The organism is Lactobacillus sp. (genome assembly GCF_014803895.1).
The window spans coordinates 115,344-173,014 of sequence record NZ_JAAVAU010000003.1 but is presented as its reverse complement, the minus strand read 5'-3'; the positions used below and the strand labels follow the sequence as shown (position 1 = coordinate 173,014).

The window sequence follows — 57,671 nt, the reverse complement described above, 5'->3', positions numbered from 1 at the left end:
TTTATAAAATAACCGGTAATCACGTTACTCACCAAAATGAAGTAAAACATGTAGCAAGAGCTGGTGCACAAGGAATTGAAAAAAATTAAATTTCCATAATCCATACGTATAACTTCTTATTAAAAATAGATATTTCACAAATTAAGCTTCAGAAACTATACTAAAAATAAGTTAAAGGAGTGGTAAAAGTGAAAAAAACTATTGGGTTGGTTGCAATCGTAATATCCATGATTGCTTTAATGACTAGTGCTTGCGGCAATTCGCAACCAACGTCTAATATTAAAGTTAAATCTTCTGGCTCTACGGCGACATTATTTTTTCATGGATGGGGAAGTAGTTCAAAAGCCGAAGACTTTATGGCACAGGGAATTAAATCTTCTGGTGCTACTAAGACAATTATTAATGCTAATGTAAGCCCAAGTAAGAAAGTAACGTTTAATCGAGAATTTTCTTCTAAAACTAAAAATCCAGTAATTGAGGTTAATATTGAGGATAATAAATTAAAGCATTTACGTAATAGCACTGGGGATTATGCTAGTATATATCCAGCTAGTGGTATGTATGTAAAAGCTGCAATTCAAGCAGTAGAAAAAAAGACTAAATCTAAAAACATTAACTTAGTAGGTCACTCGATGGGTAATCTAGAAATTATGAATTATATTAATTCTAATGCGACGGAGAAGGATTTCCCTAATATTAAGCATATAATTTCAATTGCAGGACATTATGATGGAATCATTGGTGCAAATGATCGAGCTAACCAAATTAAGCTTGCTAAAAATGGTAAGCCAAATATAATACGTCCAGAATATCGTGAATTACTTGGTTTACGTAAAAAATTCCCCAAGAATACACGTGTATTGAATATTTATGGTGACTTAGAGGACGGAACACATTCAGATGGTCGCGTGGCTAATAATTCTTCACGTTCGCTTAAGTATTTATTAAATAATCGTGCTAAAAGTTACCAAGAACTTAAAATCAATGGTAAAGATGCACAACATAGCAAGCTTCATCACAATATAAAAGTTAATGATGCAATTATTAAGTTTTTATTCAAATAATTAGATAGCAATCAAACATCCCTTTTATTATAAAGAGGGATGTTTTTGTTATATATTGAAGAAACTACAATACTAGGAGATAATTAAAAAATATATCTATTATCATTTATGAGGAGAACAAAATTATGACAGTTCCAATATTTTATACAATTAGTGATAATTACACACCATACGCTGCTGTTTCCATCCAATCCTTAATTAATCACGCTAATCCGCAACGGGATTATACAATTACATTATTAGTCCAAGACATTTCACCTGAAAATAAAAAGGCACTAGAAAATCTTTCTACTAAAAATATTCATATTAATATTTTTCATATTGAAGATGAGATGTTGCAGCGCATTCACAAGGGTAAAGAAAATTACTTACGCGGACAATTCTTTACAATGTCAATTTTTTATCGTTTATTTATTCCGGATCTTTTTCTAAAGTATGATAAAGCCATTTATTTGGATGCTGATACGATTATTAATGCCGATATTGGAGAATTATACGATATTGACTTAAAAAATAATATGTTTGCTAGTTGCCCGGATTTATCCATTCGATATATGCCACTGTTGCAGGAGTATATCGTAAAGTGTCAAGGTATTCTGCCAGCAGAAAAGTATATCAATAATGGTGTGATTGTCTTTGATATGAAGCAATTCCGCGATAAAAAGTTTATTGATAAGTTTTTCTATTTAATGGATAAATATCATTTTGACAATATTGATCCTGATCAAGCTTACATGAATGAACTCTGTGAAGATAAGATTTATCACTTGCCTAAAGAATGGGATGCAATGCCCAATGAAAATATTCCTGAATTTAAAAATCCTAAAATTATTCACTACAATCTTTTCTTTAAACCTTGGCATTTTCCCAACGTTCAATATGGAGAGTACTTTTGGAAGGTTGCTAGAACGACTAACTTTTATGATCAACTGAAGAAAGAACTTGCTAGTTTCACAGATGAAGATCGGCAATCTGCTCGTGATGAGCTTAAAGCAATGTCTAAAAAGGTTAAAGACATTGAAAAAAATAAAAACACTTGGGCAAAAGTTAAGCAGTTCGAAAACGTAAGAATTTAGTAAGAAAATACAGAAGAGTAGTAAAAAAGGCATCCCCTAAAAGGGATACCTTTTTTATCTATTTATAGCGTCTTTTTCTCTTTGTCTTTCTAAGATATCACCAATAATATCTGCTAATGAAATTTGTTTCATTCTGAGATAGGCGATATCTTGAATATCCGCATAATAACGATTAAGAGTATCTTGAATATTACTACCAACGATACAGTCAGGATTAGTTTTAGGATCGATATGTAATAAATCATGATCCATATTGATGGCTTGATAAACATCGTAAATACTAATATCTTGCGGATCTTTTGCTAGGCTAGGATTAGCTTTTCCTTTTTGAGTCTCAATTATACCAGCTTTACGTAAATTAGACATTAATTGTCTAATTAAGCTTGGATTAGATTCAATACTCTTAGCAATTGCTTTACTAGAAAGATCGCCATCTTTATAAATATCTAAATAACTGAGTAAGTGGATGGCGTCACTTAATTTATATGAATACTTCATGAACCTTATTTTAGACCGTCAAGTATTAATCTGCAAGGATAAGCTTAATTGCTTCTTCAATTGGAGTTACTGGACGATTTAATGCTTCAGCTAAGTCATCAGTATCTTCTTCAAGAGAACCATCATTAATTGGAGCTTGGAAAGATGCAAACATAGCTGCAGTACCATGATCTAAACCAGTTTCTTCAAGTGCTTTAATGTAATCTTCTTCAGAAACTTGTTTAATTTCAAAATCATTACCAGTAGCCTTTTGTAAAGCTTCACCTAAATCTTGGTAGCTACGACTTGCACCAGCAAATTCGTAAACTTCCTTAGGATTTTCACTTGCAATAACTTTAGCAGCTGCTTCAGAGTAGTCATTTTCAAGAGCCCAGCCAGCCTTATTGTTAGCCCAGTAAAGTGCAGGTTGATCAGCAGCACCACTCTTTAAGAAGCCAATTTCATTTTCAAGATACCAATTATTACGTAAAAATGAGTGAGCAATGCCAGCATCTTTAATTGCGTCTTCAGTAATCTTGTGATCTTCAGCAAGAGCACTCTTTGAAGTTTGAGCATGAGGGAAACTAGTGTAAGCTACAAACTTAACATCGTTTTTCTTCAATGCGTCCACAACATTTTTATGTGCTTGACTACGTGGCACTTCACCACCAGGTTGTGAAGAAATAAAGATAACTTTATCAATTCCCTTAAGAGCTGAAGTAATAGAAGCAGGATCATCATAGTTACCTTCACGAACTTCATAATTAGGATATAACTTTTGAGCTTTTTCTAAGTTACGATCAATAATTACCACATTCTCTGAACCAACAATCTTGCTCAATTCTTGAACAGCATTGCGACCAAAACGACCTGCAGCAGCAGTAACAGCGTATTTCATAATAAAAACTCCTTCTTTCAAATCATGTTGTTTTATTAATTACATGTATTATAATAGCACATGAATTTTTATTGTCAACAGGTTTAGTAAAAAAATCTAAATTTATTTCAAATAATACTCAATTTATCGAATATATTAAGTTTATAAGCTGTTTAAATTGAAAAAAGCTATTAAAAATACTACTATAATTGTAAGTAATAAAATTACATGTTTAATGAAGGAGAATTATGAATCAAACAGAACGCAGAGAATATCTAATTAAACATTTATTGGCAGAATATAAGAAAAATGATGTGACTATTCCAAAAGATGCCTATCAACAAGAATTACTTTTACGGGCATTGTTCAATGTTAGAGAACCAAAGCCAATAGATGCAGAATTCAAAAAAATTCAGGATGAATACTTAAAAGAAGAGAACTATAAGAAGGGAATAGTCCCTGCTTCCGACTTTGAAGACGGGATGTCAGTCTGGAAGGGAGATATAACTCGATTAGAAGTTGATGCAATTGTCAATGCAGCTAATAGTGGAATGACAGGTTGTTATTTGCCTAATCATAATTGTATTGATAACGCAATTCATACTTACGCAGGGATTGAACTAAGAAATGAATGTAATCTAATGATGGTAGAGCAGGGACATCCAGAGGAAACAGGAAAAGCAAAAATTACCAAGGCTTATAATTTACCAAGTAAGTTTGTAATTCATACTGTAGGACCAATAGTTGAAAATGAAGTTACTCAAAAGGAAAAAGATTTACTCGAAAAAAGTTATTGGAATTGCTTAAGTCTAGCTGCAAGTTACAATTTATCTAGTATCGCATTTCCATGCATTTCAACTGGTGTTTTTAATTTTCCAAACAAATTAGCGGCTGAAATTGCGGTTAGCACAGTCAAAAAATTTTTAGCACAAAATACAACTATTAAAAAGGTAATTTTTGATGTCTTTAAGGAGCAAGATGAACAATTTTATGAAAAGTTACTCAACTAGTATCGAAAAAGCAAAACGTGAACTACATACAACTAACAATATCGTAATAGGGGCCGGATCTGGATTATCAACGGCAGCTGGGATGACATATTCTGGGCCAAGATTTGAAAAGTATTTTAGTGATTTTGAAAATAGCTTTGGCATAACAGATATGTATACAGGTGGTTTTTATAATTTTACAGATCCAACTGTGCGCTGGGCTTATTGGAGCCGAATGATTTGGATTAATCGTTATATGCCGGCTCCCCATAAAACGTATGAGGAACTCTATTCTTTAATAAAAGATAAAAATTATTTTGTAATTACCACTAATGTAGATCATCAATTTCAAAAAGCTGGCTTTAATAAAAATCGACTCTTTTATACTCAAGGAGATTACGGCTTATTTCAAAAACTTTACGGCGAGCAAAAAACGTATGATAATTACGAACTTATTCGCAAAATGATTCTGTCACAAGGATTTGAAATTGGTAAGGATAATCAATTAATTATCCCTAAAGAAGGCGTTTCAATGCATATAAGTGCAGAGTTAGCAGATAAAGTGAAGATATATACTAAAAATCTTAGAGAAGATGATACATTTGTGGAAGACGAAGGCTGGCATCAAGCTTCTCAAAGATATACAGATTTTATAAATAAACATCTTAATGACAAAATTATTTATTTAGAATTAGGTGTTGGTATGAATACACCTGGAATTATTAAGTATCCATTTTGGAATCTAACAGCAGCTAATCCTAAAGCAAAATTTATAACTATTGATGCTCAGAATATTATTTACCCAGAGCAAATTTCTGACCAAGCAATTGGTATTAAAGGTAATATTAATGACGTATTAAAAAAGTTAGCTAAATAAAAAAATGCATCCCTTTAACTTAGTAGGGATGCATTTTTTTATTTAATAATTAAGAATATTCATAACTTCATCAACAATTTGATTGGGAAGCAAATTGTTTCTTGCGTAGATACTTTCTAGACTTTCATTATCAGTGTATTCTTTCTTTTCACCAAAGTTTTTAACCATCATCTTCGTTGGACCATAGTAGCTCGCAATCTTTTGACCAAAACCACCAGAAACTTCATTATCTTCTAAAGTAATAACTAATTCATGATTTTTCTTTAAATTATTCAAAGTTTCAATATCAAGGGTCGAAACTGATTTAGGGTTAATTAAACTAGCATTGATTCCTTTCTTTTTAAGTAAATCGCGAACTTTTTCACCTAATTGGAAAAAATCACCCAACCCAATAATAGCTACTTTACTACCTTTTTCTACATCATAGTGAATTGTAGAATAGTCTTCGCTGACTTCTTTTCCCATAGGAACTTTAAGTACAGGCATCTTAATAGCAACAGGATGTGAATCTTGTTGGTTAGCCCATTCAAGCATTGACCGAAATTCGTTTAATGTAGTAGGAGCAAGGTATTCCCAATTAGGCCAGTTAGCAATCATCATATTATCAAAGATACCAAGATGAGTCTTAGATTGTGAGGAAATACCACCACCAGCAACAAGCATCGTAATTGGAAGGTCATTGGCTGCAACATCATGAGAAAGTTGATCATATGCTCTTTGCAAGAAAGTGGAATTTTCAAATAGAATTGGCTTAGCGCCTTCTTTTACAGCACCAGCTGCAAAGGCTACAGATTCTTGCTCAGCAATTCCCACATCTTTATAATGAGCCGGATAATTATTCTTAATGTCAATTAAGCCAAATACTCCGGGAATAGCAGCATTAATAGCTAAAATATTTTCACCAGCTTCAATCTTATCTTTGACAAAATTAATTGCAATAGAATTTGGAGTCGGTTCATCAGATGGCTTTATTTTAGGCTCATCATTTTTTAAATTAAATGGCATTACCCAGTGATGGTCACGTTCATGCTCAATTGCTGGTTGATAACCTTTACCCTTAAGAGTATTAATATGTAAAACAATTGGATGATCCACATCTTTTACATTTTCAAAAGCATCAATCATACTCTTTAAATCATTTCCGTCAGCAACGTAGCGATAATCAAATCCCATTGCAGTAAAGGGATTATCTTCACTTTTACCATTACTGTCACGTAGTTTCTTTAAAGCAGTTACAACGCCACCGACATTTTCATCGATAGACATTTGATTGTCATTAATAATGATTAAAAGATTATGTTTTTCAATAGCTGCATTATTCAAACCTTCAAATGCTAATCCACCAGTCAAACTACCATCACCAATTAGGGCCGCAATATTTTCATTGCCACCCATCAAATCGCGTGCTCTGGCCATCCCAGTTGCTAACGCAATAGAAGTAGAAGTATGACCAACAGCATAATAGTCATAAGGACTTTCATCAGGATTTGAATATGGTGTCACGTCTTCATAGCGATTAGGATCAAGCCAACCAAAAGCGCGACCAGTAACCATCTTATGTGGGTAAGTTTGGTGAGAAACATCCCACACAATTTTATCTTTTGGTGCATTAAACACATAATGATAGGCAAGAGTAGCTTCAACAATTCCTAAATCAGGACCAAGATGCCCACCTTCAACACTATCTTTTTCAATAATTAAAGTTCTGATTTCATCAGCAAGTTTTTTCATCTCATCAAGTGAGAATTTTTTCAAATCTTGGGGACTTGCAATTTTATTTAATAAAAATTCTGGATGTTTATTCATAATTTCCTCCTAATAGCTCTTACATTAGTTATTATAGATTAGACAATTAAAATTGAGAAATATTTATCTTCCATCAAAAACAATAGTTAAAATGTATAATAGAACTGAAATTATTATAGAAAGGTAATCTTATGCTTATAAAACTTAAAGTTCAATTTCAAAATAAAGCTAATCCGCAACAGGCTAAAATGCTAGNAAAATATATGCGCGATCAATTTAAATTTTATGGGTTACATACTCCAGAAAGACGTAGTTGCTATAAAGATTTTCTCAAAGAAGAAAAAAGAAAGAAGAAAATTGACTGGAATCTGTTAAATAATGCTTGGGAAGAAGAATATCGCGATTTTCAGTATTTTGTTTGTGACTATTTGATTGCCATGCAAAAGTTCGTTACCTTTGATGATTTACCTAAAATCGAAAAATTTGTTCGTTCAAAACAGTGGTGGGACACAATTGATAGCTTAATCAAACCGATTGGTTATCTAGGATTAGATGACAAAAGAGTAGACAATTTGATGCTCAATTGGTCACAAGATTCTGATTTTTGGGTTCGTCGAGTTGCTATTGAACATCAATTATTACGAAAAAACAAAATGAATACCCAGCTACTTGACCAAATTTTAGTTAATAATTTAAATAGTAGGGAGTTTTTTATCAACAAGGCTATCGGTTGGGCTCTACGTGATTATTCTAAAACTAACCCTGAATGGGTGCGCACTTTTATCAATAGAAATTCTGATAATATGGCTAAACTCTCTATTAAAGAAGGAAGCAAATGTCTAGATAAATAGTACTACAATAAAGTGAGTATTAAGGAAGCGTAGTGTAAATGAAGACATCACTTATTTTAGAAGGTGGCGCCTTACGTGATATGTTCACGGTCGGGGTGTTAGATGTGTTTTATGTAAATCAAATCCGTTTTGACCAAGCTGTGGGAGTATCAGCAGGGGCATTTTGGAGTTAATTTTAAATCTCATCAACCAGGGCGAGCGCTCCGGTATAACCAAAATTATGGGATGCGAGATGATTACGCGGGCTGGAAAAGTTGGCGTAAAACTGGAAATTTATTTAATGTCGATATGTGTTATCGTCGTATTCCAGATATTCTAGATCCATTTGATTACGATACTTTTGAAAAGGATCCAATGGATTTTTGGGTTTGTGCAACGGATATTATAAGTGGGAAACCAACATTTCATAAATTAAAAAACGGTAGGGGAATTGATATGGAATGGATTCGTGCATCGGCATCAATTCCCATTTTTGCCCAACCGCTTGAAATCAACGGTCATTATTACTGGGATGGTGGAGTAAGTGATTCCATACCAATTGACTTTTTTCCAAGATTTTCTCCTACTAAACAAGTAGTAATTACTACCCAACCACGTAACTATCGAAAAAATCCCAAGAAAAATCGTCTCCTATATCGTCAATTATTCAAGAAAAATTTTCCTGCAGTATATAATAAATTAAAAACTAGAGCTGTAGATTATAATGCAGTTATTGAAGAAATGATACAGGAGGAAGAAAAAGGGGAAATATTGATAATTGCTCCTCCGAAGCCTATTAACGTAAAAACTATAAAAAATTCGCCGATAGTTTTACAAAAAGCCTATGATATGGGTGTCCATGAAGGAATCCGTTACTTGAATAAAGTTAAAGATTTTTTACAATAGGAGGTTGATGAAGATGAAGAAAAAACAAAAAAGCGTAGGCGTAATTGGGGCTACTGCAATAGGAATCGGCGGTATGATGGGAGCCGGATTATATACCCTAATTGGATTGGCTACTGCTTCAACAGGAGAATGGTTACCAATTGCGTTTATCATTGGCGGATTTGTAGCAGCATTTTCAGTTTATTCATATTCTAAATTAGGGGCTAAGTTTCCTAGCCGAGGTGGTGCAGCGCAATTTTTACTATCTTGCTTTGGAGATGGTTTGATTGCAGGTGGACTAAATGTCTTTCAATATTTTGGCTGGATTATTGCAATGGCACTATATGCGTCCGGCTTTGCGGAATATGTATGTGATTTGACAGGATTATCACAAAATAGCTGGATTAGTAAGGGAATTAGCGTTGGGATTATCAATCTATTAGGCTCTAAAAAAGTTGCACGTGCTCAAACAATAATTGTTTCTCTAGAATTGATTATTCTTTTGATCTTTATTGTGGTTGGTTTCACAAAGGCTAAAATTCCTACACCTTCTTTTAGCAGCAATCGAGGTTTAGGAATAATTTCAGCAGCAGGATTATTATATGTAACTTATGAAGGGTTTGGTGTAATAACAAATGCGGCAGGAAATATGTCTGATCCAAAACGTCAGCTTCCTAGAGCCATGTTTCTTTCTTTAGCTATAGTAACTGTAATTTATGTGATAACTAGTATTGTGGTAGTTACTACGCTAGGGACAAAAGGGGCAATAGCTAATCAAGGACACGCCCTAGCAGAAGCTGGAAAAGCTGTTCTTGGCCCAGTCGGACACTATGGCATAGGACTAGCAGCACTGGTCGCAACAGCATCGGCTGTTAACTCAACAATGTTTGGGGATGAAAATTTAGGCTTGAGAATTGCTAAAGTTGGGGAAATTCCATCCCAATTTGGTGCTATGACAAAACTAAAGGGGCCAAAAGGATTGTTTATTACAGCTGGTTTAACCGCAATTTTCGTTGTAGTGTTTCCACTTTCAGCAGTTGGTGAGATGGCAAGTTTAGCATTTTTACTTGTATATGCTAGTGTCAATATAGGTCATCTTCGAGTTTATAAGAAAACAGGCGCTAAAAGATCACTTCTTTGGATTGCTATAATTCTTAACTTAGTTTTATTTGTATTTCTTTTTGGACAAACAATTATAAAGGGCGAAGTAATGACTTGGTTATCAGTTATTATAATGTTAGCCTTAAGTTTTTTCCTAGAATGGATTTGGGAAAAGCGTCATACAATTATATAAAAATTTTAGATAGCATCCCTTTGTGGGTGCTATTTTTTACGGATTAATTGTAAGCCCTCACATTAATTTTTAGCTATAATAGGATTGATGACAGAAAGGGGAAAAGATGGCTTATATTGAAGTAAAAAATAATAATAAAATTTATCATTCTGGAGATAGTACCATTTATGCTAATCGTGATATTTCTTTTAATGTAAATAAAGGCGAGCTAGTAATTATTCTCGGCTCTTCTGGTGCTGGTAAATCGACCCTACTTAATATCCTTGGCGGGATGGATACTAATACTAGTGGGAATATAATTATTGATGGGAAAGATATTTCGCACTATGATGCTAAACAACTAACCACCTATCGTCGCTATGATATAGGTTTTGTCTTTCAGTTTTATAACTTAGTGCCCAACTTAACTGCAAAGGAGAATGTCGAACTAGCCTCAGAAATAGTTAACCATGCAATGAGTGCTGATGAAGCCTTAGAAAAAGTTGGCCTGAACGGAAGAAAGATGAATTTTCCTGCTCAACTATCTGGTGGTGAACAGCAACGCGTCGCTATTGCACGCGCAATTGCTAAAAATCCTAAGTTACTTTTGTGTGACGAGCCGACTGGAGCACTTGATTACAGAACTGGAAAGAAAATCCTCAAGATTTTACAAGATATGAGTAGAAAATATGGTTCAACTGTTTTAATCGTTACTCATAACAGTGCGTTGGCTCCAATTGCTGATAAGGTGATTCGTATCCATGATGGTGGTGTTTCTGAAATTAAAGAAAATACCAATCCAGCAGATATTTCAACGATTGAATGGTAGGTGGAGGCTGTATGAAAGAAAAGAAACTTCTTAAAGATGCTTTTCAAGCGATTTCTAATTCAATCGGACGTTACTTAGCAATTATTTTATTGATAGCCCTAGGAACGTTTGCTTTTGTGGGATTAAGAATGACCGGACCTGATATGCAAATGTCTGGGAGTGATTTTTTTAACCAACACAATCTGGCTGATGTGACAGTAACTTCTAATTATGGACTAAATTCTACTGATAAAAAAATCATCAATAAACAAAAAGAAGTCAAAAAAGCAACCTTTGGTTATTATCAAGATGCAGAAATCAAAGGGAAAGCTGATACGATTCGCATCTTTTCTAATTCTAGTAAACTCTCTAGTTACGAATTAGTTAGCGGTAAGATGCCCAGTAATGATCATGAGATAGCTTTATCTTATTTAATGGAAAAAAAGTACCAAATTGGTCAGAAAGTCACTATTAAAAAGAAGGGGATTCTAAAAAATCGTACCTATAAGGTAGTAGGTTTTGTAAAATCTAGTGAATATTTAGATAAAAATCAAATTGGTCAGACTAACTTAGGAACAGGGCAATTAACCAATCTTGCTGTTACTACCAGAAATGCCTTCAACAGTAAGACTTATCAAATTGCCCGAATTACATTTAAAAATACGACTGGCTTGAGTGCCTTTTCTACTGAATATCGTAATCGTGTTTATCGTGATCAAGAAAAGTTGCTCACAAGTCTAAATAAAAATCGCAAAGCTAAATATCAAGCGGCTAAAGAAGAAGCTTATGCTCAGGCAAGGCAAAAATTCTTAGCTAAGTTACGTAAATCGTCAGTTTCAGTAAATTCTAGCCAAGTAAAAATGCCAACTGTCAAAGTCAATTTACCCTATCCGACCTATACAGTAAGCAGTCGTGAAGATAGTACTGGATATTCTTCATATCGTGCGGATGCTGAACGTGTGGAAGTATTGGCAGCAGTCTTTCCGACTTTTCTCTTTGCCGTAGCTGCACTAGTTTCATTAACAACAATGATGCGTTTTGTAGAAGAAGAAAGAACCAACATTGGTTTGCTCAAAGCCTTGGGTTACAGTAATTTTGCTGTGCCGCTGAAGTTCTTGATCTACAGCACTTCAGCGGCAATTTTAGGAGTGATTTTAGGAGCAATTGGTGGGTATACTTTCTTGCCAAATATGATTATTAAGGCTTACACTGCCAATTCGACCTTGAGTACTAATTATCATCTTTACTTCCTCTGGTCACCCGTTTTGATTGCTTTATTAGTTGCTTTGTTTTCTACAACTGGAATTTCGCTACTTACACTTCATTCGACTTTACGGGAAAAACCGGTTAGTTTACTTTTACCTAAGGCACCGAAGAATGGTTCGCGTATTTTATTAGAAAGGATTCCATTTATTTGGAATCATATGAGCTTTTCTGCTAAGGTGACAGCAAGAAATATCTTTCGTTATAAGAGCAGAATGTTAATGACGATTTTTGGCGTAGCCGGCTGTACAGGACTGTTAGTAATGGGCTTTGGTATTCGTGATTCGCTTCAAGGAATTGGAGATATTCAATATACCCAACTTCAAAAGAATGATGTGATTGCCCTAACTAATACCCAAGCAACTAAGAAGCAAGAGGCTGCTTTAAAGAAAGAATTAAATAGTCCTAAAATCAAACATTATCAGGCAATTAATTATACGCAATTGACTAAGCATCTCTATAAAGATGGTGCGACTGAGAATGTAATGATGATTACACCAGAAGATAGTTCTATTTTTAGAAAATCAATCAACTTGCGTCAACGTCAAGATAAAAAGCCACTTACTTTATCCAATGATAGTGTAGTAATTTCTGAAAAATTAGCCAAGTTGCTCAATGCTAAAATTGGCTCAACAATCAAGTTGAATGATGCGACGAAGACTTATCGTTTTAAGGTAGGTGGAATTACTGAAATGTATATTGGTCACTATCTTTTCATGAATAAACATGAATACGCCAAGACCATGGGAAAGAAGTATACTACTAATGCTTACTTAGTAACGATGAGTAAGAAAAACGATATCAACCAAGTGAGTCGTCAGTTAATGAAGCAAGAAGCTATTCAAACAATTGTTTCTAATTCAAGTAACCGTCGTTTACTTAGCAGCTTTACTGGAAGTTTGAATCAAGTTATCTTGATTTTGATTTTAATTTCTTCAATTTTGGCCCTAGTGGTGATCTATAACCTGACTAATATTAATATTGCAGAAAGAACTCGGGAGCTATCGACAATTAGAGTATTAGGTTTTTACAATTTAGAAACTACGATGTATATCTATCGTGAAACAATTATCCTTTCATTGATTGGTATTCTAGTAGGTTTTGGCTTTGGTTGGTGGCTGCACCACTTCATTATTACCAGTCTGCCACCAGATCTAGCTATGTTCAATCCATCAATGTATCCGATGAATTTCATTATGTCAGCATTGATTCCAGCAGTAATTACATTGTTATTGGCCTTTGTGGTTTACCATCAGATTAAGAAAATTAATATGCTAGATGCATTACAATCAGTAGAGTAATTTGATAATAACATCATTTCCTCATAAAATGAGGGATGCTTTTTTATTACATAGTGTACTGTGTATTACAATAGTTAATAGATTAATGCCACATTATAAGAGAGTAGGGATGCAAATGACTAAAAAATTACCAATGCAGGTAGAAGTAATAGGCGCTAGAGTCCATAATTTAAAAAATATTGACTTAAATATTCCACCAAGAATACTTAAATAGATTTAAATAATATGTTTAAGCAATTAATTAAATTTATTAAAAAAACTAAAAATTGGAACTAATCATTACCTTACACTTAGTTCATTTGAGCTAAAATAGAATAGATAGGTAATGAGGTGAAAAAATGGAAGTTTTTGGAATTATTTTGGCAGCAATTTATGGTGGTTTGATGCTAATTGCAACTTTTCAAGAAAAGCCACTTAATATAATTTCTGGCATTATTATGACTGGTAGTTTGCTAACTTTGGCTTATTCATTTCTACGCTATGTTGACCATAATAATCAGATTCTACTTTTAATTGGTGGTATGGTAATTATTTCTCTTGGCACTGTTATAAATGGTATCAAGCAAAAAGATTTCCATCTTTCTCACCATGCAATTAGATTAGTAGTGGAGATTATGATTGTTATAATCTGTATGCAAAAATAAAAAAGCACGTATATCAATATGTGCTTTTTTATTTACGTCTCTTTCTACAGAATAATTATTAGTTTTGCGTACTAAAGTATGGTAGTCAATTTTAAATAAAGGAATATCTTTTTATGGAAGAAAAACAACGTCGCTTACAATTATATCAGCCACTAAAAGAGGCCTATTGTGAGCATGTATTACAAAAGCTTTCTGATTGTAAAGAAATTAAGTTGATGGCTAAGATATACCAACCATACTCAATTGATAATTATGAATTGGCAGATCTTAATGATAATCAGACCTTGCTTAAATATCTTAATGATAACTGTAATGGACAAGTCCTACGTTATGAGGAAATAGATAGTATAAGGGGACCTGAATTAGTCTTGAGCTGTCCACTAGGGACTATTGATGTAGAATTTTCAGAAGGATTGGAACGAGACTGGTATAATTTTGCTATTAGTTTTTTAAAAAATGAAGCAAGTCAAGAAATGATTGACGACTTAGCTTATGAATATGCAATTCAATACGAACCTGATGGTTTTACAGATTATGCACAATCTAAATTTATGACCATGTGGCCTGACTTTTTGAGTAATGTAGGGGATAAAGACGAATATTGGAATATACAGGATATTTTAATAGAATTGGAGAATGATCATCAACTGTCTGGAATTAGGGATGCGATAAAGTTGATTAAGCAGAAAATAGCTTTTATTTGGAACAGCCAATATGTTAGAAGAAGTGAAAAACTTTTAGCAGAGCAAAATGCATACTATGACAAAGTTTTTCAGGAACAACTTAATCATTTACCGCTTGCTGTCAAAAAAATTGAACAACAGTTGGAGGGGAAAGGTCAATTAAATGCCACATTATTTGATTTTTCAATTCTTAATTCTCTTACTAAAAATTTAAGTGAACACAAAATAGATAGAAATGATAAACTATTGCAGGCTTTAAAAGAAAAATATAATTTAAATGAAATTTATGATCTCAAACATGATTTTTTACAATATCTCTTAGAAACATACAATAACTACATCAAGTTTGCTGCAGTTATTCCACCAGAACCACATAAATATCGTGTGTATTTATGTAATTCACATAATAAAAATAGACGATCACCATTATATCAATCAGCAATTGAGTATTATTTTTATCATCAAGAAGAAATTGATCACTGTAAAAATTGCGAAGTTGAAAGTCAATTACATTATTATTCATCTTATTGTGTATCAATTGAAATCTATCAGCAAAGTTACACTTTTTACATATCTTATCCTGTAGGAAAAACATGGTTACCTGACTTAAACAAACTCCCTAAAGTTAATCATAATAAAATATTTGGAAAAGAAGCTACAGAAGATGAGCTTCTCTGGGCATATGATAAAAATTTATTGGATAACATTGCTGAGTTTATGAATAAGTAAAAATGATAAGTGTATATTTTTATATACATTTATTTTTTATATCCACTTTACATAATATAGATTATAGGAAGAAATACAAAAATTAATTTCTAATCTCCTATCGATATATACGGTTACCTCAACAAGTACTACTACTGGTCGTCCTAATATAAAAATCGCTGATAGTTTTGCTTTTAAAATGAGATAACTCTAAAATAAAGCATTTCTATCAACGATTTATCATTTACTAAAAATTGGAAGTGTCATTAATTTTATATTTTTTTGTACCAGTCTGCATGCCGAGCAGAAATAATAAAGAATGTTCTACTATTGTGATAGTATTTTTTGCTTGTAACTATCCAACCACCAGTACTCATAATCCAATAAGAAATGTGTAATTTTGTTCCTTTTTTAACATATCCAGCTTTATAAAAATGATTTTGAGCTTCATATTTTCCAGTTCGAACACGATAAATAGGAATTTTTCTTGTAACTTTCACATATCTTGTGGCTGCTCTAGCATAATCATTTCCATTTAAATAGCTACTTGCTTGGGCTGTCCTTGATTGTTTTGCGCCGATCATAAGTAATAATATTATTGAAAAAATAAATAATACTTTTTTCTTCATTCTTTTCCCCTTATCTCCTCTTAAAATTATACTTACTAGTATATAATATTACTTTTCTTTTAAATATACGGTGTGCAACTATCTAATATCGAAAAATATGCTTTTATCTATAATACTATCTTTATTCATTACCCAGATAGTGTTACAATTCAACTGTAAACGGTTTCAAATAAGGAGAAAAAAGATGGAGTTTTTTGAAGATAATTTTGGAAAAGTAAATAATCGTGATGTAATTCGTTATACTGTTGTTAATGATAACAATGTAAAGATGAGTGTACTGAATTATGGTGGTATTTGGCAGCAATATAGTATTCCAAGTAATAATAAACACGGGAATTTTAACATGTTACTAGCCGCCGATTATTCTATTGAAGACTACTTGGATGCAGGTTATAGCATTGGACAATTAATTGGTCCTGTTGCTAATAGAATTGCTAAAGCTCAATTTTCAATTGACAGTCAATCTTATTCTCTTGAAAAAAATGAAGGAGAAAACAATATTCACAGCGGATCTCATGGCTGGCAAAATCAGTTTTGGGATGTTAAAGCTAATATTGGTAAAGATTCAGCTCATTTAATTTTGCATAATATTTATTCTCCTACTGCTGACGGAATGCCTGCTAATACGGAAATTTATGTGGTTTATACTTTGAAAAATGATGATAGTGTTACAATTGATCTCTATGGTCAAACTGATACACCTACCCTTTTTAACCCTACAAGTCATACTTATTGGAATTTAAGTGAAACCGACTTAACAATTGAAAAGCAAATTTTAACAATCAACTCAGACTACCACTTAGCAGTTAATAATGAAAAAATTCCTACTGGAGAATTAATTAAAAATAACAATGCCTATGACTTTAAAAATGGGAAAACATTAGAAAATGCCTTAAACGAGATGAACAAAACTCCTGAAAAAGGCTTTGATGACTTTTTTGTAGTTACTCCAAGTTCTACTTATGCTGGCAAAGAAATAGCTAGTTTAGTTAATCCAGTTACGAATTTAAAGATGAGAATGTACTCTGACCGCAATGCCTTAGTCATGTTTAGTGCAAATGGTCTACCAAACACAGTAAGGCTTAATCGTCCAGGTTGTTCTTGGGCGGCCCTTGCATTAGAGGCACAAACTCTTCCTGATGCACCCCATCATCCTGAATTTGGTGACATTATAATGAGACCTTTAGCACCTGTACATCACCAGATAAAATACGAAATTGAATACCCTGGCCAAAAACTTAGCAAAAACTAATTTTGACTTAAGATACATTAGACAAGATAATGGGCATTGGACATACTGAGAGTTATTTGTGAAGATTAATCCAATCTAAATAATATTTGTAAAAAACCTCCTAAAAATTAGTCGCACTAACTATTTTTTAGGAGGTTTTAGATTTGCGATTATTTTAGTATTTTTACTTTATTAACTACCAGATTCCTACTTCCACCATAACTCAATTAAGGCTTGTGTGCCGTCATTACCAAGACCTTTTTCATCTACTAAAACTTCATAAAGCCGCTTTGCATCCCTAGTAGCAGGCAAATTCAACTCCATCTTCTCTGCTTCTTCCAAGGCAATCCGCAAATCTTTCAAAAAATGTTTAGCAAAAAATCCAGGAGTATAATCATTTCTTAAAATGCGCGGTCCGTAATTACTCAAACTCCAATTTTCCCCCGCTCCTCCGGAAACAGTCTTAATTACTTCTTGGAGGTCTAAATCAGCTGCTTTGGCATAAGCAAGCATCTCGCTCATCCCTGTCATAGTGCCCGCAATCATGATCTGATTTGCCATTTTTGTATGTTGTCCACTACCAGCAGAGCCAAAGTAATTGATTTGACTACTGAATTGCTTTAGAAGCGGTGTGATTTTTTCTAAATCTGCTTTATTGCCACCAACCATCATAGTCAATGTGCCTTTTTTAGCCCCAATATCTCCTCCTGAAACTGGTGCATCAATAATATGTAAGTCTTTTTTCTTAGCATCCCTATCTAGCTTTTGCGCTAAAGAAGGTTTACTAGTAGTCATTTCTACCAAAACTTGTTTAGAGGTTGCTGCACCTAAAATTCCATCTTTACCATAGTAAATTTGCTCAACATCTTGCGGAAACCCCACCATTGACATGACGACATCATTATTTTTAGTAGCTGCCGCAGGACTATCTGCCCACTTTGCGCCATTATCAAGCACTTCTTGTGCATGAGCCTTGGTGCGATTATAAACGATTACTTCGTTACCTGCTTTAAGTAAATTATTAATAATTCCAGTACCCATTACTCCGGTACCAATAAAACCAACTTTCATAAAATTCCTCCTCCGTTTTCTTTAGTTAATTTTAGCATATTAATTAACCAGCTAAATCACAGCTGATGGTAGAATATAGCAATACTATTGTATAAAAGAAAAAGAGGTTAGTAGATAATTTTTTATCTTACTAACCTCTTTAATTATGCAAAAAATTATTAATTTCTTTAACGGAACTATTGGGATATTGAAAAATTGACCCATGACCTGCGTGTGGATAGATAATTAACTTACTATCTTTAAGCTTATAATGCATTTCATAACTATTAGCAGTTGGAACCATTGTATCATTGTCCCCATTAATAATTAATGTAGGAACATTAATATATTTAAGAGAATCACTCTTAGATTCACCCCATTTATGGATTGCTTTTAACTGTCGCAAAAATGAAGAAATTGATATCTTCTTATCCATGAATTTTGGAGTACGTTGTCCCATCCGTCCTAAAATTTCTAAAGCATCTTTCTTACCATTCTTAGTATGAGGATAAAAAATATAACGTTTGGGATCAATATGATGGAATTGACCTTTAACCATATCACGAAACGTAACTTTTGTTACATCAATGATACCCGTTCCACCGGCAGGACCAGTACCAACTAAAATCAAATTTCTGATTAACTTCGGAGCCTGACGTACTATATCTTGAGCGATAAATCCTCCCATTGAAAGACCTAAGAGATTAATCTTGTCATATCCTAAAGAAGAAATAAAGTTAATAGCTTCCTCAGCCATTGAAGCAATAGAAGTTGGGACCTTCCCTTCACTGGCACCAACACCAGGAAGATCGACCACAATTATGTAATTCTCACGACTAAGTTCATCAATAAAGACTGGATCCCAATTATCCATAGTTGCAGATAGATGATTTAGTAATAATAAAGGATATTTTGTAGATTTATTTCCAAGTTCACGATAAGCAATTTTTTTGTTACCAACTAATATATATTTATTTTTAGTATGCAAATAATCCGACATTTTTATTTTCCTTTTCTAATATGAGTCATTTGATTATATAAAAAGAAAAAATCTAAATCAATTTCTAGGCTTAGAACTACAAATCCTTCTGATGTAATTCGATACTTTTAGAAGTTTCGTCAACTAATTGTTGAAGTTTTATCTGCTGCATTTTATCATTAGCAATTTTTTGCACTTCTTGATAGTGTTTCTCTAAGACTTCAGGAAAAGCTATTCCAACACTACATTCCTGAGACGTATTATTATCTACTTGTAATAAGCCTTTATCAGGATTAATTACCTTGTAGACATCAAAGACACTTACCTCATTAAGATCCTTGGCAAGATGTGGTTTTCCTTTAATAGATTCAAGCAATCCAGCACTTCGTAATTGAACTAACATGTTTCTTACTAAGCTAGGATTGGTATTTAAGCTGCTAGCCAAACGCTGACTAGTTATTTTTTCTCCATCATGAACTTTTAAATAAACCAATATTTGCAATAAATCACTTAAACGAGTATTTGCCATTTTCTTAACCTCTACTAAATAATTAAGTATTTCTACTTAATAAGTTTAGCATTTTTTACGGCTTCTACATCTTTTGTGCCTGCTAATTGCATAACTGTTTTGAATTCATTGTTCAAATGTTCCATTACATTTTTAACACCTTGTGCACCACCAAGTGCTAAGCCATAAATTACAGGGCGTGCTAAAGCAACAACATTTGCACAGCTAGCTAAAGCTTTGAAAACATGAGAACCACGACGAATACCACTATCGAAGAATACTGGTACACGCTTATTTACACGTTTAGCGACACTCTCTAAAACAGCAAATGAAGCTGGACCACCATCTAATTGACGACCACCATGGGTTAGATACCCATACACCTTGTGCACCTGCTTCAATGGCAGCATCAGCATCATCAGGGTCTTGAATACCTTTAACAATTACTGGAATTTGGACATAATCAACAATCTTCTTAATATCTTCAGGACCGATCTTTTGTGCACCTGATGCGTAAATTTCTCCGATACCTTTACCAGTTCCAGAATCTTTAGCATATTTTTCTAAGTTAGCCATTGGAAGCGGGAATTGGAAACCTGTTCTAATATCAGCTTCGCGATAACCACCTACTGTTGCATCAACTGTTACAATAATTGCCTTAACGCCAGCCTTTAATGCTTCATCAAGTAATGACTTATTAACGTCCCAATCTTTACTCATATATAATTGGAAAAATTGTGGTGCTCCCTTACCTGCTGCTGCAGTATCGGCAATCGTTGTATTTCCATATGTACTTTGTGCCATAATAGTTCCAGCATTAGCCATTCCTTCTGCAGTGGCCATTTCTCCTCTCGCATGAGCTAAACCCTGAGCAGCTGCAGGAGCCATCATAATTGGCATAGACATTTTAATACCGTAAACTTCAGTTGCAGTAGATGGATTTTCAATATTAGAAAGTACACGAGGTACAATATGAACATCGTCAAATGCACGGGTATTTTCATTTAAAGTCCATTCATTTTCAGCACCACTAGTAATATAACCAAAGCCACCTTCAGGAATAATATCCTTAGCTTTCTTTTCTAATGATGGAAGATTAAGAATATTAATTTGACGTTCGTTATCTGATTGGAAATATCCATTTGTAATTGACATAATAAATTCCTCCTTAAACTTTGCAACATTTTTTGTTGCAATTAACTTACATGGATTATTCTAGCACCAGAAAATAAAAATGCAACATTTTTTGTTGCATTTTACGAAATTATTTTAGTGGTCGATGATTTCTTAGCTTTCACGTAAGATACGAGTCAATGAGTTGTACTTAAGTGACTTGTCTTTGTCGTAGTTGTAGTAGTCGATAAAGACACGTGCGTTGGTGTAAGTCTTGTCACCGGCTGTGATACGTTGTTTCTTCCAAGCTTCCCACTTAAGGTCGGTGGTGCGCTTGTCAGTCAAACTTTCACTAGGGATGTTGTTAGTCAAGACTACAGAGTGTCCTTTAACTTCAGCTAAAGCAGGGTTCTTAGACGCTAGAGCAGGCTTTTCAGTCGCATAAGTTTGGTTGGTGCGGTAAGTATTAGAAATTGACCAGTAGCCGGTGGTGATGTCTTTGTTAGTTAATGGGTCACTTGATAAATCTTTCCAAGTTTCCACAACGTCGCCGACATCGCCTGTTCCTAGACCATCTTTCAAAGTCAAAGTATGGTAAGAACCGTCATAGCTATTGTCTTTAGTTCTGATCCAAGCCTTGATTGGTTGACCTTCTTTAGAGAAATTAGTCTTATTAGAAGAATCCACTGCTAAACCTTTGACTTGACCATACAAAGTGTAGTCAAGTTTTTGACCATCGTCGTGTTGGTAGCCTCGGTCACTTAAAGTCATGTAACTGTAGATGTTAGGCAAGTGGACCATGGTCTCGTTAGTAGTAAGCTTTTTATCAGTTATCTTTTCAGGACCGTAATCGTTAGGCGCTTGGTCATCAGTGTCACGGTCACCTTTAGAGTGAGCTGATAAGATAGCTTGTCCATCAAAGTGAGCTTGCATATGGTCTAACTTAGCAAAGTCTTGGTAGTACTTTGTCTTAGGTGACCACTTAGTGATGTAGTAGTAAGTCTTACCACTAGTGCCTTGCAAGTTTGATGGAAGCTCAGATGTAGAGTTAGTCAAATCAGGGTTGGCTAAGTTTTCAGGTTTTAATACTACATCATCACTAGCTTTGACCCAGCTATGTTTGCCCTCGTCAAAACCAGCTTCTTTAATGTTTTGCATTGCTCCAGCAGTTAACTTGTCAATCTTCAAGTAGTTAGGCATTTGCACTTTAACGGCAGTAGTTACTGCAGTCTTGTCGTTACGAGTAGTGTCAACATAGTGGCTTGGGTCAAGCTTAGTGGCACCGTTAAAGGTGTCATCATCTTGCACGATATATTGCTTAACAGCAAACATTTGAAGTCCCATGTTGAAAGTTGCGATAGATTCAGTTTTATCGGCTTTATCATCACTACTCAATGCATCTAAGCCGCGACTAGACATAACCGCCGTGTTAGGAATGACTAAGTAAGAGTTAGCGTCAACTTGACCATTTTGGTTACTGATCATCATTTCACTCTTACCACTACGAGTTTCAGAGTTGTAGTAATCTGACCAGTCGCTGTTTGGGTTCACCTTGACTTTGAAAGTAATCTTTTCAACTGTTGGGTTATCAATGGTACCTTTATCAGCTAAATAGTTAGGGTTACCGTCGTAAGCGACGTGGATGTCAGTTGAGGTAGTCCCGTCTGTATTAAAGCCACTTGGCACCTTGAGTGAACCGTCAACTAAAGTTGTGTTTTCTGGCAAAGCTCAGTAATGTTTAAGTTACGGTTATCAACGTCAGTACCTAATTGAGCGTTGATTTGGTAAGACACTTCATAAGTATGTTGTGGGTTCAAGAAGACCCCATCACCGGTCGCATTAGTTGCGTCTTTACCAGTAGTCAAGTCTTTGATATTGGTAATGCTCTTGTTAATCGAGGTTTGAATATGGTTTTTATCGTGGTCAGGTTCATGCTCCCAATCAGCGTCCATATGGCCAACATCTTTGTCAGGGTCATCGTTTTTACTATAGTCGATCGTTGCCTTATCGCTAGCACCAGTTACAGCATCGAAAGTACCAGATGCGCTCAGGTGACTTGAGATAGTGATGGTACCCGGTACAGCTAAAGTAAAGTGGTTTTTCGAATCTGGGTCGTTCTTAGCTAACTCTTCCAAGTAATCATCTTTGGCTTTAGCGATAACGGTCGTTGAAGATGAAGTGATGGTGAAATGAGAAGTTACATTCTCACCATTTCTAAAGACTTGCGGACCGGTGTAAGTGCCATTTTTAAGTCGTCGTCATCGTTACTATTAGCAGTCCATTCTAATTTTGGATCAAGCTTTTCATTAGTTTGAACTTTATCCGTTAAGTTAAGTTTAGTTAGCTTTTTACCTTCTTCACGAATCGATGGTAGATCACTTTGCACTTTCCAAACTTTGGTTTCACCATTAATTACATCACCGGTATTCGCCCATGAGATTGGAATCTTAGTAGTAGGACCAATATCGACGACCTTGATCCAGTTGATCGTTTTATTGGTAGTGGCGTTTGCAAGTAAAGATGATTCTTCACTAAGGGTCTTAGTTTTTTGGTCCCAATCGGTAACTACACTGACACTATGGTGATAATCACTCTCTTGTGATTCTGATCCAGAACTTGAACTTACAGTTGTTGACTTATGACCCAATTCATCGCCTTTTGTCTCTTCTTGCCACTTTGAGTAGGCTCTATTATAGTCATCTTCAAAAAATTTATCAGTTGTTTTAACTGTACGAGTGGAATCAATGAAGTGACCGTCGATAGAAGCTTGATTTTCAACCTTGTAAGGGTCGGTGTATTGATTCTCGCTAGTTGATGGTTCTAGCTTCAAATCTTGTTCAAACGAGTGGTTCTTAACATCATTTGGACGAATACGGACCCGATATTGAACATAAAGATAATGGGCCTTAGTAGATTCAGATAAGGTCTTTAAAAGCTTAGCATCACTATCTTTATCAAGTTTTACTTGCAGCTTACCGTTTTTAATCGTGAAGTCATGATTTTTAGCGGTATCGGTCAAGTCTGATTTATCATCTAAAACAACTTTGACGCGGTCAACATCACGTGTATCATCGGTAGTCGATTTATTTCTAAAACGATCGCTTAAATTATTGGTGATCGTCAGGTCAGTGAATTCATCTTTGATCAAAGGATCACCTTTTTTAGCTGCTTTATAACCAGACTCAGGTACATCTTCAGTATCCTCATCTAATTTAGTTTTACCATTAGTTTTCTTGTCTTCGTATGTACCCATTGATTGAATCGTGAAGCGTAAACGGTAATACAAGTATTGGTCTGGGTAAACTGAGGCACCCGTTAGTTTAGCATTCGTATCATTAGACCCAGCGCTTAATTCTTTGCCAAGCTTAGTTGGGTCAGCTAAATCAGCACTGTAAACTTCTTTAAGAGATTTAAGATCTGGATTATGATCATCTTTGTCAGTTGTCGTCTTCTCTTCTTCCTTGTGGTTGTAAGTGACTTTTACATAACCACCACTAGATTCACTCTGATAATTCAAATAAGCCTTATTGTAAAATAGGCTCCAACCACTAGCTCTGGTTCCGTAATCTGGTTGGAGACCGTCTTTGAGCTTAACTTTGATGATTAAGTGATAATCCTTCATCCAAGCGTCGGAATCAAATTTCATTGCCTTGGTCGTCATCACAGCGTCAACAGCGGTATAGCCTTTATAGTTACCATCATTAGTAACTTTTTTATTGGAATAGACAGTAAAGAACTTAGAAGCATCTTTTGTTGTACTATTCTTTTGATTTAAATAAGTATCGCCCCACTTAGAGTAGTAAATCTTAGCACTTACTATCTCAAAACGAGGGTCGATATAGTCTCTTAAAACTAAGATCTGTTTACTCTTTTTACTCTTTTTAAGTTCAGATACTTTACCAATGTAAGGGTCATTTGGGTCGTTTACCGCAGATGTAAGTGGTAAACCGTAGTAGGTCTTGGCATCGTCCTTATTCTTAACGTTGGTGAAAGCACTAGTTGGTTCCTTAAGTTGAGTGTGGATATCAAAGAATATCGGTTGACTATCTTTAACAGTCAAAGGCTTCTTGGAGCTTGTATATTCTTTGAAGTTCTTATCGTGAGTGCTGATCATCTTATTGATTGAAACAGGATAAGGGATGTTGGAACCTGAATCAAAAGCAAAACCGAAGTAATCGGCACGACCACTATTACCATACCGGGTGTTTCCATTTTTGTCTTTTACATTCTCATCATAGTGGTCTCCTATCGAGTGAAGGCTCTTTACCGCATATTTGGTAAGTTTATTCGGTGAACTAGTTGGGCTAGCAAAGCGATGAGATTGATAACCACTTGGTACTGTTTTATAACCATGCACAAAAGTTACATTGAATGAATTAGTTGCTGTGGCCGGAACATAGGAGATCTGCCCTTTCTTTTGCTCAGGAAGTACTGTACCTTGTGATCCATTTTTATGACCACTATCACCAAAAACCTTGGTTTTGCCCGGAGTAGAAATCGACCAACCATAATTACCACCCGCATTCAATGCAGTGGAACTATCATAGATCAAATACTAGGGCGTATTGAAAATCAGACCTTGTTTATAGTCAATATCAGTTTGCATAATCTGAGGTTTGATTTTCTTAAATTTCCTACCAGTTTTACTATCATAAAGTATCAAGGTAAAGTTAGCGGCTCCTTGATACGGTTCTTTAACAGAAATGTTTTTAGTACTAAATTGGAGGTTATTATTGCTCCCGTTTTCACCCGGTCGATAAGAACCATTCCAAATCAAGTAGGCATCTAAGGTAATAGGTGAAGAACTTTTACCCTTATTGGTCTTATTATCCATGTTAGGGTAATACGTTAAAGCCTTCTTATAGTACATGCCGACTTTGCCCGCATCAGAATCTGATGGTTGGGTGTAAACGACCCAAGTAACGTTGCCATCACCTTCCTTACTGGTTCTGAATTTCTTCCCATTCGAACCGATTGGTTGACCACTGATGTTTTTATTCAACTGGAGATAGCCAGTTAAAACATCTTTATGGATATTTTCGGCATTTGTTTTTCCATCAACTGAGCCATAGCCTTTTTTCTTAGCGGTTCCGCCTAAGTCAACACCAAGTTTACTACCAGAACCACCTTTTCCGGTTGCTTCGTTAGGCGCAATACCGTAAGTGGGTATCAGACCCGGCTCCCACGGTTTGTCCCATTCCGCAGCATGAACAGTCTGGGATCGACTCGCTAGCGGAACTAACAACAAAAGAGCTGCTGCTGTTAAGATCCGCTTTGAGAAACGTTTCTTATATTTCATCACATAGATTACAACCTTTCTATAATAAGATTGTAATTAGTATACTGAAATGAGCAGAAACTGATTTATAAAACAAAAAAAAAGACTCCACTAAGTAAAGTCTTTTAGAATCATGCTATAATTACTTTGATGAAAAGATAATTAATTAATCTTAACGGCTGGTAATTAAACTCTTAGGTGCCGGATCCGGTGTACGCCCATACACTCCAGCCAAGCACCTAAAGACTTCAAATTATCATCTCCTGTTAAGTTTTAGCTTGGTGAGTGCTTTATGCAACCACCTTTTTAACAACAAAAACAAAAAACGGACCTATTAAATAGATCCGTTTTTGTTTAAGTATCAAACTTTGAAAAATATTAACTATGAAAGTACAGTTCGATTATCCCAGAAGACGTTACTACCGCTCCATGGATGAGCATAGACCCAATCGACACAGTTTAGATCATTTTGAGTAACTTTATAATGAGTAAACATTCCGCTACGGGATCCACCGTTACCATTGCTATCATCCTCAGTATTTACTTCTCCGGCAATAATTTCACCTAATATTTCTTCTGCATTACCGAGTTGTTGAGCTTGAGTCAAGCCTCTGGTACCAGCAGTTACTGTAATATAGTGGTTCCATGAATTCTTTCCAGTATCTGAATCGGATGGGATCCACATTCCAGCTTCAGGCGCATATAAATAGGCAGTAGAACTAATTAATCTATTGTACATCTTCACAGCCTCAGATCCGCCAGCTAGTTCTTTTTTATGATAAGCTTTCCACTTCTTGTAATTAGTGATCTTACCATCAGCATAAACATTATACCAACCCCCCCTTTAATCTATAATATGTAGGAAAGTCTTTCTTTATTTGCTTAAGAGTTTTCATCGAACCAGAGAATAATTGAGCTTTATTAACTGTAGCCCAATTCGTTTGCGCACCGCCGTCTTTTTTAACCACGACATTGGCATATTTAGCAGAATTGAAGTCAGCATGTTTAGCGGAACTGACAAACTTGAACTTAAAGACTGGTGCCCAAGCTTTAGCCGCTTTTTGAAAGACCTTCTTAACAGTTTTATCATTAATGTAAATGTTAGCACTTCTATTTTTAAAGTTGCGGAAGTAACTATTGTAATTGTCTCTGTACATGTCTTCAGTCGGAATCACACTTGCATCTGTGCCAGCCGGAAAGTAGTCGGCGGCGTTGTAAGTAGCGGCGCTAGCACTTTTAGCGGTGAGCGGACTGGCAAGGGCGATTGACAAAATGGCGGCCGTCGTCATTTTCTTTAATACTTTGGTTAATTTTTTATTCTTCATTTCTTTAGTTATACGTAACCTCGGCTACGCATTAACCTTCCTTTCTATTATCGTTTGTGGCTTATAAATTTATCTTCTTACTCCTCAAACACCACTTACCTATATCAATGGTAAAGGCTTAATTATATCTTGTCGTTGAAATAATACTTATATGCACAAATATTTTTACATATTTTCTTACATTCTAATGTAAGATTAAAAAAGCTAAAAGAAAAAATCCTACAGAGATAATTTAGCGCATTCTCTATAAGATTTTTTAATCAGTAAAATCTAATTATATTATCAAATAGTATACTCGTATTACTAATACCTCTTTCTATAACTTACTATCCCAAGCGGCAATCTGTTTATTACCATAGTACTTTTTATAAAGTTGTTTAGTAGTCTTGGATTGATATGCTTTAACTACTTCTTGGTAAACTTTATTATTCTTATCTTTTGTTCGAGCACAGATAATATTAACCCATTGTTTAGAGTCCTTATTTAGCGGTTCAACAAAAATAGTTTCTTTATTTCCTAAGCCAGCAGGTCCTGAAAAATCATTGTTTACAACTGCTGCATCAACACTAGATATGACTCGACTGGTTTGTTCGGAAGCTACTTCCTTTATATGATAATGATGTGGATTAGAAGTAATATCAGCAATTGATACTAAGGTTTTTCCTTTTCGTAGCTTAATTAAACCCGCATTTTTTAATACAAAAAGGGCACGCGATTCATTTGTCGCATCACTTGGAATAGCAATTGTCGCTCCATCTGGTAGATCTGTAATACTCTTGTACTTCTTACTATATAATCGAATCGGTGCAATATATGTATCACCAATCGCTACAATTCCACCGTGATTAGCCTTATTCCATTCTTTTAAATAAGCATAATGTTGAAAAGAATTTAAATCGACATCTCCTGATTTAAGAGCTTTATCAGGTAAGTCATAACCATCAAAACTTTTAATTTTTAAAGTAACTCCATACTTTTCTTTCATTGTCTTGGCTACACTATTCCAGATAGCTTTTTCACCTTTAGCAGCACCCACTATTCCTACAGTAACAACCTTAGTCTTATCCACTTTAGGTTGAGGACCAAAGCTAAACCAGCCGGTAATTAAGATAAACACTGTAATTACTGACCAAATTATACGATTTCTGATTCTCTTCTTTCTCATTGAAAAACCTCCTAAACAAAAAAGCACCCATCCTAGAAAGGACGAGTGCTTCGCGTTACCACCTTTGTTTATCTTCTACTTACATAGAAAATCTTACTAACTATCTATCAATAGCTTGTTATGGTAACGGCAACAACCCCGAAATCGGCTAAATAAAAGTATTTCACCAAAATAGATTAAATCCAAGTCCATATTCATTAGTCAACCTTTTATTACCTTTCACCAAAACAGTAACTCTCTTTAAAAAAGTTTGAACTAATTACTCAACTTTTCAAAATCTTTTTAATATTATCTATAATTTATCATTTTTATTTAACTTGGTCAACGATTAATCATGACTAGCTACAGAAAATTTATTTCTTTTTCGTAGAGAAATTAAGTATACAATGTCAGTTACGCCTAATAAAGCTACCGCAAACCAAATTGTTTTTAAGTTAAAAATTGTTTGTAATAGTGCGGAAATAATTGCCCCTAAGGCAAAGGCGATTACTACCAACATGTAGTTTACAGCCGCAGTATATTGGGTTTTATCTTCACCAAAAAAGTACGCTGACCAGGCAACCACAGATTTTTTTAAATTACCAGTTGTAAATACGTTATTGTAACCCATGCCCTCTATTTTACTGAATGAGGCATTTTGAATTGCCATCCCAAAAGCTGTTGCCGGCACAATTAAGTAATTAGGTGCGGAAGCCGGTAAAAAACCTACAATAGCGCAAATAAATAAAATTGGAAATAGACAGAAAACGCGCCAATAATTACTTTTTACATATTTATGAAATAACCCTACCATTATCAAACCAATCGTAAAGGCTAAAAACGTCGAACCACGATTAATCATCCCGCTAACATTGTGACTAGCCAAGGATGAAGCAAAGAAGATTACATTACCCGTCTGTCCCGCTGATAAAGTATGTCCCCGCTGGATATAAGTATACGCATCTACAAAACCTCCCGAAAAAGTTAATGCTGTAGCCAAAAGCCGCGATTCAGAAGGTTTATTTTTATCTAACATTGATTTCCAATTCACAATTTATTCCTACTTTCTTATAACTATCACTATTTATTATAAGATAAGAAAAAAGATATGTTCCGTAAAGTTGAACATATCTTTAAAAAATTAGCCCTCAATGTCAATTGTAGTGATAATAACGTCTTCTTTTGGCTTATCATTAGCAGCTTTTTCAACCTTGGCGATTTCATCAACAACATCCATGCCATCGATTACTTGAGCAAAAACAGTGTGACGACCATCAAGCCATGGGGTACCACCTTGCTTATAAGCCTTGATAATTTCCTTAGGATAACCTGCATCTTCTAATTGCTTGATGAAGCGTTTAGGCATATTCTTATTTTCAACGATGAAGAATTGACTACCATTAGTATTCGGACCTGAGTTAGCCATCGAAACGGCACCACGAATATTAAATAATTCAGGAGAAAATTCATCTTCAAATGGATGTCCCCAGATACTTTGACCACCAGTACCGTCACCTTTAGGATCTCCACCTTGAATCATAAAGTCATTAATTACACGGTGGAAAGTAGTGCCATTATAGTAGTCTTTCTTAGCTAAACGAATAAAGTTTTCAACTGTCATTGGTGCTTGTTTTTCAAAAAGTTGAATCTTAATGTCACCATGATTAGTCTTAATAGTTGCCTTAGGACCAGTTACATTTGCTAAATCTAATTGTGGGTATGTCATAATAACTCCTCCTTCTTTCTTAACTGTTTTATTTTATCACTGAAGGGCAATAAATTGAAAGATTTTGGTTGCATCCCTTTATAATCTATGTTCTTTAACATCAAAAATGATGGTTCCTAAACTAATCTCAAAATTTTTAATATACTTAAAATTACGGTAAAAAGTCGATAAAATTTTTATTAATCATGAATTATTAAAAAATAAAGTAAATATCTCTTAATTTCTTTCTATTTAAACTAGTCTGTATTTAATAATTAGAAAAATAAAATAACAACTACGCAGTAACTAGTTTTTAAATTTTTTATGTTTATTTATAATTTTTAGAAAAATTAATGGTGTCGTAAATATTAAGTCACTAACATCATGAGGTCATGTTAGAAACAGATATTTGATTGATGGTCATAATGATGAACTTAAGTAAATACTGGAACAGAAGAATCCTAAACGGGACTGCTTTAACAAAAAGAAAGCACAAAAAAAGAGTAAGATTTCAAAAATAGAATTCTTACTCTTAATTTTTAGTCTAGGGAGTTATTTTTCCTAAACTCTTTCAATCTATTATTTATTTATCTTCAATTTACTTGCGACAATCCAATCATTCTTACCAGAAATCTTGTAGTAAGTCTTACCTTTAATTGTATGTTTTTCATTTAGCTTATAAGTACGTCCACCTAATACATAGTGACCATTCTTCTTGCCTAAACGATCTACAGTCGCAATCTTATGATTCAACTTATCTTTAATTCTCGCAGTAGTCTGTGTCGTATGGGTCTTTAATTTAGTGTTGGCGACCTTAACAAACTTATTATTGCTGATTTGGTAGTATCTCTTACCTTTAATAACGACAATCTTTGAAGTCTTAATTGACTTACCACGTCTTATCCAAGTAAGCTTAATCCGTTTACCATTCTTGTCGTATACAAAGGCATTGTGCGTTAACTTAATCTTCTTAGTAGCAAACGAAATACTCTTCTTGACATTTGCTACCTTGATAAATTCATTCTCACTAATTTGATAGAACTGCTTACCATTAATAGTAACAATTTTAGCATTTTCTAGAGCCGTAATAGAATTACCGGTGTAGAACTCTTTATTCTTTCCGTTCACTGTAACTACATTACCATTCTTATCATAAACAAGAGCATTATGTGTTAATGTAAACGATTTAGTTTCTGAGGTCTTTTTAGGTTCAGTATTCTTGGTAGTTTCAGCTTGGAGTTGAGCTTCTTGGTTTGCTAAGTCTTGTACTACTTGTTCTTGGCCTTCAATTTCAGTCAAAGTATCTTGAGCCTTAGTTAATTTATCTTGGGCAGTAGTTAAATCTTGCTTAGCTTGATTATAATCAGTCTGAGATTGAGTTAACTTAGCTTCTGCACTCTCTTTACCTTTCTTCAACTCAGATAACTTAGCCTGGTCTGCTTTTAAAGCAGCTTCTGCAATCTTAACATCAGCTTGTGCTTGTTCAAGCTCTTTCTTAGCAGCATCTAACTTCTGCGGAGCATTAAGTAAATTATCACGCTTAGTGGTTAAGTCTTTCAACTCTTCTTGAGCTTTCTTAACTGCAGCTTGTTTATTAGCAATATCTTTTTCTAGATTTGTCTTACCTTCTTGAGCAGCCTTAAGAGCATTATTAGCCTTAGTCAACTGGGCTTGTGCATCAGCAACATCAGAGACAGCTTGTTTTTGAGCCGACAAAGCTTTGTTTAAGTTAGCAGACTTTTGACTGTCAGAGGCAATTAAGCTAGCAAGACGGTTCTTAGCTGCAGATAAGTTTTGCTTTTGAATAGTTAATTCTTGGTTTTGATCATTAAGAGCTTTTTGACTCGCTTCTAATGCTTTTTGAGTATTAGCGGTTGCCGTTTGTAAGCTAGTTAAACTATTTTGTAAATCAGTTACATTCTTTTGTGCAAGAGATTGGTTATTCTTGGTCACTTGTAAAGCTTGCTTAGCATCTGCTACATATTGCTTAATAGCAGTAATATCTACAGCATTCTTAGCATTAGCCAAATCTTGCTTAGCTTGTGCTAAATCGGAGTTAGCTTTATTTAAAGCAGCGATTTGAGCAGATAAGTTATTAGTAGCACTGGTTAAATCACTTTGCTTATTCTCTACTGTAGTTTTAGCATTATTTGTAGTTTGTTGAGCAGAAGCAACCTTACTTTGAGCGTTATCTACTACAGCTTTAGCTGATGATTGATTATTTTGTAAAGTAGCCAATTGAGCAGTGTAATCCTTAAGTGCTAATTTAGCTTTGGCTAAAGCTGTTTTAGCGCTAGCAATTGCGGATGCGGCACTGGTTTGCTTATTCTTAGTCGAATCCAGTTTACTTTGGGCGCTAGTGACATCATTAGTTGCGTTATCTTTAGCTACTTTAGCACTATCAACTTTACTTTGTGCGGCCGTAACATCATCTTGTGCACTTTGAACAGCAGATTGTAATGAACTAATATTATTTTGAGCATTGTTTACTGCTGTTTGATAATTCATGACATCATTATTAAGCTGCATGAAGTTATTCATGATAGCTATCATATTGAGCTTGTAAAGTGTCAACCTTGTTTTGAGCAGCAGTTGCAGCATTAGTTGCTTCATCATGGCGAACTTGAGCAAGTTTGACGGCATTTTGAGCTACGTCGGCAGCATTTTGAGCACTAGCTAAACGCGCAGTCGCACTCTTAAGTGCATCTTGAGCATTGCTGATCTTAGTATTAGCATCATCAACGGCACTCTTAGCGCTAGTAAGGGTCGACTCAGCGGCCGTATATGCATCTTGCAGTGTTGATAGATCACCAGATGCGAGATCATTTAAGTCTGCTTGATACTGCATTAACGTTTTATGATCAACATTTGCTGAAGTATCGAATTTAGTTGGGTCTTGAATATCATCACTTTTAATAATTTCGAAGTGGTCACTAACACCATTACGGGTATTACCTACAGGTGGATTATTAAGCATGGAAAGTGAGAAACCATAGTAGTATACCGTATCTTTAGAATCAACAAGTTTTGGATCATTCTTAATTGTACCCGTAAGGTCTTGCATATGATCCCATTCGTCATCAGCAAAGATCATCCCGATCAATGACTTATAGATCTCATACTTAAGGTGGTCCATATTCATTGTGGTATCGATTGGAGACATTGTCATAGCTGTATTCGTAAGAGTAGTTACCGTATCATCGGCTTGATTTACGGAATCTTCCTTAGAATATCCTGTCGTCCAAAAACTAGACATATCTTCATAATAATTATCAGAATAGTCATCGTCATACATTAAGCCATAATTATTAGCAACTGTATTGATCACCTTAGTATCATGGTGTTTACCATCAAGACAACTACGATTATCAGCAGTATAACCGTCACTGATGTCATGAGCCAAATTCATTGCACTCTTATTGAGTGTAAGGAGTGGTGAACCAAGTTGGCTGCGAACAGAGTTAAGTAAGTTAACGGTAAAGATGTTAAGTTCTAAACGCTCAGCATCAGTCAAGTTCATCACATCAACTGTGCGACTCTTGTCATAATTATTATGAACATAACGGTTTTCGACCCAGTTCTCATCAGATACCTTACGCGCATCGTTCATGAATTGAGGATCGTTTTCTGGATTTGACACAGTGTTAGTTGTATCATTCCAATATGCTGTATATGCGTCAGTATACTTCTTGACCATATCGAGATAATCTTGATCAAGTTTAATATCATTAGCACCCATTGATGCTGCTTGTTCATATGGCTCTTTAGCTTTATCAAACGCCGTTTTGGCATTATCATATTTAGTTTGCAAATCACTTAAGCTATTTTGAGCGTTAGTTAAATCAGTTTGAGCTTGCTCGATTGCATGTTGCGTGTTAGTCTTAGCTTCATTTGCATCAGCTAATTGTGCATTAGCATTATCTAGATCAGTTTGACTACTACTTACAGCTAAGGTCTTATCATTGACAGTTTGCTTAGCATCACTCAATTCTTGCGTTAGATCAGCATTTTCATTATTGAGGTTAGCTAAGTCAGTTTGTGCTTTAGTAAGCTTAGCTTGATTATCGGCGACAGTATCTTGACCAGCTTTTAGGGCTACTTGAGCCTGAGCAAGGTTAGCTTGAGCATTATTATAATCACTTACGGCCTTGTTATAATTATCAATAGCATCAGTTTGATTTTTCTGCTTATCTTCTAAATCTTTATTAGCTTGACTTACATTATTATCAGCCTCGGTTTTAGTAGTTTGTGCTTTATCTAATGTATCTTGAGCTTTAGCTACGTTAGTGCTGTAACTATCTGTAGTATAACTATCAACAGCAGATTTAGTGCTGCTATATTTATCTTGGGCTTGCTTTAATTCAGCATGTGCACTATCTAATGCTGATTTAGCAGAATTGTAATTATCTTGAGCTTGTCGCAACGCAGATTGTGCACTAGTTACATTTGATTTAGCAGAAGTAAGATTTTTGTAGCTTCATTTTGCGCATTTTGGGCACTCTTAATTTCGTTTTGGGCATTTTTAACTTGTGCAGCTATTTCTTCTTTGGAAAGACTACTTTGACCACTGTTTTGTAATTTAGTTAATTGGTCATTAGCTTTATCCAATTCAGCTTGTTTAATAGCTACATCTTTTTCAGCTTTGTTTAAATTTTCTTTAGCTTGAGCAAGATTAGTATTAGTATCACTTAGCTTAGCTTGGTTATTCTTTAATGTTTCTTGATTATGCTCTAACACTGATTGATTCGTTTTGATATTATTGGAGAGATCATTAATATTCTTTTGATAGTTATTAATATCATTTTGAATCTTATCAATATCAGTTCCTTTTAATGCATCTTGAGCATTTTGAACTTCATTATCAGCTATCTTTTTAGCATTTTCTTTAGTAGCTAGATTAGCTTGAGCAGATTTAACATCCCCACTAGCCTTATTTATTGCCTCTTGTTTGCTAGCTTCTTGCTTTTGTGCCTCAGATACTGCATTTTGCTTAGCAGCAATATCAGCTTTTTTATCTTCTACTGCTTGTTTAGCATTTTCGATACTTTGTAGATTTTGAGCCTTAGCAGTTTCATTTTGGGCAGTAGTTACATCATTAGTTGCCTTTTGAACTGTATTTTGTTTATCAGCTAAATCATTTTGAGATTTTTCAACTTGCTTAGCTTGAGCATTATAATCTTCAGTTGTCTTATTTGCACTAGCTTGTGCATTATCAAGCGTAGTTTGAGCCTTATTAACATTATTTTGGGCTTGTTCAATATTCTTTTGAGCACTAGCTACATTGTTTTTAGCAATTTCCTTTGGTGATTGTGACTTCTGAGTAGACACATCACCAACCGTATCAGCCTTAACAACATGATTAACACTAGTCAACGAAACCGTAGCAAGCGCAGCTGCAGTTAAACTAGTAATAACTATTTTATGCTTCATTATCTTTCTCCTCTAATTAAATCAAATTTTCCAATTATTTTATTCTAGTACTAACTTGTTAAAAAATAGTTGAATATTCGTATTTGCACCAAGTTTATTTGAAATATTTTATACAGAATAATCCCTAATAAAAAAGCATCCCTCAAATGGGGATGCTTTATCATTCATGTACTCTTTGAACTACTCACGACTAAAGTCGCAAGTTTGCGCATGTTTTTTTAATCAAAAATAAAGGAGTCTTACTGGCTACACAAATTAAAGTATCAATATTTTCAAATGATCTAACTAGGCAATGTCAATTCACGTACTTCAATTATTTCTCTACTACAACGACTTTGCCAAAACTATGAGAACTTTCCAAATAACGATGGGCATCTGCCACATGAGCTAAGTCATATACCTTTTCAGGCTTAGCATCAACGTGATACTTCTCAATGTATTCAAGTAACTGATTAATTTTGGCTTGATTTACATTATTTGAATAAAAACTAGTCAAGTAGCTATTAGGCGCAATATCCATGATTGGATCAAAATTATTAAGATACCATTCATTACCTAATTCGCCAGTTGAACAAACTATGCCAAATTCATTGGTATGTTTAAAGCTATCTTTAACAGTCTTAGGCCCAATTAATTCTAAAATCTTGTCAAACTTTTCATTTGTTTGCAGTTCTCCATCTTGATCAATTACTACTCTATCGTAGCCGATATTTGTCATCTCTTTTTCTTTTTTTAGAGATCGACTAGTTCCAGCAACAAAGATTTTCGGATATTTACCTTTAATTAATTTCAAAAAGGCAATACCAACACCACTGGTTCCACCACGAATTAAGACTTTGTCAGATTTTTTGATTTGCAAATTAATTAATGATCCATATGCAGTGTAATAAGTTTCTGGAATAGATGCCAAGATTGGCCAACTTAAATTTGTCGTAATAGGGTAAAGTTGATTATTTGGTAGCACTGCGTATTCCGCATATGAGCCGTCAAAAGCTCGTCCCATCTCACCCATAATTGATATTACTTTTTGACCAACAGGTAACTTGTCAGTATCAGTAGATTCTGCAATAATTCCTACACATTCGATTCCTAAAATTCGTGGAAATTTAACAGAAGGTGATAAGCCCTTGCTAGTGAAAATTTCCGAATGATTAATACCAAAGCCCATAATTTTAACAAGTGACCAGCCCGGTTTGATTTTAGGGAGTGGCACATCTTTATAAATTAATTTTTCCGGGCCTCCTGCTTCTTCAATAACTACCGCTTTCAAAGTTTATCTCCAATCTTTTTATAGTGCCTTGACTTCTAAGACTTGCTTAACAGAAATCATACTATCTTGACCAAGTTCATTTTTTACAAATAAAAATTGATTTAGTTTATTAGATTCAGTAAGTTGTTGAATATATTGAGCTGCAGCCATATAACTAGTAAATTGGGTACTGGTATACACACCAGTCTCACAAACAAACTTTACTTTAAAGTCACTATCCGATTCTGAGATAGTAACTTTTTCTTCTGGATGTGGTGAAGAGACTGGAATAATTGATTGAGATTCTTTTTTTGGTACTGGATCTTTTTTAACACTAGAATGATTACTTACTGAAGTAGTTTCAGTAGCTACAGGAGCCTTTTTGATTATCTTTACCTTTGGTTTAGAAGGTGTGTGCTCTGGTTCAGTATTCTTCTCAACTTTTTCCTTCTCACTAACTGCATCAAGAAACTTACGTTCAAGTTCACGACTACTTACTGGTTGATTTTCTTTTGCCTTTGGGATAGAGGCAACCTTATCCTTAATTTGATGAGAATACTCATGCTTAGCTGCTTGCGCACGTTCAAGTGCACTTTGAGCCTTTTGACTGGTGTGTTTAAAATGGTTCTCCACTTCTGCTAGTACCTCCGGGTGATAGTAACGATGTTCAATATCATTGCTGTCAATATATGAGTACAAGATATCACTATTATTTGGAAATACATTTTGAAGATAATTTTGAACAACTTCTTTATCTAATTCCAATTTTTGTGCAATTTCGGGTGCAGTTAAGCCATAATATTTGTCAAAATTATCATCAGTAACCTCTACATCTTCGCGTGAAATAACTTGTTGCCAATGTAAATATTTACCAATCAAGTCGTAATCTTTAGTTGGAGTGTAAAAGAAGCAATGCATAATCCAACCACAAAGTAATCGCTTATCTTTTGGAAGTTCATAAGTTTGATGACTAGTTACTAACTTAAATTTAGTCAATTCATTAGTCTTCAACTCATCAAAGCTCCCCTTAAATTTGAACGATACTTCATCTCCTTTACGCAAAGTCCCTAATGCAAGTAGAGAATCATTAAAATCTAGAATTTTACGAGCGCACACTACCCGCCCATTAGGATTAGTGATAGATTCTAAAACAATCTTAGGTACACGTTCATTATCTTGATCATATACTCTAAAGTCACTAACTACAGCAGTATAAGTCATTGGTTCTTGGGATACCTTAATAGGAGTATTAGAACTACTTTCTTGTAAACGCTCGAAATAATGAACATAACGACTTGGCTGATAAGTTGCTAGTACATGACCATGTTCTTTATTAGCAAAAATTCTAATATCTTTATTTTCATTATAATTTTGCAAAGTTAATTCAGGAATACCACTATTATCTAACTTTAATACCCAATCATCACCATGATCATAGTTACTAGTAATTGTTTGAGATTTAGGAGAATTAATATTTTTAGTATAAGAAACTAAAATCCCACCAGCACGAATAACTGTTGAACCAAGACCAAATTTTTCAACGGATCCACCTTTACCAGAATATTGCATTACTCGACTAGTTGCTTGGATAACATCCCCAATACCTAAAGTTAATTTGGGACCATTCATTAAATAGCGAATGTTATTAACATTTAACCAAATATGATGATCAAGCATCTCTTTTTGACCAGTTACTTTATTTTCAAAGCAGAATTTATCAATTAATACTTTACCATCTAACTTAGTTGAATCATTTCCAGTTGGCATAGAGATGTCAGCTACAATACCGGTCCAATTAAACCATTTTCTTAAATAATAATAAGGTTTAATTAAGCTATGATCAGTTGCACTATAACGATATTTATTTAAAAAATTTTTTGCAGTAAATCTTCTTACACGATTCAGCTCATGACGCATACCTTTAGTCTTAATATCTTCAGCGGTCGCAAACGGAAATGCAATATCATCATCTGTAAACTCTACTTTCTCTAATATAGGAATTTTAGATCTTTTTATATTTTGTTTATTACGCTGGTGTAACAGCTTTTTTAATTTTTTATTATTAACCATACAAACTTCTCTTTTCTAAATATAAAATACACTAGGTTAATTATAGCTTAAAAAATTAAAAGCCGTGGTCTTTTGTTACAACAAATCAGCAGTTTATGGGAATTTTTAAACATTGGTAAATAATCTTTATCTTAATTGATTTCTATCTATATAAAGGCTAAAATTTTGTCGTTGACTACAATTAAGTAAGGGTGATTTCATGACAAATATTGTTTTATTGGGTGGCAATGGCTACATTGGATCTAACGTCGTTAAATACTGGCGTCAAAAAGATACAACCGCTCAATTTTATATTGTTTCTCGCTCAGGAAAAAGTGAAATTTCTGGCGAAAATATTCATAATATTCGCGCAGATGCGACTAATTTTGAGCAAACTGATGAAAAATTACCTAAAGATATCACCTATATTGCTGACTTAATTGGTGGATCAGAAAAACACCCTGATCAGTTTAAAAAATTAAATGAATTACCTGCAGAAACCATGCTTAAAATTGCAAAAAAACACCATGTTAAAGCGATGGGATTTCTTGGTGCTAGTTTGGGCGATAAAAAGTTGATTAATAGTAAGCAAAATATTATTAAAAGATTAACTAGTAGCGACATTCCTTTAGCAGTTGTATCTCCTACCTTAGTCTTTAGTAATGGACATAAGGATAAAATTGCTGCAGCATTAGATGTTGTTGGTATTTTTTTAAAAAAATATAAGCCGGTAACAGTAACTGAAGTAGCTGGTGATTTTGTAAATAAAATTGTAAAAGCTGGACACAAAAGAACATCCCTCCTCTAGAATTTTTCCTAGAAAAGGGATGTTTTTTACTATATTTTTTGAGTATTAATTAGAATTTTTCCTCTATTTTTTCCTCTCGCAACAGCATTCAAGGCGTCATTAGCCTTAGATAAGGGGTATATCTCGCCTAAAGCTGGATGGATGTTACTTTTATCCAAAATTTTACTTGCTTGAGCTAACTGAGAACCATTAGCTTCTACAAAAATGAAATTATAAGTTTGTTTTTTCTTTTTTGCTACTTTCTCAATTTTATGCGCAGCTACAGCAAACAGCATCTGCTTGAAAATACCCATTCCCATTGATTTAGCAAAGGCAGCATTTGGCATTGCACGTAAGGAAACAATTTTTCCGCCTTCTTTTAAAATACTTAATTCTTTAAATATTTCACTCTCACCAACTGTATCAATCACTAAATCTACGTTTGAGATAACCTTGGTATAATCTTCCTTTTTATAGTCAATGAATTTAGTTACACCTAATTTTTCTACATACTCACGTTTACTACTGCTCCCACTAGTAATAACTTTTAAACCACGGGCTACAGCAAGTGGGATGGCCATCGCACCAAAACTTCCTGTTCCTCCAGAAATAAATAAAGTTTGACCGGATTGAGCACCTAACTTATCGAGAGCTTGCATTGCCGTTAGGGCCGTTAAAGGGATAGCTGCCGCTTCTTGATTAGATAAGTAATTAGGAACTTTCGCAATCGCACTTTGATTAACAACCACCTGTTGAGCAAATGAACCAATATTATCAATAGGATTACGACCAAACACACGATCTCCTATTTTAAAGTGAGAAACATTAGTACCTACTTGCTCTATAATCCCTACAAATTCATATCCCATAATCTGAGGTAACTTATAAGGAACTACTAACCTCAAGTCTCCATGAGAAATAAGATTATCTAGAGGATTAACTCCTGCAAAGGTAACTTTTACTAAAACGTCGTTTGCTAAAAGACTCTTTGGTTGTACATCCCTTAATTTAATAATTGGATTTTTCGAATTGTATTTTTCAAGTTGAACTGCTTTCATTTATATAACTCCAAACTTTTAAGTCTTATAATTACGTCTGCTAGGGTATCGCTAGCCAAAGATGCCTGTAACTGTTTTTCCGCATCATCTAAAAAAGGAAAAACAGCTTGTTTGATATTTCGACCAACTGGACATTCAGGATTACTATTTTCATGTACCTGAAAAATATTAACTTCCTTACCTTCTACTATTTGATAGAGCTGCCATAAAGATAACTGCTCTGGCTGAATACAAAGTTGAATCCCCGATTTCCCCCGTTGACTATAAATTAAATTACCTTTTTTTAATAAAGTCATTATTTTTCTAATATAGCTAGGATTAGTCCCTACACTCTGAGCTAAACTATCTGAATTGAGTACTTTATCTGAAGTAGCTAACATTACTAAAATATGAATTGCAACAGTAAATTTAGTATCTTTCAATCCATATCCTCCTATTTGTTAAATGTATCTTTAACTGATACATTATCACAGAATATTTTTCATGGCAATGAAAATGCCTCTTTTTTCAACTAAAGAGGCATTTTAGATTAATTTTTATTTCACTATTCATACAAAAAATAGCTTCACTAATTATAAGTGAAGCTATTTTTTGTGGCTTACAGTCAACCTTACGCATTACTCATCAATGCGCATTTCTGCTGGCCAGCCATCAATAGGTTGACGACGGTCAAGGGCACGAATTTCATCCATTTCCTCAGGAGTTAAGTTAAAGTCAAAAATATCAATATTATCTTTAATGTGCTTTGGATTAGTTGAACGTGGGATGGTCATAATATTATTCTGTGTAAGGAAACGTAAAATGACTTGTATTCCATTTTTACCATATTTTTCACCGATTTTTTTCAAAGTTGGATTAGTTAAGTTAGTGTGTGCATCTTCCATTAATGGTGACCATGATTCATGAATAATATCATTTTCAGTTAAAAATTTATGCATCTTACCTTGTTGAAGATAAATATGTGTTTCAATTTGATCTACCACAGGTTTAACATCGGTTGATGCCATAATTTCCTTAGTCTGATTAATGTTAAAATTCGAAATACCGATATTTTTGAGTTTACCTTCTTTATATGCATCCCTCAAAGCTCGATAAGAATCGATAGAATGCTCCATTGGCCAGTGTAAAATCATCATATCAAAATACTCTAATCCAGCCTTTTTGAGAGATTCTTCTATTCCCTGCTTAGTAGCCTCATAGCCATCGGTAGCAGCCTTCGTTGTTACAAAAATCTCTTCACGAGGAATACCACTCTCACGAATAGCTTCACCTACTTGCTGTTCATTTTGATAATATTGTGCTGTATCAATACTGCGATATCCACTTTTTAATGCAGTTAAGACTGCTTGCTTAGTTTCAGATGGATCAATCAGGTAGACGCCAAATCCAAGTACCGGTACTTTTATGCCTGTATTTAAGGTTAAGTATTCCATAATTATTCTCTTTCTATTTTAGCTAACGCTACTAAATTTATTTAACTACAATACTAATTATAGAGAAAATCAGCAATATAAGCTAATTCTTAATCCAGATGGGCTAGACGCACCACATCACGTTCAATCATCAATTCTTCATCAGTTGGAATCACTAAAACACGAATCTTAGATTCAGGTTTAGTAATTGTGTTTTCACCGCCTATTTCATTAGCTTTAAGGTCCGGTAAAACTCCAAATATTTTAAGTCCTTCCATCAGAGACTTACGAACTCCTTTATCATGTTCACCTACACCAGCCGTAAAGATGATGGCATCTGCACCACCCATTTCAGTAAGATAGGCCCCCACATAACGAAGAAGACGATTTTTAAAAATATCACGAGCTAATTTTGCTTGAGGATTATCTAGCGAATGTCTAATATCTCTCATATCTGGAGAAAGTTCTGAAATACCTAATAAACCTGATTTATTATCTAAGATATTAATCATTTCTTTCATAGAAAGATGTTCTTTATCCATAATAAATTCAATCAAGGATGGATCTACATCCCCAGAACGTGAACTCATAGTAATTCCAGCAAGTGGGCTAAAGCCCATCGATGTATCATATGACTTACCATTTTTAACAGCAGTTACGGATGCACCGGATCCTAAATGACACACAATAAGTTTTAAATCTTCTATCTTTTTCCCTATTAGCTTTGCAGCACGTTGAGAGACATATCGTACAGAAGTTCCGTGGGCACCATATTTGCGGGCACCATATTTTTCATACCATTTATAGGGAACAGAATATAAATAATGCACAGGATCTAAAGTTTGATGAAACGAGCTATCAAACACTCCTACTTCTGGAACTCCAGGTAAAAGTTTCATGAATGCTTCGATTACTTTACCTTCTACAGGATTATGTAAAGGAGCATATTCCTTTAATTCAAAAATTTTCTGTAAATTATTTTTATCAATAATCGCCGAATCTTTAAAATACTCTCCCCCAGCAACAATTCTGTGACCTACTCCTACTATTTCATTAATATCTTTAACAACATTATATTCTTGTAATGCTTCTAGAAGTAGACCTACAGCTTTTTCTTGATCGGGAATAGAAACTTTTTTAGTATATTTTTTATCTTTAGCTAATTTCATTGTAAAAGAAGACTCGGCCATCCCAACACGATCTGCCATTCCTTCTGCTAGAATTTCCTCATTTGGTAAAGAAAATAATTTATATTTAAAAGACGAACTACCTGAGTTAATTGCTAAAACCTTATTCATTAAAACCTTTCTCCCTAAAATAAAAAATACAAAAAGCTAGACACCACCAAAGCATAGTCTCTAACTTTCACTTATCAAGTCCTTCTCTATATATTGACAGCGCTTACTTATTATATGATTAATGTACCATTAAATTAAAAAAAGTAAAGAGAATCCACTTAAATTATTAATGAAATAAATCATTAGTAAAAAAACTAGCTCAACTGAGCTAGCTTGTCATTTATGATTTGTTTTTCTTAAAATATGACTTAATAGTAGTTTCGTCTTTCTCTAATTGTCTCTTTAATTCATCTAAATTTTTAAATTTAATCTCCCCGCGCATATATTTATACCACTTAATTTCAATAGGTTGATCATAAATATCTTCATCGAAATCAAAAATATGAGATTCAATATATATCTGTTTTCCTTCCCCAATAGTGACATTATATCCCACGCTTGTCATTGAATTATACCATTTATCATTAACCTTAGTTTTAGTTGCATAAACACCAATTTTAGGAATAATTTTCTTTTCTTCCCATTTTAAATTTGCAGTAGGAAAGCCTAGTTTATGCCCATTACGTAAACCATGAATCACAACTCCACTCATTATATGATGATGTCCTAATAGATCAGAGACTTGGTCCATCTTACCTTCAGAAATTAGTTTACGAACTTTAGTTGAGCTAATTTTTTTACCATTAACTACTTGTTCTGGAACTGAAACAATTTTAAATCTTCCTCTTGCAAATCCTGGCAAATGACTCATATTAGCAATTTCTTTCGGGCCATAGGTATAATCAAAACCGGCTACAACTGTTTGTGCATTTAATTTAACAATGACATTATCAACAAATTCTTGGCCAGAAATTTTGCTGAAATCTTTAGTAAATTTCATCACTACTAAATAGTCAACACCAAGTTTAGTCATTTTAGCAGCTTTTTCTTCAACTGTATCAAGATATTCAAATTTATTATTACCTGCATAAACTTCACTAGGATGACGATCAAAAGTCATGACCATTAGTGGCAAATTTGTTTTAACCGCCTCTTTTTTAGCAACCTTTATCAAATGTTGGTGACCGTGATGAACACCATCAAAAAAACCTAGCGCTAATACACAAGGTTTTGTAAATTTTATCTTTATTGGGTAACTTAAATGAATAATTTCCACAATTATTTCCCCTATCTTGCTTTTTTATTAATTTTTACAAAAATATATTTTCTAAAATAGCTTAGCCCCCTCATTGTAACCTAAAGCTTTCTAACTTACATCTGTTTTAACTTTTTATTTCTTGACTACTCATGACTAAATTTAGGAGTTCGCGCACGTATTTTTAATCAAAAATCAATCTTGATACGATTGCTGGGTTAGATTCGATTTTTTGAGCTATATCTCTAACCCGACTATCCGATGATTTTTTCAATAAATCTCGAATTTCAGTTGCAATCTTAATAGTTTCTTGATTTGATAACTTATCTACATAGTAAAATTGTTCAAGTTTATTAATAACTGAATAACTTGCTTCTTCTAGTAAAGTCGGTGTTTCATTATATTGAATCAATTGATCAATCTCAATACCACTCAATCGCGCTAAATCATTTAAGCGCGAACGATAACTTCGGATTACGAATTTTGCTCTAGTAATTGCGTCCATATATCTAATCCAATCTATTTAATTTTTAAACTATAATTAATAACAAAATATTATATAATTTTAGTATTTTGGGCAAATCTAGTTATATATATTAATATTTGATATTTTACCTTTACAAAAGTAAGTAACTAATATATAGTAAGTGTGTAAGATGTTTATCGAAAGGATGATTTAAAATGAATATAACTATTATTGGTACTGGTAACATGGGTAAGGCTATTGGTAAGAATTTAGAAATGGGCAATAAGGTAACCTACGCAGATGTTGATCACCCAGCAACTGAATTTGGTGATATCGTCATCTTAGCTGTACCTTATGGAGCAGAAGATGCTATTGTTAAGCAATATGGTGATATGTTTAACGGCAAGATTGTAGTTGATATTGCTAATCCGTTAAATTTTGATACTTGGGATGAACTTGTTGTTCCAGCTGATAGTTCTGCTGCTGCACAATTGCAAGAAAAGCTACCAAATAGTAAAGTTCTTAAGGCTTTTAACACTACATTCGCAGCTACTCTTGCCAGTGGTAAAGTTGGTGACAATGTGACTACAACTGTTTTAATTGCTGGTGATGATGCAGAAGCTAAAGAAACTTTGGTAAAGGCTTTACAAGATTCTCCACTAAAAACCATGGACGCAGGTAGCTTAAAGCGTGCCCGTGAAATGGAAGCTCTAGGCTTCTTACAAATGACACTTGCTGCTCGTGAACAAATTAATTGGACTGGCGGATTTGGTGTTATCAAGTAAATATTATTACAAATAGAATTATGCTTAGAAAGAGCATGGTTCTATTTTTTTATAAAAAATAACTATAATATAAAAAGTGGCTGAGAAAATTAATATCCCAGCTACTTTTTATATTGTATTTAATTTTTCTTCAAATTTAAGTACATCTTTCAAAAATTTACTTATTAAATTCAGCTCATCTACAGAATATTTTTCCGTAAATTCTTTCATCATTTGCGTTTCCATTTGACAGTGCAATTGATCATGAGCTTCTGCAACTTCACGTCCCTTATCTGTTAATGTGTAGTAAATATTTTTTTTATTACCGTTTTTTTGACTAGTTGTAATTAATCCAAAGTCGCATAATTTTTTGCTTGCTCTACTTACTCCACCACGAGTTAAATTTAAATTACAAGCTAAATCATTACCAGTTTTAGATTCCCTTTCTAAATCTGACAAAATATGGAGTGCTCCCACAGAAAGCTTACAAATTATCCCTTTTAGCTCACAATCATTTACGTGATTAGCAATCCAAGTTTGCTCCTGCGTACCATGAGGATTCTCTCTAGTTAAACGAATATTTTTAATTGCATTATATACATCTTTTTCTGGGATAGACATCTATATTTTCTCCTTTCTTGATATTGTCTCTTTCAACTAATATTCTAGCAAACAAAAAACCCATTTAAAATACAAATGGGTTTTAAGAAAAATAACTGTTGTAATCCTTAGAACATCTTTGCCTTTTCATCTGCTTTCTTCAACGCAGCATTTAAGATATCTTGACGCTTATCTGGCATCATATCTGCACCTTCAATAAAGATGTGATCTACATCAGTAATTCCATAAAAATTCATTTCATAATCAAGGTAGTTAGTACCAAAGTCTGCTTTAGCAGCTGGATCATCAAAACCATTAGCATGATATAATCCACCAGCAGCTTGAATGTGCATAACCTTCTTATCTGGTAATAAACCAATTACTTTACCATCTGGACCATATTTAAAAGTTTTGTGAGTAACAGCAGTTACATCAAGATAAGCTTTCATTTGTGCAGGCATAAAGTGATTCCACATTGGATTAATAAAGATATATTTATCGGCATTTATAAATTCATCCAACCAAGTATTATGACGAGTAATTGCATCTTTTTCTTCATCAGTTAATGGCATACCATTCTTTTGCTTTTTCCAAGCCGCAAAAGTTATATTATCCAATTGTGGTACTTCTTCACCATCAAATAAGTCACGAATAATTACTTCGTCATCAGGATGGCTTTCTTGATACTTTTTAATAAATTCATTACCAACTGCTAATGACAAACTACCTTCTGCATGTGGGTGTGCTTTAATTACTAATACTTTACTCATGAGAATAAATTCCTTTCTTTATTTATTAATATATTTGGTTGCTTATCAACATTACATCAATAATTATATCTTTTTATTGTTGCTTGTCAACATTAATTTTAAAAATAATAAAAATCGTTGATAAGCATGGTTTAACCTAATGATATAAACCTTTAATAATCAACGATTTTTTAATATTTTAAATTATAAAAATTTAAAAGTTTATTCTCAATCTAGTTTATCTGCTACTAAATTCGCTTGAAATTCATGTAATTCATACTCAGCTTCATTTGGATAGAAAACATCTTCACTAATAATTTTTTCTATTTGTTCTTTTGAATTAGCTTTAGCAATAATTACACCAGCTGTTTCTATATCTAAATAAGGACCAACAATTAAGAAATTACCCTGATCAAAATATTTTTTAAACCATTCGCGATGCTTGGCTAATTTATTCTTGTCTACAGGATTTTCTTTAATCTTAATATTTAGTATATACATATGTCTCCCCTATTCAAAATTATCTAATATAGGAATATTTTCTTGATGTAAGTACGTATTATACTTTTTAGCTTGATCAGTTAAATCTTTATCACTAATATGACTCGCTCCAATAGTTACAAAGGGTGTTAAATAATTCATATTAATGAGCCGACTAGTAGCTTGAAAAGGTCGTAAAAGTTCATGAACTGTATATTTAGCAAAGCCCTCACGACCATAATTATTAGCTCCAGGAGATACTGCAATTAGTAACTCTTTACCTTTTAAAGCATCTCCCCCAATGCCATAAGCCCAACCGGCCTCTAAGGACTCAACTTCCCATTGTTTAACTAAGGCAGGTGCACCATACCAATACATTGGAAATTGTAAGACTACTCGATCAGATTTTGCTAAAACTTGTTTTTCTTTTTCTGTATCAATTTTAAAATCTGGATATAGTTTATACATATCACGAACTTCGATATCATTATCAACACCTTGTGCTAAAGCTCGGTTCACACGAGAGGTGGCTAAATCTGGGTGAAATAAAAAAATTGTAGTTTTCATAAATTATTTCCTTTAAATTTTTCTTACTCACTTACTTTAATATAAGATTTAATAACTTTTCTATTTGCCATTTCCTTGTAAGCATCATCAATTTCGTCAAGAGTGAAAGTTTTTGTGAAAACCTTACCTGGATTAATCTTACCGTCAAGAACCGCCTTAAGTAGAATATCTTTATCATAAGTAGTAACAGAAGCAGATCCACCAGCTAAAGCCACATTTCTATAGAAAGTTGGGGCTGGATCAATCTTACTACCATGAGGAAGACCTACACGTCCTACAATAGCTCCATTTCTTGCTACTCTCATTGCCTCTTCATTTGAAAGCTCAGTACCCACACATTCTAGAACTGCATCGGCCCCACCATTAGTCATTTCTAATAATTTTTCTATTCCTTCTTCTCCACGTTCTGGAACATTATCAGTTGCACCAAATTCTTTAGCTAAAGCAGCTCGATCAGCATGACGACTAGTAGAAATAATACGTTTAGCACCACGCATCTTAGCTGCAATAATTGCACATTGGCCGACAGCACCATCACCTAAAACAATCACAGTATCACCAGGTTGAACATTTGCAACACGAGCTGCATGGTAACCAGTTGCCATAACATCAGCTAAAGCTAAAAGCGACTTAAGCATCCCTTCAGAATAATCACTTGGCTTTCCTGGAACCTTAACTAAAGACCATTGACCATGTTGGAAACGAATATATTCAGCTTGATAACCATTGCCCCAATTATCATTATGGGCCATGCAAGTTCCATCAAATCCGGCTTCACAAGCGCGACACTGACCACATCCATGAGTAAAAGGAGCAATAACGAAATCACCAGGTTTTACAGAAGTAATATCAGCCCCCACTTCTTCAACTATCCCAAGGGCTTCATGACCGGTATTTTGTGAATTTTCTTCTGTCCCTTCAATACCACGGTAACCCCATAAATCAGAACCACATACACAAGCTCTAATAACTCTAATTATTACATCATCACTTTTTTCAATAACAGGTTTAGGTTCATCCTTAATAATCATTTTTCCTGTAGTTTCTAGTCGTGCATCTTTCATAATATTTCTCCTTTTCTTAATTATTTGTATACTAAGTTTTATTAACTATTCACGCATGTCTTGTTCCCAACTACCAATGGTATTAGCGTTAATACGTGATGCCACTTCTTCTAATTTATTAATTTCTTTTTTGCTTAAGTTAACTTGAATTGCTTTAGCAGCTTCTTCAACATGCTTAGCTTTAGTAGCTCCAATAATTGGTAGTGTATTTTTAGCAACAGCCCAAGCAATAGCAGTTTGCGCTGCAGAGAGACCGTATTTTTTACCAATGCTCTTTAATTCATCAACTAAACTAGTTAATTCATCAAGTTGGTGATTATAAACTTGTGCTCTAACACTATTTTCTGGGAATGGATTAGCACTAGTATATCTACCAGAAAGAGCTCCCTGCTCTAAGACCATATAAGCAAAAAATTTAATATTATTTTCTTGACAATATTCTAAAATACCAGCTTGTTCAGAAGTTCTATCAAGTAAACTAAAATGATTTTGAACAGCATCAAGCTTAATATTATCCTTAGCTAAAATTTCTTGAACACGATTAATTTCTTTTAAATTGTGATTAGACACCCCAATATGCTTAATTTTGCCACTTTTAACCAATGGTGCAATCATTGGTGTCCATCTTTCAATATCCGCGTTATTATGAATCCAATAATAATCTACATAGTCTAAACCTAAACGTTTTAAACTTCCTTCTAACATGGTAACAATTGGATTAGCACTATTATCTGCCATTTGAGGAGTAAATTTAGTAGAAATTGTTAACTCTTCACGTGGAGTATCTGCAATTAAATCACCCAAAATTTGTTCTGATGAACCAGCCCCATAAGCATAAGCCGTATCCCAGAAGTTTAAATCATTATCTCGTGCGGCTTGATAAACAGTTTTAAAATGTTCTTCATCATAATTGTTACCAAAGTAAGAATTATTATCGCCCCATGCCCAAGTACCTAACACTAATTTATTTTTGTTCATAATATTTCTCCTATTTCTTATTTTTCAGTATTTTTGTTATCTTCAAGAATTTTGTATTCTTCAAAATAACTTTTATTTTCTTTAATTTTTCCAGACTCGTAAAGCGAAATCTTGTGTTTTAATCTAGCAATTGAACGATCTAGATTATGTCTTTTTTCTTCAATATTAGCTAGTTGTTCTTTTAATAAATCTTCACGAGCTTCTAAAGTTGAATCACCTTGTCGTAACATTTCAGCATAATCAATCAAAGCTTCAACTGGTACATCCGAGTGACGCAGGCAGACAACCATTTCAATCCATCCTTGCATTCCTTCGGTAAAATAACGATTACCATTTTTCTTACGTGGAACTTTTGGTAATAAACCAATACGCTCATAGTACCGCAAAGTATCAGGCTTTAAATTATATTTCTTAGCTACTTCTCTAATTGTTAAATCAGGCATAATTTAAATCTCTTTTCTGATTAATTAAGTTAATTTCTTAACTTTATAAAATATCTTATTACTTGGAGTAAACTCCAAGTCAAGCAAAAAATTAATTTTTTTGCTTATTTTTGTAAAAATTCTAACTCTATTCTTCATTCTTCTTTTAAGATCGTTAAAAATAAAAAAAGAGTATCTCTATATAGAGATACTCTAAACAAAATTAACCTTCAAAAGCTTCAGTTAATGGAGGTACAACTTGCTTCTTACGAGAAACAACACCTGGTAACTTAACTTCATTTGCAGTTAACTTAGCATTAAATGCCTTTTCAAATTTAGCCTTATTATCATCACTACCAACAACTAAAGCTTCAGAATCTGAATCTAAGATATTAGTGATGAGTAACATAAACATATCATAGCCATTAGCCTTTGATGCTTCTTCCATAGACTTTAAGAAAGCTTCTTTTCTTTCCAAAGCCTCTGGTAAATCAACAACGTTAATTTGGGCAACACGTACATTATTACCATCTAAGTTAAAGCTCTTAGCATCTAAGTCAATTAATTCTTCTTCGCTCTTGTCACCAATATTAGTGCCCGCTTTAAGCATGGCTAAACCATATTCTTTGTAATCAACGTCAGCAATCTTAGCTAAAGCTTCTACTGCCTTTTTATCATCATCAGTAGTAGTTGGTGATTTTAAAAGTAAAGTATCAGAAATAATAGCTGAAAGCATTAAACCGGCAAGATTCTTTGGAATTTCAATTTCATTTTCGTTGAACATTTTCCAAACAATAGTACTAGTACAACCAACTGGTTCTGCGCGATAGTATAAAGGATCAGCCGTATTAAAATTCATGATACGGTGGTGATCAACAACATGACTAACTTTAACCTTATCAATATCAGAAACACTTTGTTGGGGTTCATTGTGGTCAACCAACATCACTGAATCTACCTTATCAGCAGCAGTTTCAATAACTTGAGGTGCTTCAAAACCAAATTTATCTAAAGCATATTGGGTTTCATCATTTGGTTCACCTAATGCAACAGCTTCAGTGTCATAACCTAACTTATTTTGTAAGTAAGAATAAGCGATTGCAGTACCAATTGCATCAGTATCAGGATTTTGATGTCCAAAAACAAATTCTTTTGCCATTTAATCTAACTCCTTGTTAAAAAAGTAACTATGTTAATTATTGCAGTATATTTGGCCTGGGTCAATAATCAGATTTAAGTTTATACATCCCTTAGACGAGAAGCATATTTTTTCAGATTAAGATATTCATCCCAACTAATTAAAAATTGTTTAATTCTTGGAATATCTTGCTTAGATTTTTTAGAAACAAAGCTATTATCAAAGTAAATAACAGGATTAAGCGCCACAGGATGCATTGTTATTTGATCAAAATGAGCTTGATAGTAACTATTTGTTACAAAAGCATTATAGTCTTCATTAGCTTGAGCAAATTTAATCAACTGATCCGAAGCAGAAAAACGAGCTACTACCCCTGGAGAAGCAGTAAGTTCATGAATTTCATAATAATGATTCATAACTTGCTGCAAATAAGAGTCTTTAGTATAGGAAATCCACTTCTTGCTTGTTAATTCTTCACTAGTCTGTTTACCAGCTTTATGACTTAAAAAAACTAATGAATCAGAGTAAATTTTTTTAACAACATAACCTTTCATTGTCTCTTGAGAAAGATTATTATCAGGTAAATATGTCATGGCCAAATCAATCTCGGAACTATCAAGTTTACTCCATAATGCACTACGATTATATAATTCAGTTGAAATTGTTACATTAGGGTAAAGTTGATGATAATAAATCAAAAAATCTTCTAAAACCTTTGTTTCCATAACATCTAATACACCAATTGAAATATGACCAGATGTTGGATCAGAAGATTGCTGAATATTATCTAGAGCTTCATTAACCGTAGAGAATAGCTTATGTGCAGTTTTTTCTAACTCTTTACCAGCTGGCGTTAATGCTAATTTTTTGCCCATCTGTACAAACAAGGGTCCCCCTACAGCGTGTTCAAGTTTTTTTACTTGCTGAGTCAAAGCTGGTTGAGTAATTCCTAAACTATTGGCGGTTTGAGTATAACTCATATTTTTTGTTAACTCTAAAAAATAATGGAGCGATTTTGCTGACAAGACAGCATTCAGATTAGATTTCATTGAGTAACACCACCTTATAAAAATAAATCTAATTAGTATGATAACATCGTCAACTAATAATGGTAATTAATAAGTTCCCTCAATAGACTAACAAAAAAAGCAAATGATAATAAATATTATCTTTTGCTTTTAAAAATTTTTAATTGAATAAGTCACTCACATCATCTTGACCTGCAGGAAGTGGTTTTGATATGCGTAATGATACTGGCACTCCATCTGTTTTAGGATCAAGGATAAAAGAACCATTGGAGTAACGATCTCCTAATGGAAATTCATTGGTTTCAATCTTTATGTGACGATCACTGGAAGTTGTTAATTCTAACTCGTGATTTTGAGCATACCAAGTCATAGTTGTAATTCTATGAGGCTTGGTCTTTAATTCCCTTAAAACTAACACTCCTCGTTTAGCTCGTGTTACTTCATTAACTAAAGAAAGTTTAAATTGCTTAAAAGCGCCTCTTTGGGTAATCAAACCTACTTTAACCAAATCTACATATTCTGGAAGAACTGCAACATAACCAACTACAAAATCATCTTCTTTTAAATTGACTGATTTAACACCAACTGCACGACTCCCACTAGTTGGAATTTCACTAGTTTTATATCTTACAGCATAAGCTTGATTAGTTAGCAAAGTAATATCGTAATCTTTTTCTGGATTTAACCCGTTAATTCCAATCACACGACTATCATCATGCTTTAACTTAGTAACCATCATCGCCCGTGATTTGTAAGTTCGTGTTGGTTGTAAATCTGCTAACTTAATTTGCTTAATATAACCATCGTTAGTGGCAATCAAGAAGTTCAGTTTTTGCTGCAAATCTTTAATTTCAAAAACACTAATGATTTTTTCATCAGCAGCTAAGCCAACTTCTTGAGACAAGTGTTGCCCAGTTTCTTTCCATTTAGTTTCAACTAATTCATGAACTGGTCTAAAGATTACATTTCCCTTATTAGTGAAAATATAAAGATTGCTGAGAGTAGATACTGTCTTTTCAAAGACTACGCGATCGCCATCAGGAAGTCCATTTTCTTTGTCTGCTGTTGATTGGAATGAACGTAATGAAGAACGCTTAAGGTAACCTTGCTCGCTAACAAGCACTCGAACATCCTCATCAGCCATTAAAGCTTTCTCATTTATTTCAATCTTTTCAGATTTATCAGTAATTTCGGTTCTTCTTGGTGAGCCAAACTCTTTCTTGACAGTCTTTAATTCCTTGACAACAACTTTTTCTAAAACCTTATTATCCTTTAAAATCTCATTAAAAGTATTAATCTTATCATTAAGTTCAGCTTGTTCAGCCTTTAATTGATTAACATCAGTATTAGTCAAACGATATAACTGTAAAGAAACAATAGCTTCTGCTTGGTTAACAGTAAAGTCATAATTTTGAACTAAGTTTTCTTTTGCGTCTTTCTTATCCTTAGAGGAGCGAATTGTTTTAATTACTTTATCTAAGATATCAAGAGCATGAATCAAGCCTTCTACAATTTCAAGACGTTGTTTTGCCTTACCTAAATCATACTCGGTACGTTTAGTGACAACTTCTTTTTTATGCTCTAGATAAGAAGCAAGAATTTGTTTAAGTCCCACTTGAACCGGTGCCATATGATCAATAGCTACCATGTTAAAGTTATAAGAAACTTGCAAATCAGTATTTTTGAAAAGATAGTTTAAGATATTTTGACTGTCTGCTCCTTTCTTTAATTCGACTACAATTGACAATCCATGACGGTCGGTTTCATCACGAACTTCAGCAATTCCATCAATTTCTTTATTCAAGCGAATTTCATCAATTTTCTTAACCATCATCGCCTTATTAACACCAAATGGCACTTCAGTGATAACAATTTGTTGACGATGAGCTTTAATATCTTGAATCGTGGTCTTAGATCTAATTTGAATGCGCCCACGACCAGTTTCATAAGCTTCTTTGATGCCTTTAGTACCTAAAACTAATCCACCAGTTGGAAAATCAGGTCCTTTAACAAACTCCATTAAGTCATCAGTAACTGCATCAGGATGTTTTAAAAGATAAATTGCCGCATCAATTACCTCAGATAAATTATGAGGAGGAATTTCAGTCGCATAACCCGCTGAGATACCTGTTGAACCATTAACGAGTAAATTAGGAAAATGAGCTGGTAATACTGTTGGTTCATATTCAGTATCATCAAAGTTCAAAATCATGGGAACTGTTTCTTTATCAATATCTTGAAGTAATTGATTAGAAATTTTACTCAAACGTGATTCAGTATAACGCATGGCAGCTGGACCATCTCCGTCCATTGAGCCATTGTTACCATGCATCTCAATTAATGGTTCACGCATTTTCCACTCTTGAGAAAGGTGAACTAAGGCGCCATAAATTGAGCTATCACCATGTGGGTGAAAATTACCCATTACATTACCTACAGCTTTAGCAGCTTTTTTATAAGGTTTATCGTAAGTATTATTATCCTTGTACATAGCGTAAAGAATACGCCGTTGCACTGGTTTTAAACCATCACGAATATCAGGTAAGGCTCTTTCTTGAATAATATATTTAGAATAGCGCCCGAATCTTTCTCCCATTACTTCTTCAAGCGGTAATTCTTTGATTCGTTCTTGTATTTCTACCATCTAAATCAATAACCCTCTTTAATCTCTACTTGTTTCTAGAATTGAGCCATCTTCGCCCATTCTAAATTTAACATTTTCATCAATCCATTTTCTTCTAGGAGCAACTTTATCACCCATTAAAGTTGTAACCCGTTTTTCAGCAAGTTGGGCATCATCGATCTTAACCCTAATCAAAGTTCTAGTTTCCGGATTCATAGTTGTTTCCCAAAGTTGATCAGCATTCATTTCACCTAGACCTTTAAAACGCTGCAACGCAAACCCGCGACCAAATTCCTTAGAATCTTCAGCTAATTCTTCATCAGTCCAAGCGTACTTAATCTTAGCTTTCTTACCGTTGCCCTTTTGAAGTTTATATAAAGGAGGCAGGGCAATATATACCCGACCGGCTTCAATCATTGGCCGCATATACCGATAGAAGAAAGTTAAAAGTAAAATTTGAATGTGAGCACCATCTGTGTCGGCATCAGTCATAATGATAACTTTATCATAATTTGCATCATCAATATTAAAATCTGATCCTACACCTGCACCAATGGTATGAATCATTGTGTTAATTTCTTCATTTTTAAAAATATCTTGCAACTTAGCTTTTTGGGTATTCAAAACTTTACCTCGCAGAGGTAAAATCGCTTGAAATTTTCGGTCTCGACCTTGCTTGGCAGATCCCCCAGCAGAATCCCCCTCAACTAAGAATAGTTCATTTTTCTTAGGGTTTCTTGATTGAGCAGGAGTAAGTTTTCCTGAAAGAATCTCTTTCTTACGACGTTTTTTACCACTCCGACTTTCATCACGTGCCTTCTTAGCAGCTTCACGTGCATCACGTGCTTTTTGGGCTTTTTGAACTAAGCTCTGAGCGAATTCACCATTTTCCATTAAATAGTAAGACAGTTGTTCATACACTATACTATCTACTACACTACGTGCTTGAGGGGTACCTAACTTACCTTTGGTTTGACCTTCAAATTCAAGCAACTCTTCAGGAATTTTAACTGATAGAACTGCACTTAAACCTTCACGATAGTCCGACCCATCTAACCCTTTTTCTTTATTCTTTAAAAGGCCTTGTTTTCTAGCATAGTCGTTAAAGGCGCGAGTAAAACCACTTCTGGCTCCAGCTTCATGGCTACCACCATCAGGAGTACGAACATTATTAACAAATGAAACAAAGTTTTCAGAATAGCCATCATTATACTGACCAGAAAATTCTACCTCAATGCCATTTTGCTTGCCCTCAAAGTAAAAAACATCCCCCATGGTATCTTTACCTTCGTTGAGATAAGAAACAAAGGACTTGATTCCATTATCATATAAAAATTCATCATGATGCTCTGGTTCGCGTTCATCAGTTAAAGTAAACTTAACTCCCTTCAATAGGAACGCAGATTCCCTAATTCTTTCTTGAATTGTTTCATAATTATACTTAGTTGTTGAAAAAATAGTTGGGTCTGGCTTGAAAGTAATAGTTGTACCTGTCTTATCCTTAGTTGGTCCCAAATTCTTTAAAGTTCCAACAGGATGACCACCATTCTTAAATTCTTCTTCATAAGCAACTCCATCACGAACAACTCTAACTTTGAGCCATTCAGACAAAGCATTAACAACAGATGATCCTACACCATGCAGACCACCGGAAGTTTGATAATTTTTTTCAGTAAATTTACCACCAGCATGAAGTACAGTTAAAATAACTTCAATTGTCGGAATACCGGAGGGATGCATCCCTGTGGGCATTCCTCGTCCAAAATCTTGAACAGTTACGGAATTATCTTTATGAATCGTAACATTAATCTCTTTACCATACCCTGCCATTGCTTCATCGACAGAGTTATCTACTATTTCATAAACCAAGTGATTAAGACCATAACGGTCAGTAGATCCGATGTACATCCC

General features: G+C 34.1%; 54 protein-coding genes, 1 pseudogene and 1 other annotated feature (2 of these 56 cut by a window edge). Of the genes and pseudogenes, 16 read left to right on the top strand and 39 right to left on the bottom strand.

Annotated features, from left to right (window positions below; translation table 11 throughout):
• From HDR40_RS01590 to HDR40_RS01580, 3 genes are all read left to right on the top strand, one after another.
• Positions 1 to 89, top strand: the final stretch of a protein-coding gene (locus HDR40_RS01590; RefSeq protein WP_290625627.1) for a viroplasmin family protein. 553 nt of this gene lie to the left of the window's left edge; the window shows 89 of its 642 coding nt (coding positions 554–642); its start codon lies beyond the left edge, outside the window; the stop codon is at positions 87 to 89.
• 99 nt (positions 90 to 188) lie between these two features.
• Positions 189 to 1,064: an alpha/beta hydrolase gene (locus tag HDR40_RS01585; protein ID WP_290625626.1), complete on the top strand. Its 876-nt coding sequence runs from the start codon at positions 189 to 191 to the stop codon at positions 1,062 to 1,064.
• A 125-nt stretch (positions 1,065 to 1,189) separates the two neighbouring features.
• Complete coding sequence (locus HDR40_RS01580) at positions 1,190 to 2,140, top strand: glycosyltransferase family 8 protein (RefSeq protein ID WP_290625624.1); 951 nt, start codon at positions 1,190 to 1,192, stop codon at positions 2,138 to 2,140.
• 54 nt (positions 2,141 to 2,194) lie between these two features.
• Here the strand turns inward: HDR40_RS01580 and HDR40_RS01575 are convergent, their stop codons facing one another.
• Both HDR40_RS01575 and HDR40_RS01570 read right to left on the bottom strand, forming a co-directional pair.
• Positions 2,195 to 2,638, bottom strand: a complete 444-nt coding sequence (locus tag HDR40_RS01575) for an Rrf2 family transcriptional regulator (RefSeq protein WP_290625622.1) — start codon at positions 2,636 to 2,638, stop codon at positions 2,195 to 2,197.
• 25 nt (positions 2,639 to 2,663) lie between these two features.
• Positions 2,664 to 3,515 carry an NAD(P)H-binding protein gene (locus tag HDR40_RS01570; protein ID WP_290625620.1) on the bottom strand — a complete coding sequence of 284 codons (852 nt, stop codon included), beginning with the start codon at positions 3,513 to 3,515 and terminating at the stop codon, positions 2,664 to 2,666.
• Between the two features lie 227 nt (positions 3,516 to 3,742).
• Between HDR40_RS01570 and HDR40_RS01565 the strand changes: the two genes are divergently transcribed.
• Together HDR40_RS01565 and HDR40_RS01560 are read left to right on the top strand one after the other, a co-directional pair.
• A complete protein-coding gene (locus tag HDR40_RS01565) occupies positions 3,743 to 4,504 on the top strand; it encodes a protein-ADP-ribose hydrolase (RefSeq protein WP_290625618.1) in 762 nt (253 codons plus the stop codon).
• A complete protein-coding gene (locus HDR40_RS01560) occupies positions 4,473 to 5,360 on the top strand; it encodes a Sir2 silent information regulator family NAD-dependent deacetylase (RefSeq protein WP_290625616.1) in 888 nt (295 codons plus the stop codon). Before HDR40_RS01565 ends, HDR40_RS01560 begins: the two co-directional genes overlap by 32 nt.
• 42 nt (positions 5,361 to 5,402) lie before the next feature.
• Here HDR40_RS01560 and HDR40_RS01555 read toward each other — a convergent pair whose 3' ends face one another.
• Positions 5,403 to 7,166 carry a 1-deoxy-D-xylulose-5-phosphate synthase gene (locus HDR40_RS01555; protein WP_290625614.1) on the bottom strand — a complete coding sequence of 588 codons (1,764 nt, stop codon included), beginning with the start codon at positions 7,164 to 7,166 and terminating at the stop codon, positions 5,403 to 5,405.
• Between the two features lie 131 nt (positions 7,167 to 7,297).
• On the opposite strand from HDR40_RS01555, the gene HDR40_RS01550 reads away from it, so the two are divergent.
• From HDR40_RS01550 to HDR40_RS01515, 8 genes are all read left to right on the top strand, one after another.
• Positions 7,298 to 7,957 carry a DNA alkylation repair protein gene (locus HDR40_RS01550; RefSeq protein WP_290625612.1) on the top strand — a complete coding sequence of 220 codons (660 nt, stop codon included), beginning with the start codon at positions 7,298 to 7,300 and terminating at the stop codon, positions 7,955 to 7,957.
• A 38-nt stretch (positions 7,958 to 7,995) separates the two neighbouring features.
• On the top strand, positions 7,996 to 8,130 hold the full coding sequence (locus HDR40_RS01545; RefSeq protein ID WP_290625610.1) for a hypothetical protein: 135 nt from the start codon (positions 7,996 to 7,998) through the stop codon (positions 8,128 to 8,130).
• 52 nt (positions 8,131 to 8,182) lie between these two features.
• On the top strand, positions 8,183 to 8,842 hold the full coding sequence (locus tag HDR40_RS01540; protein WP_290625608.1) for a patatin family protein: 660 nt from the start codon (positions 8,183 to 8,185) through the stop codon (positions 8,840 to 8,842).
• 13 nt (positions 8,843 to 8,855) lie between these two features.
• Positions 8,856 to 10,115: an APC family permease gene (locus HDR40_RS01535; RefSeq protein ID WP_290625606.1), complete on the top strand. Its 1,260-nt coding sequence runs from the start codon at positions 8,856 to 8,858 to the stop codon at positions 10,113 to 10,115.
• Between the two features lie 106 nt (positions 10,116 to 10,221).
• Positions 10,222 to 10,923 (top strand): ABC transporter ATP-binding protein, encoded by a 702-nt coding sequence (locus HDR40_RS01530; RefSeq protein ID WP_290625604.1) that lies wholly within the window; start codon positions 10,222 to 10,224, stop codon positions 10,921 to 10,923.
• An 11-nt stretch (positions 10,924 to 10,934) separates the two neighbouring features.
• Complete coding sequence (locus HDR40_RS01525) at positions 10,935 to 13,466, top strand: ABC transporter permease (RefSeq protein ID WP_290625602.1); 2,532 nt, start codon at positions 10,935 to 10,937, stop codon at positions 13,464 to 13,466.
• A 338-nt stretch (positions 13,467 to 13,804) separates the two neighbouring features.
• On the top strand, positions 13,805 to 14,110 hold the full coding sequence (locus HDR40_RS01520) for a hypothetical protein (protein ID WP_290625600.1): 306 nt from the start codon (positions 13,805 to 13,807) through the stop codon (positions 14,108 to 14,110).
• Positions 14,111 to 14,223: 113 nt separating this feature from the next.
• Positions 14,224 to 15,522 (top strand): hypothetical protein, encoded by a 1,299-nt coding sequence (locus tag HDR40_RS01515; RefSeq protein ID WP_290625598.1) that lies wholly within the window; start codon positions 14,224 to 14,226, stop codon positions 15,520 to 15,522.
• 251 nt (positions 15,523 to 15,773) lie between these two features.
• Here the strand turns inward: HDR40_RS01515 and HDR40_RS01510 are convergent, their stop codons facing one another.
• Positions 15,774 to 16,130, bottom strand: coding sequence for a hypothetical protein (locus tag HDR40_RS01510; RefSeq protein WP_290625596.1), 357 nt, complete (start codon positions 16,128 to 16,130; stop codon positions 15,774 to 15,776).
• Positions 16,131 to 16,314: 184 nt separating this feature from the next.
• On the opposite strand from HDR40_RS01510, the gene HDR40_RS01505 reads away from it, so the two are divergent.
• Positions 16,315 to 17,382, top strand: a complete 1,068-nt coding sequence (locus HDR40_RS01505; protein WP_290625594.1) for an aldose epimerase family protein — start codon at positions 16,315 to 16,317, stop codon at positions 17,380 to 17,382.
• 186 nt (positions 17,383 to 17,568) lie between these two features.
• Here HDR40_RS01505 and HDR40_RS01500 read toward each other — a convergent pair whose 3' ends face one another.
• The 18 genes and pseudogenes from HDR40_RS01500 to HDR40_RS01415 all read right to left on the bottom strand — a co-directional run bounded on the left by HDR40_RS01500 (position 17,569) and on the right by HDR40_RS01415 (position 39,212).
• On the bottom strand, positions 17,569 to 18,432 hold the full coding sequence (locus HDR40_RS01500; protein ID WP_290625593.1) for an NAD(P)-dependent oxidoreductase: 864 nt from the start codon (positions 18,430 to 18,432) through the stop codon (positions 17,569 to 17,571).
• A 139-nt stretch (positions 18,433 to 18,571) separates the two neighbouring features.
• Positions 18,572 to 19,411, bottom strand: coding sequence for an alpha/beta hydrolase (locus HDR40_RS01495; RefSeq protein WP_290625592.1), 840 nt, complete (start codon positions 19,409 to 19,411; stop codon positions 18,572 to 18,574).
• A gap of 76 nt (positions 19,412 to 19,487) precedes the next feature.
• The gene (locus tag HDR40_RS01490; RefSeq protein ID WP_290625590.1) at positions 19,488 to 19,919 is read right to left on the bottom strand and encodes an Rrf2 family transcriptional regulator; all 432 of its coding nucleotides are present in this window, start codon (positions 19,917 to 19,919) and stop codon (positions 19,488 to 19,490) included.
• A 32-nt stretch (positions 19,920 to 19,951) separates the two neighbouring features.
• Positions 19,952 to 21,053, bottom strand: a pseudogene (locus tag HDR40_RS01485) (lactate oxidase).
• A gap of 132 nt (positions 21,054 to 21,185) precedes the next feature.
• Positions 21,186 to 22,736: a hypothetical protein gene (locus HDR40_RS01480; RefSeq protein ID WP_290625588.1), complete on the bottom strand. Its 1,551-nt coding sequence runs from the start codon at positions 22,734 to 22,736 to the stop codon at positions 21,186 to 21,188.
• Positions 22,715 to 23,146, bottom strand: a complete 432-nt coding sequence (locus HDR40_RS01475; RefSeq protein WP_290625586.1) for a hypothetical protein — start codon at positions 23,144 to 23,146, stop codon at positions 22,715 to 22,717. Before HDR40_RS01475 ends, HDR40_RS01480 begins: the two co-directional genes overlap by 22 nt.
• A gap of 62 nt (positions 23,147 to 23,208) precedes the next feature.
• On the bottom strand, positions 23,209 to 25,563 hold the full coding sequence (locus tag HDR40_RS01470; protein ID WP_290625584.1) for a hypothetical protein: 2,355 nt from the start codon (positions 25,561 to 25,563) through the stop codon (positions 23,209 to 23,211).
• Between the two features lie 3 nt (positions 25,564 to 25,566).
• Positions 25,567 to 26,256: a hypothetical protein gene (locus HDR40_RS01465; RefSeq protein WP_290625582.1), complete on the bottom strand. Its 690-nt coding sequence runs from the start codon at positions 26,254 to 26,256 to the stop codon at positions 25,567 to 25,569.
• Positions 26,257 to 26,671: 415 nt separating this feature from the next.
• On the bottom strand, positions 26,672 to 27,028 hold the full coding sequence (locus HDR40_RS01460; RefSeq protein ID WP_290625580.1) for a hypothetical protein: 357 nt from the start codon (positions 27,026 to 27,028) through the stop codon (positions 26,672 to 26,674).
• Positions 27,029 to 27,116: 88 nt separating this feature from the next.
• Entirely contained in the window at positions 27,117 to 27,578 is a 462-nt protein-coding gene (locus HDR40_RS01455) for a hypothetical protein (RefSeq protein ID WP_290625578.1), read from the bottom strand.
• A gap of 352 nt (positions 27,579 to 27,930) precedes the next feature.
• Positions 27,931 to 28,779, bottom strand: a complete 849-nt coding sequence (locus tag HDR40_RS01450; protein WP_290625576.1) for a MetQ/NlpA family ABC transporter substrate-binding protein — start codon at positions 28,777 to 28,779, stop codon at positions 27,931 to 27,933.
• Between the two features lie 34 nt (positions 28,780 to 28,813).
• Positions 28,814 to 29,063 (bottom strand) — a binding site (T-box leader).
• 44 nt (positions 29,064 to 29,107) lie between these two features.
• On the bottom strand, positions 29,108 to 29,794 hold the full coding sequence (locus HDR40_RS01445) for a YoaK family protein (RefSeq protein WP_290625635.1): 687 nt from the start codon (positions 29,792 to 29,794) through the stop codon (positions 29,108 to 29,110).
• Between the two features lie 105 nt (positions 29,795 to 29,899).
• Positions 29,900 to 30,484 (bottom strand): peptidylprolyl isomerase, encoded by a 585-nt coding sequence (locus HDR40_RS01440; protein WP_290625574.1) that lies wholly within the window; start codon positions 30,482 to 30,484, stop codon positions 29,900 to 29,902.
• Between the two features lie 558 nt (positions 30,485 to 31,042).
• On the bottom strand, positions 31,043 to 33,004 hold the full coding sequence (locus tag HDR40_RS01435) for an SLAP domain-containing protein (protein ID WP_290625572.1): 1,962 nt from the start codon (positions 33,002 to 33,004) through the stop codon (positions 31,043 to 31,045).
• Positions 32,997 to 34,886: an SEC10/PgrA surface exclusion domain-containing protein gene (locus tag HDR40_RS01430; RefSeq protein WP_290625570.1), complete on the bottom strand. Its 1,890-nt coding sequence runs from the start codon at positions 34,884 to 34,886 to the stop codon at positions 32,997 to 32,999. Before HDR40_RS01430 ends, HDR40_RS01435 begins: the two co-directional genes overlap by 8 nt.
• Before the next feature lie 17 nt (positions 34,887 to 34,903).
• A complete protein-coding gene (locus tag HDR40_RS01425; RefSeq protein ID WP_290625568.1) occupies positions 34,904 to 35,893 on the bottom strand; it encodes a hypothetical protein in 990 nt (329 codons plus the stop codon).
• Positions 35,894 to 36,206: 313 nt separating this feature from the next.
• Positions 36,207 to 37,163 (bottom strand): zinc-binding alcohol dehydrogenase family protein, encoded by a 957-nt coding sequence (locus tag HDR40_RS01420; protein WP_290625566.1) that lies wholly within the window; start codon positions 37,161 to 37,163, stop codon positions 36,207 to 36,209.
• Positions 37,164 to 37,181: 18 nt separating this feature from the next.
• The gene (locus tag HDR40_RS01415) at positions 37,182 to 39,212 is read right to left on the bottom strand and encodes a hypothetical protein (protein WP_290625564.1); all 2,031 of its coding nucleotides are present in this window, start codon (positions 39,210 to 39,212) and stop codon (positions 37,182 to 37,184) included.
• A 199-nt stretch (positions 39,213 to 39,411) separates the two neighbouring features.
• Here HDR40_RS01415 and HDR40_RS01410 point away from each other — a divergent pair, with 199 nt between their 5' ends.
• Positions 39,412 to 39,999, top strand: coding sequence for an NAD-dependent epimerase/dehydratase family protein (locus HDR40_RS01410; protein ID WP_290625562.1), 588 nt, complete (start codon positions 39,412 to 39,414; stop codon positions 39,997 to 39,999).
• Between the two features lie 29 nt (positions 40,000 to 40,028).
• On the opposite strand, the gene HDR40_RS01405 is transcribed toward HDR40_RS01410, so the two are convergent.
• From HDR40_RS01405 to HDR40_RS01380, 6 genes are all read right to left on the bottom strand, one after another.
• Positions 40,029 to 41,036, bottom strand: coding sequence for an NADP-dependent oxidoreductase (locus tag HDR40_RS01405; RefSeq protein ID WP_290625560.1), 1,008 nt, complete (start codon positions 41,034 to 41,036; stop codon positions 40,029 to 40,031).
• Positions 41,033 to 41,458 carry an Rrf2 family transcriptional regulator gene (locus HDR40_RS01400; protein ID WP_290625558.1) on the bottom strand — a complete coding sequence of 142 codons (426 nt, stop codon included), beginning with the start codon at positions 41,456 to 41,458 and terminating at the stop codon, positions 41,033 to 41,035. The genes HDR40_RS01405 and HDR40_RS01400 overlap by 4 nt, the downstream gene beginning before the upstream one ends.
• Positions 41,459 to 41,653: 195 nt before the next feature.
• Positions 41,654 to 42,469, bottom strand: a complete 816-nt coding sequence (locus tag HDR40_RS01395; RefSeq protein ID WP_290625556.1) for an aldo/keto reductase — start codon at positions 42,467 to 42,469, stop codon at positions 41,654 to 41,656.
• 89 nt (positions 42,470 to 42,558) lie between these two features.
• The gene (locus HDR40_RS01390; RefSeq protein WP_290625554.1) at positions 42,559 to 43,746 is read right to left on the bottom strand and encodes an acetate kinase; all 1,188 of its coding nucleotides are present in this window, start codon (positions 43,744 to 43,746) and stop codon (positions 42,559 to 42,561) included.
• Between the two features lie 220 nt (positions 43,747 to 43,966).
• The gene (gene ribF / locus HDR40_RS01385; RefSeq protein WP_290625552.1) at positions 43,967 to 44,902 is read right to left on the bottom strand and encodes a riboflavin biosynthesis protein RibF; all 936 of its coding nucleotides are present in this window, start codon (positions 44,900 to 44,902) and stop codon (positions 43,967 to 43,969) included.
• 163 nt (positions 44,903 to 45,065) lie between these two features.
• Positions 45,066 to 45,386 (bottom strand): hypothetical protein, encoded by a 321-nt coding sequence (locus tag HDR40_RS01380; RefSeq protein ID WP_290625550.1) that lies wholly within the window; start codon positions 45,384 to 45,386, stop codon positions 45,066 to 45,068.
• A gap of 176 nt (positions 45,387 to 45,562) precedes the next feature.
• On the opposite strand from HDR40_RS01380, the gene HDR40_RS01375 reads away from it, so the two are divergent.
• A complete protein-coding gene (locus tag HDR40_RS01375; RefSeq protein ID WP_290625548.1) occupies positions 45,563 to 46,132 on the top strand; it encodes an NADPH-dependent F420 reductase in 570 nt (189 codons plus the stop codon).
• A 108-nt stretch (positions 46,133 to 46,240) separates the two neighbouring features.
• On the opposite strand, the gene HDR40_RS01370 is transcribed toward HDR40_RS01375, so the two are convergent.
• From HDR40_RS01370 to parE, 11 genes are all read right to left on the bottom strand, one after another.
• A complete protein-coding gene (locus HDR40_RS01370) occupies positions 46,241 to 46,732 on the bottom strand; it encodes a winged helix DNA-binding protein (protein WP_290625546.1) in 492 nt (163 codons plus the stop codon).
• A 107-nt stretch (positions 46,733 to 46,839) separates the two neighbouring features.
• Entirely contained in the window at positions 46,840 to 47,481 is a 642-nt protein-coding gene (locus tag HDR40_RS01365) for an FMN-dependent NADH-azoreductase (protein ID WP_290625544.1), read from the bottom strand.
• A gap of 207 nt (positions 47,482 to 47,688) precedes the next feature.
• Positions 47,689 to 47,961 carry a YciI family protein gene (locus HDR40_RS01360; protein WP_290625542.1) on the bottom strand — a complete coding sequence of 91 codons (273 nt, stop codon included), beginning with the start codon at positions 47,959 to 47,961 and terminating at the stop codon, positions 47,689 to 47,691.
• A 9-nt stretch (positions 47,962 to 47,970) separates the two neighbouring features.
• The gene (locus HDR40_RS01355; RefSeq protein WP_290625540.1) at positions 47,971 to 48,507 is read right to left on the bottom strand and encodes an NAD(P)H-dependent oxidoreductase; all 537 of its coding nucleotides are present in this window, start codon (positions 48,505 to 48,507) and stop codon (positions 47,971 to 47,973) included.
• A gap of 23 nt (positions 48,508 to 48,530) precedes the next feature.
• Positions 48,531 to 49,571, bottom strand: a complete 1,041-nt coding sequence (locus HDR40_RS01350; protein ID WP_290625538.1) for an alcohol dehydrogenase catalytic domain-containing protein — start codon at positions 49,569 to 49,571, stop codon at positions 48,531 to 48,533.
• Between the two features lie 45 nt (positions 49,572 to 49,616).
• The gene (locus HDR40_RS01345; RefSeq protein WP_290625537.1) at positions 49,617 to 50,549 is read right to left on the bottom strand and encodes an aldo/keto reductase; all 933 of its coding nucleotides are present in this window, start codon (positions 50,547 to 50,549) and stop codon (positions 49,617 to 49,619) included.
• Between the two features lie 17 nt (positions 50,550 to 50,566).
• The gene (locus HDR40_RS01340) at positions 50,567 to 50,992 is read right to left on the bottom strand and encodes a MerR family transcriptional regulator (RefSeq protein WP_290625536.1); all 426 of its coding nucleotides are present in this window, start codon (positions 50,990 to 50,992) and stop codon (positions 50,567 to 50,569) included.
• Between the two features lie 202 nt (positions 50,993 to 51,194).
• Entirely contained in the window at positions 51,195 to 52,130 is a 936-nt protein-coding gene (locus tag HDR40_RS01335) for a manganese-dependent inorganic pyrophosphatase (RefSeq protein ID WP_290625535.1), read from the bottom strand.
• A gap of 80 nt (positions 52,131 to 52,210) precedes the next feature.
• Positions 52,211 to 53,158: a LysR family transcriptional regulator gene (locus tag HDR40_RS01330; protein ID WP_290625534.1), complete on the bottom strand. Its 948-nt coding sequence runs from the start codon at positions 53,156 to 53,158 to the stop codon at positions 52,211 to 52,213.
• 139 nt (positions 53,159 to 53,297) lie between these two features.
• Entirely contained in the window at positions 53,298 to 55,781 is a 2,484-nt protein-coding gene (gene parC / locus HDR40_RS01325; protein ID WP_290625532.1) for a DNA topoisomerase IV subunit A, read from the bottom strand.
• A gap of 18 nt (positions 55,782 to 55,799) precedes the next feature.
• Positions 55,800 to 57,671, bottom strand: the 3' portion of a protein-coding gene (parE, locus tag HDR40_RS01320; protein WP_290625530.1) for a DNA topoisomerase IV subunit B. It continues 87 nt past the right edge of the window; the window shows 1,872 of its 1,959 coding nt (coding positions 88–1,959); its start codon lies off the right edge, out of view — the gene reads right to left on this strand; the stop codon is at positions 55,800 to 55,802.

Bases quoted from the DNA above. Each gene is read 5' to 3' on its own strand.
- HDR40_RS01580 (WP_290625624.1), top strand. From the start codon at position 1,190: ATGACAGTTCCAATATTTTATACAATTAGTGATAATTACACACCATAC.
- HDR40_RS01575 (WP_290625622.1), bottom strand. From the start codon at position 2,638: ATGAAGTATTCATATAAATTAAGTGACGCCATCCACTTACTCAGTTAT.
- HDR40_RS01570 (WP_290625620.1), bottom strand. From the start codon at position 3,515: ATGAAATACGCTGTTACTGCTGCTGCAGGTCGTTTTGGTCGCAATGCT.
- HDR40_RS01565 (WP_290625618.1), top strand. From the start codon at position 3,743: ATGAATCAAACAGAACGCAGAGAATATCTAATTAAACATTTATTGGCA.
- HDR40_RS01560 (WP_290625616.1), top strand. From the start codon at position 4,473: ATGAACAATTTTATGAAAAGTTACTCAACTAGTATCGAAAAAGCAAAA.
- HDR40_RS01555 (WP_290625614.1), bottom strand. From the start codon at position 7,166: ATGAATAAACATCCAGAATTTTTATTAAATAAAATTGCAAGTCCCCAA.
- HDR40_RS01545 (WP_290625610.1), top strand. From the start codon at position 7,996: ATGAAGACATCACTTATTTTAGAAGGTGGCGCCTTACGTGATATGTTC.
- HDR40_RS01540 (WP_290625608.1), top strand. From the start codon at position 8,183: ATGCGAGATGATTACGCGGGCTGGAAAAGTTGGCGTAAAACTGGAAAT.
- HDR40_RS01535 (WP_290625606.1), top strand. From the start codon at position 8,856: ATGAAGAAAAAACAAAAAAGCGTAGGCGTAATTGGGGCTACTGCAATA.
- HDR40_RS01530 (WP_290625604.1), top strand. From the start codon at position 10,222: ATGGCTTATATTGAAGTAAAAAATAATAATAAAATTTATCATTCTGGA.
- HDR40_RS01525 (WP_290625602.1), top strand. From the start codon at position 10,935: ATGAAAGAAAAGAAACTTCTTAAAGATGCTTTTCAAGCGATTTCTAAT.
- HDR40_RS01520 (WP_290625600.1), top strand. From the start codon at position 13,805: ATGGAAGTTTTTGGAATTATTTTGGCAGCAATTTATGGTGGTTTGATG.
- HDR40_RS01515 (WP_290625598.1), top strand. From the start codon at position 14,224: ATGGAAGAAAAACAACGTCGCTTACAATTATATCAGCCACTAAAAGAG.
- HDR40_RS01510 (WP_290625596.1), bottom strand. From the start codon at position 16,130: ATGAAGAAAAAAGTATTATTTATTTTTTCAATAATATTATTACTTATG.
- HDR40_RS01505 (WP_290625594.1), top strand. From the start codon at position 16,315: ATGGAGTTTTTTGAAGATAATTTTGGAAAAGTAAATAATCGTGATGTA.
- HDR40_RS01500 (WP_290625593.1), bottom strand. From the start codon at position 18,432: ATGAAAGTTGGTTTTATTGGTACCGGAGTAATGGGTACTGGAATTATT.
- HDR40_RS01495 (WP_290625592.1), bottom strand. From the start codon at position 19,411: ATGTCGGATTATTTGCATACTAAAAATAAATATATATTAGTTGGTAAC.
- HDR40_RS01490 (WP_290625590.1), bottom strand. From the start codon at position 19,919: ATGGCAAATACTCGTTTAAGTGATTTATTGCAAATATTGGTTTATTTA.
- HDR40_RS01460 (WP_290625580.1), bottom strand. From the start codon at position 27,028: ATGTACAATAGATTAATTAGTTCTACTGCCTATTTATATGCGCCTGAA.
- HDR40_RS01455 (WP_290625578.1), bottom strand. From the start codon at position 27,578: ATGACGACGGCCGCCATTTTGTCAATCGCCCTTGCCAGTCCGCTCACC.
- HDR40_RS01450 (WP_290625576.1), bottom strand. From the start codon at position 28,779: ATGAGAAAGAAGAGAATCAGAAATCGTATAATTTGGTCAGTAATTACA.
- HDR40_RS01445 (WP_290625635.1), bottom strand. From the start codon at position 29,794: ATGTTAGATAAAAATAAACCTTCTGAATCGCGGCTTTTGGCTACAGCA.
- HDR40_RS01440 (WP_290625574.1), bottom strand. From the start codon at position 30,484: ATGACATACCCACAATTAGATTTAGCAAATGTAACTGGTCCTAAGGCA.
- HDR40_RS01435 (WP_290625572.1), bottom strand. From the start codon at position 33,004: ATGAATAACTTCATGCAGCTTAATAATGATGTCATGAATTATCAAACA.
- HDR40_RS01425 (WP_290625568.1), bottom strand. From the start codon at position 35,893: ATGAAGCATAAAATAGTTATTACTAGTTTAACTGCAGCTGCGCTTGCT.
- HDR40_RS01415 (WP_290625564.1), bottom strand. From the start codon at position 39,212: ATGGTTAATAATAAAAAATTAAAAAAGCTGTTACACCAGCGTAATAAA.
- HDR40_RS01410 (WP_290625562.1), top strand. From the start codon at position 39,412: ATGACAAATATTGTTTTATTGGGTGGCAATGGCTACATTGGATCTAAC.
- HDR40_RS01405 (WP_290625560.1), bottom strand. From the start codon at position 41,036: ATGAAAGCAGTTCAACTTGAAAAATACAATTCGAAAAATCCAATTATT.
- HDR40_RS01395 (WP_290625556.1), bottom strand. From the start codon at position 42,469: ATGGAATACTTAACCTTAAATACAGGCATAAAAGTACCGGTACTTGGA.
- HDR40_RS01390 (WP_290625554.1), bottom strand. From the start codon at position 43,746: ATGAATAAGGTTTTAGCAATTAACTCAGGTAGTTCGTCTTTTAAATAT.
- HDR40_RS01380 (WP_290625550.1), bottom strand. From the start codon at position 45,386: ATGGACGCAATTACTAGAGCAAAATTCGTAATCCGAAGTTATCGTTCG.
- HDR40_RS01375 (WP_290625548.1), top strand. From the start codon at position 45,563: ATGAATATAACTATTATTGGTACTGGTAACATGGGTAAGGCTATTGGT.
- HDR40_RS01370 (WP_290625546.1), bottom strand. From the start codon at position 46,732: ATGTCTATCCCAGAAAAAGATGTATATAATGCAATTAAAAATATTCGT.
- HDR40_RS01365 (WP_290625544.1), bottom strand. From the start codon at position 47,481: ATGAGTAAAGTATTAGTAATTAAAGCACACCCACATGCAGAAGGTAGT.
- HDR40_RS01360 (WP_290625542.1), bottom strand. From the start codon at position 47,961: ATGTATATACTAAATATTAAGATTAAAGAAAATCCTGTAGACAAGAAT.
- HDR40_RS01355 (WP_290625540.1), bottom strand. From the start codon at position 48,507: ATGAAAACTACAATTTTTTTATTTCACCCAGATTTAGCCACCTCTCGT.
- HDR40_RS01350 (WP_290625538.1), bottom strand. From the start codon at position 49,571: ATGAAAGATGCACGACTAGAAACTACAGGAAAAATGATTATTAAGGAT.
- HDR40_RS01345 (WP_290625537.1), bottom strand. From the start codon at position 50,549: ATGAACAAAAATAAATTAGTGTTAGGTACTTGGGCATGGGGCGATAAT.
- HDR40_RS01340 (WP_290625536.1), bottom strand. From the start codon at position 50,992: ATGCCTGATTTAACAATTAGAGAAGTAGCTAAGAAATATAATTTAAAG.
- HDR40_RS01335 (WP_290625535.1), bottom strand. From the start codon at position 52,130: ATGGCAAAAGAATTTGTTTTTGGACATCAAAATCCTGATACTGATGCA.
- HDR40_RS01330 (WP_290625534.1), bottom strand. From the start codon at position 53,158: ATGAAATCTAATCTGAATGCTGTCTTGTCAGCAAAATCGCTCCATTAT.
- parC (WP_290625532.1), bottom strand. From the start codon at position 55,781: ATGGTAGAAATACAAGAACGAATCAAAGAATTACCGCTTGAAGAAGTA.